General features: G+C 58.5%; 54 protein-coding genes (2 of these 54 running past the window's edge). 15 read left to right on the top strand and 39 right to left on the bottom strand.

Going from position 1 to position 57,212, the window contains the following annotated elements; translation table 11 throughout:
* The 7 genes from Pan181_RS20770 to Pan181_RS20740 all read right to left on the bottom strand — a co-directional run.
* Positions 1-1,202, bottom strand: the 5' end (the start) of a protein-coding gene (locus Pan181_RS20770; RefSeq protein ID WP_145249694.1) for a DUF1549 domain-containing protein. It extends 1,243 nt beyond the left edge of the window; 1,202 of the gene's 2,445 nt are visible here — the first part of the coding sequence; the start codon lies at positions 1,200-1,202; the stop codon falls past the left edge of the window.
* 58 nt (positions 1,203-1,260) lie between these two features.
* Positions 1,261-3,579: a PPC domain-containing protein gene (locus tag Pan181_RS20765; RefSeq protein WP_197528561.1), complete on the bottom strand. Its 2,319-nt coding sequence runs from the start codon at positions 3,577-3,579 to the stop codon at positions 1,261-1,263.
* Between the two features lie 49 nt (positions 3,580-3,628).
* Complete coding sequence (locus tag Pan181_RS20760) at positions 3,629-4,930, bottom strand: DUF1501 domain-containing protein (RefSeq protein ID WP_145249690.1); 1,302 nt, start codon at positions 4,928-4,930, stop codon at positions 3,629-3,631.
* A gap of 390 nt (positions 4,931-5,320) precedes the next feature.
* On the bottom strand, positions 5,321-5,521 hold the full coding sequence (locus Pan181_RS20755) for a carbon storage regulator (protein ID WP_145249688.1): 201 nt from the start codon (positions 5,519-5,521) through the stop codon (positions 5,321-5,323).
* Positions 5,522-5,708: 187 nt separating this feature from the next.
* On the bottom strand, positions 5,709-6,014 hold the full coding sequence (locus tag Pan181_RS20750; protein ID WP_145249686.1) for a hypothetical protein: 306 nt from the start codon (positions 6,012-6,014) through the stop codon (positions 5,709-5,711).
* Positions 6,015-6,368: 354 nt separating this feature from the next.
* A complete protein-coding gene (gene feoB, locus Pan181_RS20745) occupies positions 6,369-8,309 on the bottom strand; it encodes a ferrous iron transport protein B (RefSeq protein ID WP_197528560.1) in 1,941 nt (646 codons plus the stop codon).
* Positions 8,310-8,398: 89 nt separating this feature from the next.
* Positions 8,399-8,668 carry a FeoA family protein gene (locus Pan181_RS20740; protein ID WP_197528559.1) on the bottom strand — a complete coding sequence of 90 codons (270 nt, stop codon included), beginning with the start codon at positions 8,666-8,668 and terminating at the stop codon, positions 8,399-8,401.
* Positions 8,669-8,897: 229 nt separating this feature from the next.
* Between Pan181_RS20740 and Pan181_RS20735 the strand changes: the two genes are divergently transcribed.
* On the top strand, positions 8,898-9,653 hold the full coding sequence (locus Pan181_RS20735) for an SDR family NAD(P)-dependent oxidoreductase (RefSeq protein WP_145249682.1): 756 nt from the start codon (positions 8,898-8,900) through the stop codon (positions 9,651-9,653).
* A gap of 12 nt (positions 9,654-9,665) precedes the next feature.
* Complete coding sequence (locus tag Pan181_RS20730; protein WP_145249680.1) at positions 9,666-10,412, top strand: hypothetical protein; 747 nt, start codon at positions 9,666-9,668, stop codon at positions 10,410-10,412.
* Between the two features lie 35 nt (positions 10,413-10,447).
* On the opposite strand, the gene Pan181_RS20725 is transcribed toward Pan181_RS20730, so the two are convergent.
* Both Pan181_RS20725 and Pan181_RS20715 read right to left on the bottom strand, forming a co-directional pair.
* A complete protein-coding gene (locus Pan181_RS20725) occupies positions 10,448-10,753 on the bottom strand; it encodes an Hpt domain-containing protein (protein ID WP_197528558.1) in 306 nt (101 codons plus the stop codon).
* Between the two features lie 1,356 nt (positions 10,754-12,109).
* Entirely contained in the window at positions 12,110-13,279 is a 1,170-nt protein-coding gene (locus Pan181_RS20715) for a redoxin domain-containing protein (RefSeq protein ID WP_145249674.1), read from the bottom strand.
* 349 nt (positions 13,280-13,628) lie between these two features.
* Here Pan181_RS20715 and Pan181_RS20710 point away from each other — a divergent pair, with 349 nt between their 5' ends.
* Both Pan181_RS20710 and Pan181_RS20705 read left to right on the top strand, forming a co-directional pair.
* A complete protein-coding gene (locus Pan181_RS20710; RefSeq protein WP_145249673.1) occupies positions 13,629-14,585 on the top strand; it encodes a lipase family protein in 957 nt (318 codons plus the stop codon).
* A gap of 108 nt (positions 14,586-14,693) precedes the next feature.
* Positions 14,694-16,148 carry an oxidoreductase gene (locus Pan181_RS20705; protein ID WP_145249671.1) on the top strand — a complete coding sequence of 485 codons (1,455 nt, stop codon included), beginning with the start codon at positions 14,694-14,696 and terminating at the stop codon, positions 16,146-16,148.
* Between the two features lie 13 nt (positions 16,149-16,161).
* On the opposite strand, the gene Pan181_RS20700 is transcribed toward Pan181_RS20705, so the two are convergent.
* Complete coding sequence (locus Pan181_RS20700; protein ID WP_197528557.1) at positions 16,162-16,722, bottom strand: helix-turn-helix transcriptional regulator; 561 nt, start codon at positions 16,720-16,722, stop codon at positions 16,162-16,164.
* Between the two features lie 538 nt (positions 16,723-17,260).
* Here Pan181_RS20700 and Pan181_RS20695 point away from each other — a divergent pair.
* The 3 genes from Pan181_RS20695 to Pan181_RS20685 are packed head-to-tail and all read left to right on the top strand — an operon-like array spanning position 17,261 to position 19,045.
* Positions 17,261-17,623, top strand: a complete 363-nt coding sequence (locus Pan181_RS20695; RefSeq protein ID WP_145249667.1) for a 4a-hydroxytetrahydrobiopterin dehydratase — start codon at positions 17,261-17,263, stop codon at positions 17,621-17,623.
* 5 nt (positions 17,624-17,628) lie between these two features.
* Positions 17,629-18,636: a YhdH/YhfP family quinone oxidoreductase gene (locus Pan181_RS20690; RefSeq protein WP_145249665.1), complete on the top strand. Its 1,008-nt coding sequence runs from the start codon at positions 17,629-17,631 to the stop codon at positions 18,634-18,636.
* Between the two features lie 13 nt (positions 18,637-18,649).
* Positions 18,650-19,045, top strand: coding sequence for a hypothetical protein (locus tag Pan181_RS20685; protein WP_145249663.1), 396 nt, complete (start codon positions 18,650-18,652; stop codon positions 19,043-19,045).
* Here Pan181_RS20685 and gluQRS read toward each other — a convergent pair.
* The 3 genes from gluQRS to Pan181_RS20670 all read right to left on the bottom strand — a co-directional run bounded on the left by gluQRS (position 19,042) and on the right by Pan181_RS20670 (position 21,695).
* Entirely contained in the window at positions 19,042-19,980 is a 939-nt protein-coding gene (gene gluQRS / locus Pan181_RS20680) for a tRNA glutamyl-Q(34) synthetase GluQRS (RefSeq protein WP_145249661.1), read from the bottom strand. The genes Pan181_RS20685 and gluQRS overlap by 4 nt on opposite strands.
* 19 nt (positions 19,981-19,999) lie before the next feature.
* The gene (locus tag Pan181_RS20675) at positions 20,000-20,929 is read right to left on the bottom strand and encodes an alpha/beta hydrolase (RefSeq protein ID WP_145249659.1); all 930 of its coding nucleotides are present in this window, start codon (positions 20,927-20,929) and stop codon (positions 20,000-20,002) included.
* Positions 20,930-21,014: 85 nt separating this feature from the next.
* On the bottom strand, positions 21,015-21,695 hold the full coding sequence (locus Pan181_RS20670; RefSeq protein WP_145249657.1) for an RsmD family RNA methyltransferase: 681 nt from the start codon (positions 21,693-21,695) through the stop codon (positions 21,015-21,017).
* A gap of 179 nt (positions 21,696-21,874) precedes the next feature.
* Here Pan181_RS20670 and Pan181_RS26285 point away from each other — a divergent pair, with 179 nt between their 5' ends.
* A complete protein-coding gene (locus Pan181_RS26285; protein WP_197528556.1) occupies positions 21,875-23,071 on the top strand; it encodes a peptidylprolyl isomerase in 1,197 nt (398 codons plus the stop codon).
* Positions 23,072-23,080: 9 nt separating this feature from the next.
* A complete protein-coding gene (locus Pan181_RS20660) occupies positions 23,081-23,494 on the top strand; it encodes a DUF423 domain-containing protein (protein ID WP_145249656.1) in 414 nt (137 codons plus the stop codon).
* A gap of 101 nt (positions 23,495-23,595) precedes the next feature.
* Here Pan181_RS20660 and Pan181_RS20655 read toward each other — a convergent pair whose 3' ends face one another.
* The 4 genes from Pan181_RS20655 to Pan181_RS20640 form a co-directional block, all read right to left on the bottom strand.
* Positions 23,596-24,180: a hypothetical protein gene (locus Pan181_RS20655; RefSeq protein ID WP_145249654.1), complete on the bottom strand. Its 585-nt coding sequence runs from the start codon at positions 24,178-24,180 to the stop codon at positions 23,596-23,598.
* Between the two features lie 301 nt (positions 24,181-24,481).
* Positions 24,482-25,057, bottom strand: a complete 576-nt coding sequence (locus Pan181_RS20650; RefSeq protein WP_145249652.1) for an RNA polymerase sigma factor — start codon at positions 25,055-25,057, stop codon at positions 24,482-24,484.
* A 182-nt stretch (positions 25,058-25,239) separates the two neighbouring features.
* Positions 25,240-25,536, bottom strand: a complete 297-nt coding sequence (locus Pan181_RS20645; RefSeq protein WP_145249650.1) for an RING finger protein — start codon at positions 25,534-25,536, stop codon at positions 25,240-25,242.
* A 421-nt stretch (positions 25,537-25,957) separates the two neighbouring features.
* Positions 25,958-26,905 (bottom strand): cytochrome c, encoded by a 948-nt coding sequence (locus Pan181_RS20640; RefSeq protein ID WP_145249649.1) that lies wholly within the window; start codon positions 26,903-26,905, stop codon positions 25,958-25,960.
* A gap of 236 nt (positions 26,906-27,141) precedes the next feature.
* Here Pan181_RS20640 and Pan181_RS20635 point away from each other — a divergent pair, with 236 nt between their 5' ends.
* A complete protein-coding gene (locus Pan181_RS20635) occupies positions 27,142-28,935 on the top strand; it encodes a phospho-sugar mutase (protein WP_145249647.1) in 1,794 nt (597 codons plus the stop codon).
* Between the two features lie 249 nt (positions 28,936-29,184).
* A complete protein-coding gene (locus tag Pan181_RS20630) occupies positions 29,185-29,562 on the top strand; it encodes a hypothetical protein (RefSeq protein ID WP_145249645.1) in 378 nt (125 codons plus the stop codon).
* 87 nt (positions 29,563-29,649) lie between these two features.
* Here the strand turns inward: Pan181_RS20630 and Pan181_RS20625 are convergent, their stop codons facing one another.
* Positions 29,650-30,381 carry a hypothetical protein gene (locus Pan181_RS20625; protein WP_145249643.1) on the bottom strand — a complete coding sequence of 244 codons (732 nt, stop codon included), beginning with the start codon at positions 30,379-30,381 and terminating at the stop codon, positions 29,650-29,652.
* Between the two features lie 127 nt (positions 30,382-30,508).
* On the opposite strand from Pan181_RS20625, the gene Pan181_RS20620 reads away from it, so the two are divergent.
* Together Pan181_RS20620 and Pan181_RS20615 are read left to right on the top strand one after the other, a co-directional pair.
* Positions 30,509-31,450: an IS5 family transposase gene (locus Pan181_RS20620; protein WP_145244898.1), complete on the top strand. Its 942-nt coding sequence runs from the start codon at positions 30,509-30,511 to the stop codon at positions 31,448-31,450.
* A 55-nt stretch (positions 31,451-31,505) separates the two neighbouring features.
* Positions 31,506-32,909: an excinuclease ABC subunit UvrC gene (locus tag Pan181_RS20615; protein WP_145249642.1), complete on the top strand. Its 1,404-nt coding sequence runs from the start codon at positions 31,506-31,508 to the stop codon at positions 32,907-32,909.
* Between the two features lie 381 nt (positions 32,910-33,290).
* On the opposite strand, the gene Pan181_RS20610 is transcribed toward Pan181_RS20615, so the two are convergent.
* The 4 genes from Pan181_RS20610 to Pan181_RS20595 form a co-directional block, all read right to left on the bottom strand.
* The gene (locus Pan181_RS20610; RefSeq protein WP_145249640.1) at positions 33,291-34,445 is read right to left on the bottom strand and encodes a hypothetical protein; all 1,155 of its coding nucleotides are present in this window, start codon (positions 34,443-34,445) and stop codon (positions 33,291-33,293) included.
* 237 nt (positions 34,446-34,682) lie between these two features.
* Positions 34,683-35,084, bottom strand: a complete 402-nt coding sequence (locus Pan181_RS20605) for a type II toxin-antitoxin system VapC family toxin (protein ID WP_145249638.1) — start codon at positions 35,082-35,084, stop codon at positions 34,683-34,685.
* A complete protein-coding gene (locus tag Pan181_RS20600) occupies positions 35,084-35,350 on the bottom strand; it encodes a hypothetical protein (RefSeq protein WP_145249636.1) in 267 nt (88 codons plus the stop codon). The genes Pan181_RS20605 and Pan181_RS20600 overlap by 1 nt, the downstream gene beginning before the upstream one ends.
* Positions 35,351-35,414: 64 nt before the next feature.
* Positions 35,415-37,367 carry a BPL-N domain-containing protein gene (locus Pan181_RS20595; RefSeq protein WP_145249634.1) on the bottom strand — a complete coding sequence of 651 codons (1,953 nt, stop codon included), beginning with the start codon at positions 37,365-37,367 and terminating at the stop codon, positions 35,415-35,417.
* A 347-nt stretch (positions 37,368-37,714) separates the two neighbouring features.
* Here Pan181_RS20595 and Pan181_RS20590 point away from each other — a divergent pair, with 347 nt between their 5' ends.
* Positions 37,715-38,209 (top strand): division/cell wall cluster transcriptional repressor MraZ, encoded by a 495-nt coding sequence (locus Pan181_RS20590; RefSeq protein WP_145249632.1) that lies wholly within the window; start codon positions 37,715-37,717, stop codon positions 38,207-38,209.
* A gap of 256 nt (positions 38,210-38,465) precedes the next feature.
* On the opposite strand, the gene Pan181_RS20585 is transcribed toward Pan181_RS20590, so the two are convergent.
* Positions 38,466-38,876 carry a DUF1844 domain-containing protein gene (locus Pan181_RS20585; protein WP_145249630.1) on the bottom strand — a complete coding sequence of 137 codons (411 nt, stop codon included), beginning with the start codon at positions 38,874-38,876 and terminating at the stop codon, positions 38,466-38,468.
* 65 nt (positions 38,877-38,941) lie between these two features.
* A complete protein-coding gene (locus Pan181_RS20580) occupies positions 38,942-40,633 on the bottom strand; it encodes a CTP synthase (RefSeq protein ID WP_145249628.1) in 1,692 nt (563 codons plus the stop codon).
* Positions 40,634-40,790: 157 nt separating this feature from the next.
* Between Pan181_RS20580 and Pan181_RS20575 the strand changes: the two genes are divergently transcribed.
* On the top strand, positions 40,791-41,738 hold the full coding sequence (locus tag Pan181_RS20575) for a DUF3472 domain-containing protein (RefSeq protein ID WP_145249627.1): 948 nt from the start codon (positions 40,791-40,793) through the stop codon (positions 41,736-41,738).
* Between the two features lie 16 nt (positions 41,739-41,754).
* On the opposite strand, the gene Pan181_RS20570 is transcribed toward Pan181_RS20575, so the two are convergent.
* The 15 genes from Pan181_RS20570 to purH all read right to left on the bottom strand — a co-directional run.
* A complete protein-coding gene (locus Pan181_RS20570; RefSeq protein WP_145249625.1) occupies positions 41,755-43,068 on the bottom strand; it encodes a hypothetical protein in 1,314 nt (437 codons plus the stop codon).
* The gene (locus Pan181_RS20565; RefSeq protein ID WP_145249623.1) at positions 43,049-43,480 is read right to left on the bottom strand and encodes a YraN family protein; all 432 of its coding nucleotides are present in this window, start codon (positions 43,478-43,480) and stop codon (positions 43,049-43,051) included. The genes Pan181_RS20570 and Pan181_RS20565 overlap by 20 nt, the downstream gene beginning before the upstream one ends.
* A complete protein-coding gene (locus tag Pan181_RS20560; RefSeq protein WP_145249621.1) occupies positions 43,480-44,946 on the bottom strand; it encodes a Gfo/Idh/MocA family protein in 1,467 nt (488 codons plus the stop codon). Before Pan181_RS20560 ends, Pan181_RS20565 begins: the two co-directional genes overlap by 1 nt.
* Before the next feature lie 253 nt (positions 44,947-45,199).
* Positions 45,200-45,562, bottom strand: a complete 363-nt coding sequence (rplS, locus tag Pan181_RS20555; RefSeq protein WP_145249619.1) for a 50S ribosomal protein L19 — start codon at positions 45,560-45,562, stop codon at positions 45,200-45,202.
* A 41-nt stretch (positions 45,563-45,603) separates the two neighbouring features.
* A complete protein-coding gene (gene trmD / locus Pan181_RS20550; protein WP_145249617.1) occupies positions 45,604-46,323 on the bottom strand; it encodes a tRNA (guanosine(37)-N1)-methyltransferase TrmD in 720 nt (239 codons plus the stop codon).
* Positions 46,324-46,332: 9 nt separating this feature from the next.
* Positions 46,333-46,782 (bottom strand): 30S ribosomal protein S16, encoded by a 450-nt coding sequence (rpsP, locus tag Pan181_RS20545; RefSeq protein WP_145252369.1) that lies wholly within the window; start codon positions 46,780-46,782, stop codon positions 46,333-46,335.
* 268 nt (positions 46,783-47,050) lie between these two features.
* The gene (locus Pan181_RS20540) at positions 47,051-47,656 is read right to left on the bottom strand and encodes a redoxin family protein (RefSeq protein WP_145249615.1); all 606 of its coding nucleotides are present in this window, start codon (positions 47,654-47,656) and stop codon (positions 47,051-47,053) included.
* A 143-nt stretch (positions 47,657-47,799) separates the two neighbouring features.
* Positions 47,800-48,432 carry a glutathione peroxidase gene (locus tag Pan181_RS26885; protein ID WP_315861133.1) on the bottom strand — a complete coding sequence of 211 codons (633 nt, stop codon included), beginning with the start codon at positions 48,430-48,432 and terminating at the stop codon, positions 47,800-47,802.
* A gap of 119 nt (positions 48,433-48,551) precedes the next feature.
* Positions 48,552-49,685, bottom strand: coding sequence for a 5-(carboxyamino)imidazole ribonucleotide synthase (locus Pan181_RS20530; protein WP_145249613.1), 1,134 nt, complete (start codon positions 49,683-49,685; stop codon positions 48,552-48,554).
* Positions 49,686-49,797: 112 nt separating this feature from the next.
* A complete protein-coding gene (locus tag Pan181_RS20525; RefSeq protein ID WP_145249611.1) occupies positions 49,798-50,775 on the bottom strand; it encodes a UDP-glucuronic acid decarboxylase family protein in 978 nt (325 codons plus the stop codon).
* Between the two features lie 93 nt (positions 50,776-50,868).
* Positions 50,869-54,474 carry a DNA polymerase III subunit alpha gene (gene dnaE / locus Pan181_RS20520; RefSeq protein WP_145249609.1) on the bottom strand — a complete coding sequence of 1,202 codons (3,606 nt, stop codon included), beginning with the start codon at positions 54,472-54,474 and terminating at the stop codon, positions 50,869-50,871.
* Positions 54,475-54,637: 163 nt separating this feature from the next.
* Complete coding sequence (locus Pan181_RS20515) at positions 54,638-55,312, bottom strand: FHA domain-containing protein (protein ID WP_145249607.1); 675 nt, start codon at positions 55,310-55,312, stop codon at positions 54,638-54,640.
* A 386-nt stretch (positions 55,313-55,698) separates the two neighbouring features.
* On the bottom strand, positions 55,699-56,283 hold the full coding sequence (locus tag Pan181_RS20510; protein ID WP_145249605.1) for an RDD family protein: 585 nt from the start codon (positions 56,281-56,283) through the stop codon (positions 55,699-55,701).
* 146 nt (positions 56,284-56,429) lie between these two features.
* Positions 56,430-56,951, bottom strand: a complete 522-nt coding sequence (locus Pan181_RS20505; RefSeq protein WP_197528555.1) for an RDD family protein — start codon at positions 56,949-56,951, stop codon at positions 56,430-56,432.
* A gap of 129 nt (positions 56,952-57,080) precedes the next feature.
* On the bottom strand, positions 57,081-57,212 hold the 3' end of the coding sequence (gene purH / locus Pan181_RS20500; RefSeq protein ID WP_145249601.1) for a bifunctional phosphoribosylaminoimidazolecarboxamide formyltransferase/IMP cyclohydrolase. Its footprint extends 1,443 nt past the window's final position; only the last 132 of its 1,575 coding nucleotides appear in the window; the start codon falls outside the window, past its right edge; it ends in the stop codon at positions 57,081-57,083.

Genomic DNA, 57,212 nt, shown 5'->3' with positions numbered 1-57,212 from the left:
CAGATCTCAGAAAACTCATCTCGGGCGACCAGTTCTTCGATCTTCTTCGCGCGTTTGTCGGGAGTTCGGTCGTTGACGAACTGTTCGACCTCCTCAGGCGTCGGTAGCATGCCGATGGTGTCGATCGACAACCGACGGAGAAACTCGGCATCGGAACAAGTTTCGCTCGGCAATATGCGTAGATCGGTGAGCTTGCTATCGACCAACTCGTCGATGTAATTCGCAGGTTGCGTTTCGGGTGCTTGGTAGTCGAGTCCATCGGGGAGCACGATCACCTGGCTGCCGACCGTATGCGTATCGAAGCGAGCCATGACGAAGGCTTCGCCGCGGGCGCCGGAGGTGGCAATGCCTGCCCCATCGAGCTTGGCGACCGAGTCGTTGTTGGAGCTGAACACGGCCAGATTGGTAACGTCGCGGGTGGAGCCGTCGCTGTAGTTGGCGATCGCTACGAATTGCTGTGTGGTTCCGGTGCCTTCGAGCACGATCCGCGGTGGATAGAACTCCACGCTCTCGACGGTTGGGGCACCTTCCAAGTCGTTCGGTACGCCCTGCTCGATCCACGAGCGGAGCTTCCCGTAGTAAACCGTGTCGTGGTCAAACAGCTTGCCGCCGGTGTGGGGGACTCCTCCCACCGCTTTGACCAGCAGCAGGCTATCGTCAGGCAGTGCCCGATTGATCCGGCGAGTCGAGAGTTCGCGGGTCAAGCGATCGTAATCGGCCTTGGGATCAAAGCCGAAGAGCGAGAGCATGAAGCCATCTTTGCCGCGAGCCGACCCATGGCACGCACCCGAGTTGCACCCCGCCCGCACGAGTACGGGGATCACGTCGTGACGATAGCTGACTGGGTTGGTGGTCTCGACGTTGCTGACCGTCACCTGGCAACTGGCGTGCAGGTCGCCAAGTTTGGCTCGCAGTTGTCCTGCTCCGTTGGCTAGCGGGTGGAGAGTCGATTCGGCGAAAGCAGCAATGTCGCCGGCGGTGTCGAGTTGCCATTCGACCTGGTTGGTGACATCGATCGAGATGCCATCGTCGCGTTTGGCGACCGCGACCACGGCCTGGTAGTCATCGGCATGATTCAGCGCGGCGTTGGCCGGATAAACCGTTAGCTCGACGAACTTCGCTTCGTCCGCGCGGAGGGGATCCGCTACCAGGAGCGAAGCAAACGCCAAGAGTGAAGCTGCGATTCGTTGGAGAGTCATCATGTAACCTGGTTAAGTCCAAGCGAATGAATGGAAGGGGCACACACGCAAAAGTCAGCGGCTAGCGCGACGCTTGCTGGGTTTGTTCGGGGGGCAACGGCTTGTCGACGCGAAGTTCGCCGTAGCCGACGGAGTGTTCAACAGGTTCGCCGTTTTCGATAATCGTTACTCGGCAGAACAGGCTGCGGTGTTGTCCCACTCGGGCGTCGCCCGCTGCGTTGAGCACAAACGTCAAGTCGCTTGTTTCGCTCGTGATGGTTGCCGGCTCGGTCGTCACTCCAGGCGGGAGGCCGATGAGCTCTACCTTGGCTTCGCCTTCGAACGGTTTATGTTGCTCGATGGTGATCGGGAACTCGACGCTTTGACCTTGCTCCACATTCGGGCGAGGCAGTTCCATCGCGACGTAAGGCTCGCTGATCGTGAGCGTCGCCAGTGGAGTAGCGGTGACAAGCTTGCCTTGCGAATTGGCTTCGCCACGGACGGCAATGCTCCACTCGCCGACGCTAGCCCGCTCGTTAGCGGTGACCGGAATGGTCGCTTCGTTTTCGCCTTGCTTGATACGTAGCGAATTGTTGCTCGACACGCCTGGCGGGTTATAGAGCAAGCGGACGAGAATCGCCTCGTCAAAGCCTTCCTCGCGTTCGGCGATGATCATCAGCCCTTTGTTGCCGCGTTGCACCAGCGGTGCCTTTGGTTGTTCGATGCGGATCGAGTAAGGGGCTTTCTGAGTAACCGCCACTACCGCGGTATCGCTGGTGTAACCCCACATATCGACATTGTTCTGGCCGCGAATCATCCAGTTGCGTTGGGTGAAATTCGCCGTCACTGCTTCGTCGTTATCTGCTCGGCGGGCGTGCACGGTAGCGAGCGACTGCCCTAGCGGGGCGTCGGGGCTGGCCGAGAAAATTACCGGCAGCCGATCGTAGTTGCCAGCCAGCTTGGGGAACTCGGCCGAGACGCCAGGCGGCAAATCGCGCCAGTCGAACAACAGATCGCCGCCGGTGTCGCGGCGACCGACTCGCAACACACCTCCGTTGCGGTTGCCCTGAGGGACGTCGAGCAGTTTTGCTACGTAGCGCTCTTGCTCGTCGAAATCCAAGTCGACAATCGGAGTGGCCGCGAGTACTTCGAGCCAGTAGGTGAAAGTGTCGCCGCCACGCCCGAGGCGATCTTCGATTTCGGCAATGTACTCGCCATCCTCTGGGACTTGAAAGCGAACGTAGCTGTCGGGATAGCCGCGGTCGTCGTCGTTGCTCGCGAGATTGGCTCCATCGGGTTTACGAATGCGAAGCACCGAATCCATCGGCGAGCCGATCGCGCGAGCGTGCAGCCGGATGTGATAAACCTGACCTTTGGTTGCCTTGAAGCGGAAATGGTCGCGATCGCCGGGCTTGTCGATTCTTCCGTAGAAGGCTCCCGGAGCTTCCCCCACGGTCGCCTGGTCGCGAGCGTCGTTCGGTTCTGCTTCGCCAACCACCGGGGTGTCGACCACGTGCAAAGCAAACTCCGAAGGAGCTTGTCCCTGATCGTCGCGGGCGTAGTAATTGAACTCGCTTGTTGGTTCGCTCGGCAATTGAAGCTCCTCTGCGTGAGGGCCTTTGGCGTCGCCGAACGATTCCACTCGAATGGTCTCACCGACTCTCCCCCCTGGCGGATAGACCGCCAGCGGACGAGGGAAGTTGCCTACGTGTAGTCGATAGGTGCAATTGTCGTCGCCGCGATACGCGCTCTCTCGCAACTCCACCAAGTAGTTTCCGTCGGCCGGAGCAATGATCGACAGGCACCCGTCTTGTCGCATGGTGGGCCAATCGTCGCAGCGGGCGAGTTCGGTCCCTGCGGCATCGTAGAGCACAATCACCGGATCGAAGAACGTACGTCCAAGCCGTAGGCCTTCGACCTCTACCGAGATCCGCTCACCCGCTTTGGCCGCAAAGCGAAAGTGGTCGACATCTTCCCGTTGGACGACTCCATTCACCACGGAACCGAACGCAATCTCTTGCGGCTCGAGCGGGTTGGAGTTTGGTTCGGCCTCCACGATTTCAGGAAGCGTACCGACATGAAAGGTCATGACGCTGGAGATGCCAGTGGCGGTTCGCAGTCGCATGGCATAGCGGCCCGGGTGGGCGTCGGGCGGAATCGACAGCGTTGCTTTGGTGTGGTTGTCGTCGACCCGCTCGATGTTCACGACGTTGATGCCAGGATCGTGCCAAAGAATCTCTTGTGGATCGAGCCCCAAACGGGGACCCAATAGCGACACCACCACTTCGGTGCCGCGCTGACCTCCTTGCGGATTCAGACGCTGCAACAGCGGGTCGGATGCATAAGTGGTGGTCGCCAACAGGGCGATTAGCAGGACCACGGAAAGACGAACGAGTCGCATGGCTACCTCGAAGGAGAAACTTGCTGTAGCGAACATCGAACCTCGGCACTTAGCCGACGATCTCGCGGCGTACCTGGCCGCCCTTGACGATTTCGATGGGGCGGGCGCCGGGAGCAATCAGTTCTTTCTCGGCGTTGATGCCAAGCTGATGGTAGATCGTGGTGGCCAGATCCTCGGGGCCAATCGGCACGTCGGTCGGCTCGCTAGCTGTCGCACCGCTCGAGCCAACGATCGCACCGCGATGGACACCACCGCCAGCCAGGGCGACGCTGAACACCTTGGGCCAGTGGTCACGACCACCGTCCTGATTGATTTTCGGAGTGCGACCAAACTCACTGGAGACCAGCACCAGGGTTGAATCGAGCAGACCACGCTCATCGAGATCGGAAATCAATGTCGCGTACGCCCGATCGAAATCGGGAACCAGTCGTCGCATGTTCGCGGTGATCTGAGCGTGGTGATCCCAGCCGCCGTAGGTGAGGGTGACGAAGCGTGCGCCGGCTTCGACCAGCCGACGAGCCAGCAACATGCGGGCACCGGCCTGGTTGCGTCCGTAGCGATCGCGAACATTACCTTCTTCGGCTTCCAGATTGAAGGCTTCGCGCGCTTGCGGCGAGTTCACCATGTCGAACGCTCGTTCGTAGAACGTATTCATGGCGGTTACGTTGTCGGCATTCACTCGCGACGTGAAGTCGCTATTCACCAGGCTCAGCAACTCACGACGGCGACTGTAGCGAGAGTCGTCTACGTTGCCTGGCATACTCAGATCGCGAACCTTAAAACCGCTGCTTTCTGGTGCGGCACCCAAACTAAACGGGGCGTGCGACGAACTCAGGTAACCGGTGCCGGCCGAGGGATCGGCCTGGTTGGGAATCGCGATATAAGCTGGCAGATTGTTACGAGGGCCAAGCTCGTGACTCACCACGCTGCCCATGCTGGGGTACACCAACGCAGGGCTCGGGCGGTAGCCGGTAAACATGTTGTGCACGCCACGCTCGTGGGCGGCTTCGCCGTGGGTCATCGAGCGAATCACGGTGAGCTTATCGGCAACCTGGGCGGTTTGCGGCATCAGTTCGCTGAACTTCTCGCCGGTGATCTTGGTGTCGATCGCCTTGAGTTCACCCCGGTACTCGATGGGAGCGTATGGTTTGGGGTCCCAGGTCTCCTGCGACGACATACCACCGCCGAGGAATATGTGGATCACACTCTTGGCTTTTTCAGGAAGTTGGGTTTGTCCCTCGGAAGCCTGAGCCGAACGGAGGAACAGAAAATCTCCCAGCGAAAGCCCAAGGCCTGCGAGAGAACCGACGGCAAGAAATTGACGACGGGGGAGTTGAAAGGGTAGCGACATCCGAAGCTCCTAGGGCAGTGAGTTGAGCAAACAACGACGCAGCGCACGTAAAAGGTCGCGCCAAACACTCGGAAGCATGGAAAGGCAAGCGATGCCGGAGGGAGGAAAATAAGGCGGGCCGGGGGGAACACTCAGAGGGCACGTGCAGTGTACCCCAAGCTGATGGTTGGCCAGTCTATCGGCTAAACAGAGGAATGTCAAAAAATTGACACAAAAAAACCGGCCCCTCAAAGGGGCCGGCTTTTTTGAAGAACCGAGTTTTCAGCAGAAGAGAGTTTCACTGAGCTTTACGTACTACTTGCAGAACCGAGTTTTTGGGCACCACACCAGTTCGGGGCTGCTGAATCCCGCATGACAGAGGCCACGCGAAACTCACTTTTTTATAGATTGTTAAGCTGCAGAAGGTTCAGCAACTACGGGTTGAGGGGTTTCCTCGGTATCCCAGGTTTCAAGTTCGTCACGCAGCACCAGCACGTTGTCCGGGGCCTCGATTCCGACGCGAACCTTATCGCCGCCGATCTTAACGATGGTAACCACGATCGAATCGCCTAGGCGAATTCTCTGCGATTCCTTACGGGAAAGCACTAACATAGGGGGGCACCTCCGTGTGTTTTGATCACCAACTCGATGTACTGTAACTATGTATATCAAGCGGTGGTTGGGGGGTCAATACTTTTCTCGCCAGATCTCAAAAGTACACGGTCGCGTGCAGATTTCTCCCGCTATTTATAGAGTGTCTCCATAAGGCACCCTATCTCCTGGACTCTACTGCTTGCAGCTAAGCGGCTACAAGTTTCGGACTCTGGTAGTGTACGCTGCCGACAAGCTGGGTCTTGCGACAACGTTCACCAACGGAGTTGTAGTACCAAATGGTACCCGAGGCCAATTCCCACACAGCGGTCACTTGCAGTTGCCGCGGGCCGTGAAGCACGTACATCACTGCACATGCTTCGCCATCGCGGCAAAGTGCTCGTTCGCTTAGCGGAAAATGGTGTAGCTCCAGGTTCTCCAGTTCGCACAGGTTTTCGTTGACGTGGTCGTGGACTGCTTGCTGATCTTCCAGTCGAATTTCTTGCATCCGCATCGTGGGTTTCGATCCTCTTCGTTGTAGTCATCCGTGTTCAACGTGAACCGATTACCAAACTCTCCACGCCAAGGCTGTGCGATAGCTTCGTAAAATCTGCTTTGCAACTATTGATTGCTGGCATCCAAAAATATCGGTCCAGTAAACCGAGAGGCTTTGGTAGAGTTGGTAAAATAGGACACTTTGGTGCAATGCGTTGTTTGTTGCGCGGGATTCACGCTACAAACAACACCCTTTTATCGTCCACCACCGCGAGAGATTTTCGGTGACAACCGGCTGGATTGCGGAGGTTTGCCCGGTTTCTGGGTGGGCATTGGCTGTTCCCTGGAAGTCCAGGGAAGCCGAGAAGAATAGCTAACCCAGTCCGCAGAACACGGCTGTTTGATAGGTGATCAGCGCACCCGTGTACGCCAGCACGGTCATGTACCCAAACTGCAGCACGGCCCAACTCCACTTGCCAGTCTCGCGGCGGGTAACCACCTGCGTAGGAAGGCACTGCATGGCCAGCACGTAGAAAACCAACAGGCTCAAGCAGGTGGCCGTCGTGAACACAGGCGAGCCATCGCTGTGCCTCGCCTGTTGCAGCCGCTCGGTAAGCTGCGGCATTTCCTTTTCGTCAAGATCTTCGCCCATGCCGTAGAGCACCGAAAGCGTTCCGACCACCGCTTCGCGGGCAGCGAACGAAGTCATCACCCCGACACTCACTTTCCAGTCGAACCCCAAGGGGGCGAACACCGGCTCGACCGCTTTGCCCAATCGACCGGCGATTGAACGTTCGCTCGCATGTTGTGCTAGCAAGCGTTCTGCGCCGACGGAGTTGCCGGTACTTTCGAGCTGAGTGATCTGCTGTTGCACTTCGGTGGGCAGATCCTCGACGGAAGTCTTGGGATACGTCGATGCGGCCCAGAGCACGACCATGATCACCAGAATGGTGGTGCCAGCGTTTTGGATGAACACCATCGCCCGATCAAAAGTCTGCAGCAAGGCGTTGCGCAGCGAAGGGCGGCGGTAATTGGGTAGTTCGATCACTAGCGGGCGGGTATCGCCTTTGAGGAGCGTCTTCTTGAATACCCAACCCACGGTTAATGCCGCAGTGATGCCCAGGCAGTAAGCCGCGGTGAACAACGTGGCTCCCATAAGCGGTTGATCGTTGAACACCAGAGCGACAACCAATGCGTACACCGGCAGTCGAGCCGAGCAAGTGAGCAGCGGCAACACCAGGATTGTCGCCAAACGGTCGCGGCGGTCCTCAATTACTCGAGTCGCCATGATCGCGGGAATTGCACAAGCATGGGCCGACAGCATCGGTACGAAGGCCTTGCCCGGAAGGCCGACCCGCCGCATTAGGCGGTCCATCACAAACGCTGCTCGCGACAGGTAACCGCTATCCTCGAGCAGTGCCAGCATGAAAAACAGAATGCAGATTTGCGGCAGGAAAACCAGCATGCCTCCGACACCGCCGACAACTCCGTCGACCAGCAGGCTTTGCAAGTCGCCTTCCGGCAGCCAGTGCGAGAGCGTTTCGCCAGCCCAAGCAGTGAGTGCCTCGATCCAGTGCATGGGATAGGTGGCCAGGCTGTAAATCAGCCAGAAGGTAACAAACATCACTGCCGCAAAGGCAAGGAGTCCTACCACTTTGTGGGTGAGCACGCGGTCGATTTTCTCGGTCGTGCGTCCCAAGGTAACGGAAGGATCGCCGGAAGCCCGGCGGGCGATCGACTCGGCCCAGTCGAAGCGTTGCGAAAAAGCGCAACCGCGGCAACTATTGCACTGGCATAGCGTGTCGACTTGGGGGACTTTGGGGGCATCGACCAAGGTGCCCATCCGCTGTTTGAGTTCTTCGAGGCCAGAGCCGGTGCGTGCCGAGACCGGCACCACCTGGCAGCCGAGGTCCTCCGCGAGCTGCGGGGCATCGATTTTCACCCCGTGCTTGGCCGCCAGGTCGGTCATGTTCAAGGCGACCATCACTGGTAGCTTCGATTTGCCGGCCGACTCAATCAGTTGGCTGGCCAGGAACAGGTTGCGTTCCAGGTTGGTGGCGTCGACCACCAGTACCAACGCATCCGGCTTCACCGGACCACGTCCCAGGGCGATTTCGCTGGCGACGCGCTCGTCGAGCGTGGTCGCATCCAGACTGTAGAGCCCAGGCAGGTCGATGATCTCGGCCATTTGCGAGCCGAGGTTCGCCCGGCCGCGGCGGTGCTCCACCGTGGTGCCGGAGAAGTTGGCGGTGTGGGCACGAAGTCCTGTAAGGCGGTTAAATAGTGAGGTTTTGCCCGAATTGGGATTTCCCACCAGCGCAACGGTCAACGGCCTGGCAGCCGACGAGGAAGGCGAGCCAATAATCGGAAGCGAATCGCTGGATTGGGAAGGGCTCGCAGTGCTCACTGGAGATTCGCCCGTTGGGGAAGGCACTCTAATTCTACAAACACGGTTTCCGCCAGACGCGATGAAATACCAACTCGCGTTCCGACTACGAATACGATCAATGGGTCGCCAGCTTGAACCAGCGAAAGTCGTCGTCCCAGGCAAACTCCCAGCGCCTTCAGTCGATCGGCGTCGACTCCATCGGCATCTACGCGCACCACGCGAAACACACCACCAGTTTGGGCGTTCGGTAGCGGAACAGGGGAGGGGGACTCAGGGAGGGACACGATTGCTCGTAAATGAGACGGTATCTCAACAAACCTAATAAAGGATGATACACGCCTGATAGGGGGAATGGCAAGGCATTGAAGTCAGGATTCTCCACAATATCCCCAACCTTCGGATCCGCGCGGGCAGCTTACGCGGAATTGGGCCCTGAATTGATTCGCTTCAAGTCACTAAGCTGTAGGTAACGAAACTGCCCCATCCTCTTCTTGCCCTCTTGGAGAAGTACTGATGCCGTTGACTCTGGATAATCGCGTTGCACTCATCACTGGCAGCACGCGAGGCTTGGGCAAGGTCATGGCCTTAGCGCTGGCTCGTAGTGGAGCCCGGGTGGCGATGAACTTCTATGGCAATCAAGCATTGGCCGAAGAGTCGTTCGCCGACTTGCAAGCGATCGGCGGGGAACATTGCCTGGTGCGAGCCGACGTGACCGACGAGCAGGACGTCGACCGACTCGTTGCCGAAGTGGCCGACAAGATCGGACCGGTCGATATCCTGGTGCCGAACGCCACGTGCGAACAACCATTGATGCCGATCGAGGAGTACGACTGGTCGTTTTTCCAACGGATGGTCGACTTCTTTCAGAAGAGCCCTTTTCTGCTCACCAAGGCCTGCTTGCCGCACATGCGCGAGCAAGGCTGGGGCCGCATTGTGCATATCACCAGCGAGGTTTACCCCGGCTCGTGGGCGAACTTCTGCCCTTACGCTTCGGCCAAGGGAGGCCAAACCGGTCTGGCGCGGAGCAACGCCCGCGAGTTTGCTCCCTATGGAGTCACGGTGAACATCATCGCGCCGGGCTGGATTCCGGTGGAACGCCACGCTGGTGCAACGGACGAAGAGCGAGCCGACTACTTGGCCACCGCTCCGATGGGCAAGTTCGGCGAACCAACCGACATCGCTAACGCGCTGCTTTATCTGGTAAGCGAGGAAGCCCACTTTGTGACCGGGGCCACTTTGGACGTGAACGGCGGCCGCACGATCTACTAGGGAGCAAATACCATGGCGACAACATCCACAGCACCCGAAAGCGACGCGGCCGAGCCTTCCCGCGATTCCGCCCCACACCCTCCGGGACCCTCGGCCTCGCTCTCAGGAAAACTTGGGGTGCGGCTATTGCTGCTTGCTCTCGGGCTGGGCTTCGCCATGGTTACGTGGATCGTCATGTCAGCCCCGATCGACCGGAACGAGCTTGGGCTCATCGGCGACCTGGAGATCTCGGTCGAGAGCGACACGGTGGTCTACGTCGGCCAACGGAAGAAGCCGAGATCGGGCACGGTGACACTTAGTTGGAACGACTTGCTCGGGGTCTCGGGTAAGCAAGCGGTAGCGGTGACAGGCGTCGCGCCGGAGAAACTCGCCGCGGAAGGGGCGGAGATTGTGTGGAGCAAGCCGGGGCAGCAAGACGTGCACCGCGGTGAACAGGATGTGAACTTCCGTTTCGACGAGTACCTGTTTCGCCAGATCGATGGCACCCAGGATCACGTGCTAGCAATCACGTGCGAGTTTCCCGAAGCTACTGGGCAGTGGAAAACGCTCATGATTCCCATCCGCGCCCGCAGCTCCGACGACTCGGTCGGCGACTACTTTCCGCAGTTCGAGAACGAGCGCGCAGGTAGTTTTAGCCGGGGAATGATCCCAAGTCGGCACGATCACGCGAAGTTTGTGCTCAAGCTAGACGTTCGCCGCGGAACCTGGCCGACCGAGGTCGAGATGCCCAACGCCAAGCTCTGGCGTCCCCACGAATAATCCGCCCGTTAGCTTTTTGCCAGCGCCGCCTGGTATTAGGCAGCGACTCGGTGAGCTTGGTCGAGTAACTCGTCGACCGCTTCGAGCAACAGTTCTTGCGAGGTCTGCGACGAGCGGCACAAGGCCTCGACGCGACCAGCGTACAGGCAGAGGTCGCCAAAACCATAGCTGCCTGCTGAACTCTTTAATTGGTGGGCCGCTCGGCAGAGCGACTCTCGATCGTTGGCCGAGACGAGCTGCTCGATTACCGACAACCGAAGTGGTAATTCGCTGACAAACAAGTCGACGAGTTTGCCGAGCTCTGAACGCCGTAGTGTAGCTGGTACCGACTGTGGAGACATTGCAAGAATCCTCCTCGCTTGCATCAACGCTTAAGGGTTTAAGGGTGGTGCAGCAGGGGCACAGCAAGCGAGTCTGTGTGTGTGTGTTGATTGCCCCCGCGACTTCGATCCGTCTCGCCAGAGAGTAGATCATTCGTGCGAGCCAGGGAAGTTCAATCAAGTCTTAGAATTTCCCTGCCTTTGAGTTAACTATGTGGTACCTAGATCCAAAGGTCGGGATTTTGATCGCCCTAGCGATGAAGTCATTGAGGTCAACGATCCGGTTGCAATGGTTGTGACGGGGAACAGGCCTCGGACCTGTAGTGCTTCTAATGCTTGCTACGCGAACAGATGGTCGGGGAGTCTTTTGTGCTCGACACTGGCCATGCTGTCGGCAGGTGCTTCAGTTCACCGGTCGTCGCCAATCGTTACAACCCGACCACGGCAGCTGCATAACCTGCAGGGTTGTTACAGCCGGCGAGCCAGAGCGGGCAAAATGAGAAAACTATGACGCTTGCCCAAACGTGGCAGGTAAGGTTGTCGATAACGCTGGTGGACTGAGTGGTATCGTGCCACGTCAGGCCGAGAGTTACGACGACCCAGGTCGGCACCATCAGCAATGCGGTGCGTCCAATTCGTCGCTCGTGCCATGACGATAGCAACTGCCACCAGTTTCGTAATTGAAGAGTGTTTCCCTCTCCCCCTGTATGTTTTGAGGAGCGTTACAAATGAAGAGTCGTGCCGTTTTGGCGTCGCTGTTTCTAGGCGCCGCCCTCGTGCTCTCCAGCGCCCAAAACGCCGACGCCTGCTTTGGGCTGTTCGGTGGCTGTTGTGGCGGCTGCGAGCCGAGCTGTTGTGTTGAACCTACTTGTGGTTGTGAGCCTAGCTGCTGTGCAGTTGAGCCCACTTGTGGTTGCGAAATGGATTGCTGCGATCCCTGCTGTGCACCCCGTTGCGGTCTGCTCAGCAAGCTGAAGGGTATGTTCCACCGTAATCGTTGCTGCGAACCGGTATGCTGCGAGCCCACTTGCTGCGCTTCTGAGCCCACTTGCTGTGCTCCAGAGCCAAGCTGCTGTGCCGCTGAGCCTACCTGCTGCGCACCGGAGCCCACCTGCTGCGATCCATGTGCTCCTCGCTGCCGCATCCTCGGCAAGCTTAAGGGTCTCTTGCACCGTCACAGCTGCTGTGACTGCTGCGAGCCGACCTGCGGTTGCGAACCCAGCTGTGGCGTTGCCCCCAGCTGCGGCTGCAACTAAGTGAAGCAAAACCAGCTAACTGTAAGTTGCTAGCTGGCAAAGAGAATAAAAAAACCACCGTCGGCCCATACCAAGGTCCGGCGGTGGTTTTTTGTTTTAGTAGCGGTTTGCGACGAAAGGCTTAGGTTTCGTCGGTGGTCGCTTCTTCTTTGGCTTTCTCTTCTTGGTACCGCTGGAGGGTGCTCTCCATGATCCGCTTCAGCTGAGCCGAATTGGCTTGGCCAGCACTGCCAGCGGCCTCGACGGCCTTCTCTTGGAACTCGATGGCCTTGTCCCAGTCGCCTTGAGCGGCATGCATCGTGGCCAGCAGATTGCTCAGGGCCAACGCGTCTTGACCAGCTTCCAGGCGATCGGCCAGCAAACCAGTGAGCGTGGTGAACAGTTCGGCATCGATGTCCTTATTGCGGGCGATGCTCGAAGCCATGATGCCCAGGTCGCGGGTTTCCATGTCGGCACCCTTATCCTTCAGCATGGCAACCACTTCCGCAGGGGCATTGGTGCACTTCGAGATCATTTCGATGCGGCTGAGCATTTCGATCTGACCAGGTACCGATTCAGCGGCTCCCGGAGGAAGATCCATGCCTTTGAGTTCGGCCAGCAACTCATCGAACTTAGCGTAGTCACCAGTTTGAGCGGCTTGCGAAGCAGCTTGAGTGATCGCTTCGATCTTCTCGCCGGCTGCTTGTTCTGCTTCACGATCCCATTGATCGGTGACAACCAGTTCCAGAGTCTTGTCCATGGCCATGGGGTGACCAAACCATTCGATGTGGCCATCTTTACCAACGATGAACGCACAAGGAATACCGCGTTGACCGGCAGCCAGGAAGTAGTCTTTCTTCACCGAGCTATCGGGGTCAGTCGTCAGGCAGTAAGCACTGGTCAGCTCACCATAGGTTTGCACCTGAGCTTCGGGTTCGGCCGAGCGAACTTCGCGTTCCAGGAAGGTGGTAACCGTGTCGAGTGGTTCGTCGCTGACGCTGATGATGGTCACGCCTTTGTCGGCGTACTTCTCTTGAGTCTCCACCAAGTGAGGCATGCTAGCAACGCAAGGACCGCACCAAGTGGCCCAGAACTCAACAATGTAAACATTGCCAGGTTCAAATTCGTTGATCGGTTCGAACTTGCCATTGCCGGTGCTAATCCAATGCTCGATATCAATCGGAGGAGCTACCGAGCCAACGGTCATCTTTTCAGGTTCTTGAGTGGTTTCTTCGGCGGCTTCTTGACCGAAGGCGGCGGATTGCATCAGGGCAACCGCAACGAGCAGCGTTAGGAAGGTGGGTGTACGCATAGCGTAAGTGTTCCGTAGAGGGGGAAAGGGGGGAGGGAATACTGAAAAATCTTGAGGTGAATCTTAACATTGGTACTTAGCAAAGGTCAAACTTCTCCGAGGAAAGAAATCTTGCGGCGGTATGGTGCTTCACAAAGTCGATAAGGACGTTCTGGCGGGCAGGTGGTGGTCGGCGACCGCGGCAATCTGCAACCGGACAAAGTGCCAGTCCATAAATGGCTCATGGTGGCTCTAACCCCTTTGTTTCCAAGTGTTTGCGCCCCGATTCGCCTTGAGGAGATGCCTGCCAGCGATTAGATTGGTTTTTAACTACTCAGCTACCGGAGGTGCCCGACTGGCACGTGATTGCATGGCAGAAACACAGCAGAACTCGCAGCAGAATGACGCCAGTACTTTTACCCTGCGTTCGGTGGTCACTGGGCCGATCCGCGAAATGAGCCTGCTGCGGCAATCGCTGCTTTTTGCTGAATTGTCCTACATTTCGTACATGCCTCGGGGCGAAGCCGGCGTGTTTGCCAACGAGATGGGGCTGGACGATGTGCGGTACTACGACCGCGACGGGGCCCAGGCCTACGTTTTTGGAAATCAACACGATGCGGTGGTGGTTTGCCGCGGCACCGAGCCCAATGAGTGGAACGATATTCAAGCCGACCTCGATGCGATAGCCGCCGTGGCCGAGACCGTAGGGCACGTCCATCGGGGATTCAAACGCGAGGTCGACGACCTTTGGCCCCGTCTGGAACAGGCCTTGTTGAGTAATGAGCGACCCTTGTGGTTTGCCGGACATTCGCTCGGCGGAGCCATGGCAGCCATCTGCGCGGGGCGGTGCAAGCTATCGCACATTCCTTCGAATCCCGAAGGGCTGTTCACGTATGGCTCGCCGCGAGTAGGGGATCGCCGGTACGTGAACTACGTTCGGATGAATTACTACCGCTGGGTTAATAACAACGACATTGTGCCCCGGGTGCCGCCGCGTTGGATGGGGTATCGCCATGCGGGGCAAGAAATGTACCTCGACAGCGTCGGGCGGATCCGCAATCTGCAGGGGTGGTGGCGATTCCGCGACCGGGTGCGAGGTTTTGTAAAAGGCCTCACGCGGCTGCGAATCGATCATTTCTCCGACCATAACCTAGTGGGCTACATCGAAGGCATTTGGCGCGGCATCGAGCAGGAAGAGCCGGTTAGCGATCGCGAGAACTTGGCTGAGATGAAGCAGCAGCGACGCCGCAGTTCGGTTCCCCATCCTCACTTCGTCGATCACAAGCAGGCCAAGGACCGCGTGGTCGAAGCCCCGAAACAGCGATAGTCGACCGTTAGCCGCGAACTGCGAGCAGGTGACCAAGGGCCTGCTACACTCGCATGGCGCGATCGCTTATCTTAAAGTTTTATTACTTATCTCCCCTCGCTGGTTGCCATGTCTGCTTCAGCCGTTAACTACACTCGCGTTGCCCGCTTGCGAACAGCGGACGATTTTACCGCCCATCTGAAGTCTCTCGGTATCGAGATGCCGTTTGAAGCCGAGTTGGAGTCGGGCGACACGTCGCCGATGGCCCAGCCGTACGAGCTGGGGGGGCGGAAAATTGGTAATCGCTACTGCATCCTTCCGATGGAAGGATGGGATGGCGAAGTCAACGGAATGCCAACCGAACTCACTCGTCGTCGGTGGGGCAACTTTGGTTTGAGCGGAGCCAAGCTCATCTGGGGCGGCGAAGCGGTGGCCGTTACACACGCTGGCCGGGCGAACCCCAACCAGGTGTGGCTCAACGACGAGACCGCCGAAGCCATCCACGGACTGCGAACTTTTCTGGTCGAGCAACACGAAGAGCATTGCGGCTCGGCCGACGACCTGCTGGTAGGACTACAGCTCACCCACTCCGGGCGTTTCGCCCGCCCGAACGATAAGCGTAAGCTCGAGCCGATGGTGCTCTATCGCCATCCGGTGCTCGACGAGAAGTTTGGCGTCGCCGACTCGCTGCATGTGATGACCGACGAAGAGATCGAAACGCTTATCGAGCAATTCGTGCAAGCCGGTATTGCCGCAGCCGACATGGGATTCCACTTTGTCGACCTCAAGCACTGCCACGGGTACCTGGGGCACGAGTTCCTCAGCGCATTCGACCGTCCCGGCCCGTTCGGTGGTAGCTTAGAGAATCGCACTCGATTCCTCCGCGAAATCGTGGCTCGGCTGCGTCAGGCTCGTCCCGAACTGCTGATCGGGGTGCGACTGAGCGCGACGGATTGGCCACCCTTCAAGCCGGGCGAAGATGGTCGTGGGGTTCCGATGCTCGAGGCCAACGGCAAATACGCCCACGCCTTCGGCGGCGATGGCACCGGGCTCGATGTCGATTTGACGGAACCGATTGCCTTCCTGAAGTTGCTGGAAGAGCTCGACATTCCGCTGGTCTGCATCTCGGTCGGCAGCCCTTATTACAATCCCCACTACCAGCGGCCGGCGATCTTTCCCCCGTCCGATGGATACTCCCCCCCGGAAGATCCACTGGTCGGGGTTGCGCGTCAAATTGCCATTACCGCAAAGCTCAAGCAAGCTTGCCCCAACCTGGCCGTGGTGGGATCGGCTTACACCTACCTGCAGCAGTGGTTGCCCAACGTCGCTCAGGCAGTGGTCCGCCAAGGCCAGGCCGACTTCGTCGGCTTGGGGCGTATGGTGCTGTCGTATCCCGAAATGCCTGCCGACGTGCTTGCTGGCCGACCGTTGGCCAACAAAAAAATCTGCCGCACGTTCAGCGACTGCACCACCGCCCCTCGCAACGGACTGGTAAGCGGCTGCTATCCGCTCGATCCCTACTACAAGAACATGCCGCAGCATTCTCAGTTGGTAGAGATCAAGAACGAGATGAAGAAGTCGTAGAGCGGCGAGTTGCTTATAACTCGACCACCCCAAAGCGGAAGGCGAGTCGCACCAGGTCGACCGACTTCCGCACGTTCAGCTTCTTCATCAGGTTGCTCTTGTGGCTATCGATCGTGCTCTCGGCCAGACCGAGTGTCGATGCGACTTCGGCTACCGACTGCCCAACTGCAATCAATCGCCAGACCTGACGCTCGCGACGCGTTAGCTTGGGAGGAATCGTCACCTGACTGTCGCTATTCGAATCGACGCGCCAGGTGCGACCGTCGGTTAGCACACTGAGCAGTTCGCTCGTTTGATTCACGATCGGCAAATGCGCAAGCGAAGCGGGCAGCATCGACTCTTCGCTCGGCCCAGCAATCAAGACCACCTGAATCTGATGTTTGGCGATTTGCTTGGCAAACAGCTCCATGTCGAGCGAGAATAGGCAGTTCGCGTCCAATACCAGGAACTCGACGCTGCAGGCAACCATCTTCGACACAAGCTGTTCCGGCGATCGGAGTTGGCTGACCACTTGGGCGTGGGCTACCAGTTCCACCAAGCAGCCGTACGCGTCTAAATCTATCGCATGGGGCATGCACAGCCCCACTCTTAACTTCCTGTCTGTCATATGAACGCGATTCGTTGGTTCGAGGCCAGCGGGGGCATTCAGTCTTAATACGGCAGGCATATCAGTTCCACCAAACGTGGTGGCCCCCTTGTTGTGAAGTATGTAGGAAAAGTAAGTAATCTTCTAGGTGTTACGCCTTAGTGGGCAAGCGATCAGGTTGCACACGAAGATCCTTACAAATTCTCGGCAAGCGATCAAACTAGCGTGTTTGACCCAAGCAATTCGTGGGTCCCAGCTTGTAATTGGAAAGAACCCGTAGTTTTTCAGTAGTTAAAACCCAGCTCCGGGCAAGATGGTGCAACTCGGGAGTGACAGACTGTTGTCACTGTAAGTTCACTCCAATATCTCGAAATCAGACGCTGGGCTCTTCTTTGTCATCTCCTCCAGGCTTGTTAACATGCCAGAAGAGGGGTTGCTCCCCAGTCGGAATGGCCCCTTCCCATTTCTCTACATGGATGGGATCGTAAATCGGTGGTTCTCCTATTCCCGAACTGTGGATTACCTCATGAAATTGCAATCGGCCGACGAATTAACCCTCAAAAAGTGCCTACCCTGCGAAGGTGGCGTCGATCCCTGTACCCTAGGGGAAGCGGAAGCCCAGCTCGGGGAGCTCTCCGGCTGGTACCTGACGCACGATGGCCAGCGAATCCGCAAAGATTGGTGCGTGAAGAGCTTCATGGCCGGCATGCAGTTTTTTAACCGCTGTGCTGAACTCGCGGAGGAGGATGGGCATCACCCCGACCTGCACCTCGAGGGCTATCGCAACCTGTCGGTGGAATTGTGGACCCACGCTATCGGGGGGCTTTCGGAAAACGACTTCATTCTGGCCGCCAAGATCGACCAGATTCCTATTAAACTAGATAAGTGATCAACATGACTGCAATCAACGAACCGTTTAAGGCCATTATGGTCGAACGTGTGAACGACGACGTAACCCAACAAATTAAAACGCTCACGCTCGACGACTTGCCCACTGGGGAAGTGGTGATTGAGGTGCAGTACTCGTCGATGAACTACAAAGACGCCTTGGCCTATAACGGGCATCCCGGCGTCGCCCGTACGCTGCCGCACGTGCCTGGCATCGATTGCGCCGGCAAAGTGGTTGAGTCGAGCGACGATCGCTACGCAGTCGGCGATATTGTTCTAGTCACCGGCTACAGCCTGGGAGCCGAGGCCTGGGGCGGCTGGTCGCAGTTGGTGCGGGTACCAGCTGATTGGGTCGTGCCGATGCCCGAGTCGCTCGATCCCCGTCGGGCCATGGCCATCGGAACCGCGGGGTTCACCGCCGCGCAGTCGGTCGCTCAAATCGTATATCGCGACATCACGCCCGACGACGGCCCGGTGGTCGTAACCGGTGCAACTGGTGGGGTTGGCATCTGGAGCGTTGCGATTCTGGCCAAACTCGGTTACCAGGTAACCGCAGTTACGGGAAAGTCGGAGCAAGCAGCGCTGCTCAAAGAACTCGGTGCTGCCGAGATCGTTGGCCGGGACGCGGTGAACGATACGAGCGATCGCCCGCTGCTCAAATCGCAATGGGCGGCCGCCGTGGATACGGTCGGGGGTACTCCTTTGACCACCATCCTCCGCTCCACCAAGCATCGCGGATGCGTGACCGCCTGCGGGCTGGTTGCCGGAGCCGACCTTCCGCTCACCGTGCATCCCTTCATTCTCCGCGGAGTTACTTTGGCTGGTATCGACTCGGCCAAATGCCCCCGCCCGATGCGGATGGAGATGTGGGACAAACTGTCGGGCGACTGGCAACTCGATCTCCCCGAGACCTTGCTTACTGAAATCGGTCTCAGCGAAGTCGACGACCGAGTCCAACAAATTATGTCGGGCAAAGTACTGGGACGCACATTGGTGGTGCCAGGCCGCAGCTAATGGAGACGGCATCGTGAGACTGTTCGACGAAGCAGGGCGATCGGTGTCGTCGCCGAGTGCTGCGGACGTGCGTAGCGTGATCGAAGGGATCGACTCTGAGATCAACACCTACGCCATCCTCGAAAAACAGCCGAATCATTACATGCAGACCATGCAGTTCGAAGATGGTTTTGAGCTGGAATATCAAGTCGACGATACCGACCATCACTTTCGTGCGCCGCAGCGGATGGCGCGCGACGAGGTGATGCGTGCGATGACGCAGTACGCAGAACAAGACGACCGCTGGCTCAAAGAGATCGAGTGGGAACCGCTCAATCTCGAAGTAGCCGAGTCGAAGTCGGGTTGCCTGGGGCTGTTATTGGTCGGTGCATCGCTCGGGGCGTCTGCGTTCGGGGCGTTTTGCCTTTAGTTCGCTTTCGTCAGCCAGCGATCATCCGCGGGCTCGAACACAGTATCGTCCGCTGGAAGGTTTTCGATGCGGAACTCGGCCAGAAACTCCGCCTTGGTCATTGGTCGCCGAGGGCCAAGGCCGCACCACTCGCCGAGCAGTCCGAGCACACGCTCCGGCGGCACTCCCTGCTCGCGATAGTGCGACACTCGCGTATCGCCATGGCGTTTTGCCAGTCGCCGGCCGTCGGAGCCTCGCACCAGAGGCAGATGCCAATACTGCGGGGCAAACTGCAAGTCGAGCCGATCCGCCAGCCATTGCTGGCGCGGCGTCGAGCTCAGCAGGTCGTTCCCACGCACGATGCGATCGATCTGCTGACGATGGTCGTCGACCACTACCGCCAGCTGGTAACTAGGTAGCCCAGTTTTGGTCCAGATCTGAAAGTCCCCTACCGTTTGGTGCAGGTTGACTTCGTACTGCCCCGCAAAGTGATCGGTAAACGACAGCAGACGGTCGTCGACTTCGAGTCGCCAGCCTCGCTCGAACATTTGCTCGGCTGGCGGTACTTCGCTGTCCCGGCAGGTGCCCGGATAGCGGAGTTCGTGTTCGTCCGCATGAGGAGCCGATCGACTGGCAGCTTCGATTTCGCTCCGCGTACAGTCGCACGCAAAAGCGGCCCGCTTGTCAGCCAGTTGCTGCAAGGCTTGTTGGTACACAGCAAGATCGTGCGACTGGTAAAGCGGCCCGTGATCCCAGTCGATGCCGAGCCAGGCCATCAGGTCGATCGCCTCTTCGGCCGCTCCTTGCTTGACCCGAGGACCATCGAGATCCTCGATGCGGAGCAGGATTTCCCAACCTTGCTGCCGAGCCATCGCCCAGTTCACGAGAAAGGTCCGCGCGTTCCCCAAGTGCAATGCACCGGTAGGGGAAGGAGCCAGTCGTGTGCGGTGCGTCATGCGCGCTAAGTGGAACAGGTTACTCGTTGGTGACTTCGGACAATTCGCTCGAGGGAGCAACACGTGGCTTCAGCCAGATCTCCAGATCGGTAAGCCATTGGTTTTGGAAGGTGTCTAAAGTCTTCATGCCGAACCCGTGACCACCCTTCTCGTACATGTGCAGTTCGGCAGGCACTTTATGCTCGAGCAATGCCTGGAAATAGCGAATCGAGTTCTCCGGCAACACTCCCCGGTCGTCGGACGCATGAGCCAGAAACGTTGGTGGAGTGCGATCGTTCACCTGCTTGTAAGTGGTGAACTTTTCCGACAGCTCATCGCTCGGCGAATCGCCGAGCAGTTTGCGGCGAGAGCCACTGTGGGTTACTCCCGCTTCCATTGAAATAACCGGATAAATCAGCATCGAGAAATCGGGTCGACTCGACAGGCGTTCGACCTCGTTTTCCGCTTCGGGGTTGCCTTCGTCCCACAATGTCGAAACGCTCGAAGCCAGGTGACCACCCGCGGAGAAACCAATCACTCCGATGCGATTCGGGTTGAGTCCCCACTCTTTCGCGTTTGCCCGAATCAGCCGCATCGCTTGCTTGGCATCGTCGAGCGGGGCAGGGGTCTGATTCTGTCCGCCGCCGCAGCGATACTTCAGAATGAACGAGGCGATGCCTCGCTCGGCAAGCCAGTCGGCCACGTCGTAGCCTTCGTGATCGATGGCCAGCACGCCGTAGCCACCGCCGGGCAGGATGAGCACCGAGGCGCCAGAGAAGTGGTTCTCAGGGATCTTTGGAATCATGCTGGGAGCGTAATGCACTACTAGGCGGTTGGGGCTCGGCTCAGTAACTGCGGGGCCTTCGCCCTGATTCGCAGGATGCCCCTCGGGCCAGAGCGGCATCTCCGATTGAGCCAAAGCCAAGTTGCTCGCCACGATTGCCATGATCAACGCGCCTGTACGTAGCATCGTATGTTCTCCTCGACAGATAGATTCAGCCCAGATGAATTCGTCTCAGTAACGTCTAGTTCGATTCGCTGATGTGCGCTGTGGACTAAGTGCGCCATACACCGACCACGGCCGGCGGGTAAGGACGCACGTCCCAACCGGAGTCGTGCCGTGTTTGTTTGACCGGACCAGGCAGCAAATCAAAATCGAACCGCTCGTCCGATTCTACCACAATCGTACTGCCGGATGGTGACTGTTCGATAACCGTGGTAATCAATTCCAGCATCACCTCCTGGCGATCAACAAAAAAGGCGTACGGCGGACTGATAAACACCAACCAGGGGACAGCAAACGGATCGGCCGGCAACTGCTTGCCGAGCACCTCGGCGTTCCGCACGATCCGGCCCGCTGCCAAATCCCGCTTCGCCCACACGAACGCACTGGCTTCGAGCAGTACGCATTGATCCTTTAAGCCAAGGTGAGCAATGTTTTCGTGGGTCACCCGGGCGGTGGGGATATGGCGTTCGATGAACAGTGCCGATTGAGCGCCACGGCTGATGGCTTCGAACCCCAGAGCGCCGGTTCCTGCGAACAGGTCGAGCGCCAGCCGGACTTCGGCTTCCATGCTCACTAGGTTGAAGATCGCCTCGCGAACGCGGTGCTTCATCGGTCGAGTCACGGGGTCGCCATGATAGGTCAGCTTGCTTCCCCGGAGTCGTCCTCCCACGATCCGCAGCTCGGTTTCGTTGTTGCCGGGGTCGGCAGACTTATGTTTCGATTTACTCATAGCGTGGTTGGGCAAAGGAGGCGAGGCAGCCGGCAAGCCGTAAGGCAGCGGGCAAAATACGGCAGGCACCGCCCCCGGAGTGGGGACCGCGGCTACAATCTGGTATGATTCACGACAGTCGGCTGCCACACAAGTTGGCAGATTCCTTAGCCTATCGAGTCGATCCCTTGGAGGGAACCATGAAGATAAACAAGGTTGCAAATTGGGCGGTGGTGCTGTTGGCACTGAGTTTTGGAAATACGACCTGGGCGCAGGACGAAGCGGCCCCCGCGGCCCCCGACAAGCAAACAGCCCAGGCCGCCTACGACAAGGCCGAAGGGGAATACCAAGAGGTGCTGAAGGAGATTGTCGCGCTTCGCAGCCAATTTGAAGACTCCGACGACGCTCGCCGCAAGGAAATCAACACCGAGTTGCAGCCGCTAATCGCCAAGGCCCGCGAGAAGGTCGCCAATTGGACGATGGCCGCTTTGGACCTCTATAAAGCAGCCCCCAACGAGAACGAAGATGTCTCGAACCTGCTGGTTGGCATGTCGCAGCACTTGGTGGTTGGCAGCCCCGCCCCGGGAGGTACCGGAGGCAACTTCGTGGGTGGCGACCAGTTCGAGGAAGCCTTGCCGATCATCAAAGCCCTGATCGAGGGGGGGCACCCGGAAAAAAGCCTTTATCTCTGGGGTGGAGTAGCGGCCGTCTGTGTCGGTGAGATCGATACCGCTGAGAAGTACCTGAACCAAGCCAAAGAGTCGGGTGCGATGGGCGAGCAAAACGAATTCACCATGCAAGCGATGAGCTACCTGCAAAACATTGAAACCTTCCGGAAAGAGTGGGAAGCCGAGCAGAAGATTCGCGAAGCCGAAGCCAAGGCCGACAATCTGCCCCGCGTGAAGTTCACCACGACTAAGGGCGAAATCGTCATCGAGCTGTTCGAAGACCAGGCCCCGATTGCTACCGCGAATATGATTACGCTCGTGAAAGATGGCTTTTACAAGGACGTGGTTTTCCATCGGGTGCTTCCGCACTTCATGGCCCAGGGTGGCGATCCCACCGGCACCGGTAGCGGCGGCCCGGGATACTCGATTCCCTGCGAGTGCTACGAGCCTGACGCCCGCAAGCACTTCCGCGGCACGATCAGCATGGCCCACGCCGGTCGTGATACTGGCGGCTCGCAGTTCTTTCTCTGCTTTGTGCCGACGAACTTCCTGAACGGCCGCCACACGGCGTTCGGCCGCGTGGTCGAAGGTATCGAGGTGCTAGGCAAGCTGCAGCGGATCGATCCCTCGGCCTCGGGACCTTTCCCCACGCCCGACAAGATTCTGAAGGCCGAAGTCATCCGTGATCGCGGCCACGCCTACGACTTCGATAAGCTGCCTGAAAGGTAACCACTGGCCATGTCCGATTTATCGAGGCGCTGGCTCACCGTGGCTGCCGGCATCGGAGCGTTGGCCGTGGTGCTGGGGGCCTTCGGCGCGCATGGTGTGCCGAGCTACCTGGAGCAACAAGGCTTTTCGGCCGATGCGGTGGCCAAGAGGTTGGCCGATTTTCAGACCGCCGCTCGGTACCACATGTTCGGCGCGCTGTTTCTGATGGGTGTTTCCATCGCGTACGGTCAGCTCACCAGCACCGCCCGAGTGGTGGCTTGCTGGACAATGATAGCTGGTTTAGTGCTGTTTTGCGGAGCGGTCTACGCAGTAGCCCTGGTGCCCGACGAACTCCGCGGCACCTTCGGCGCTATCGCTCCCTTCGGCGGTACGCTGATGATAGCCGGCTGGGTAGCGTTGGGCGTCGCCGCTCGGCCTCGCTGAGTGCCAATCGAGCGATAACCCTCCACGCTCCATGTTGAAGCGCATAAAAAAGCCCGCGTGAAACTCACGCGGGCTTTCTTTGTTTTGTTAGCAACTAAGTGCTATCGCTTGCGATAAGCGAGCAGTGCAAGCAGGCCGCCTGCAACTAGCAAGCAGCTGGCGGGCTCTGGCACTTGCTGAGGAAGCACGCTCACGGTGAACAGGTAAGGGCCTGCTGCGGTGTGCGAACCGTCAAACACGCCGGCTGCGCCGAACGTGGAACCGAGAGGAGCCGCTTGGCCGTCCGGATACCCGGTGACCGCGATGTAGAACGAGTCGGCAGTGGAGGATAGGTAGGTGAAGTTCGAGCCAAGAGCTTGTCCGCCATCGTCGTCGAGCAGCAGCAGCTCACCAGCCGAGTCGAACAGCCCCACCACGGTGTTGGGGGAATCGCCAGGAGGAACGGAGCCAACACCATAGGTGTTCACGCCCAAGAAGTCACCAACTTCCAAGTCGATGGAGAAAACATCGACGTCGCCAGCGGTGAGGTTTACCACGCCAGCATCGGCCGTGGCACCAGCCAGATCAATCACATCGGCAGTGGCCAGTGTGTTGTTGGATTCGGTTTCGATAATCGCCGCTTGTGCAGCAGTCGCTCCAAATACCAACAGCATGCTGGCGAGCGACAGGATTGTTGTGCGTGTCATTAGCCTGAACCTTACGGATGAGAAATCTCAGTGTGTGGAGGCGCATGCCTCCCCCCTCTGTATTGCTAGGTTAACGGGTATTGCGAGCCTGGGTCAATCTTTCAAACGAAAAATGGGGCGTTTTTCACAGATTCTTCATCTAGCCCCTAGGTCGCCTAATTGGGTGATATTACAGAGCGGAGATCGCCTCTCGGCGGTAAAAAGTGCCTTTTTATAGTGCTAAAAATGAGTAGCCCCGGGTGAATCCTTCCCCCCGGGGCTACACACAGGTACTGCAAGCTCTCGTGGTGAGAGCCGTGGTTTAAATGGCTTGCAGCGTTTCCAGTTCGGCTGCCAGTCGCTTACGGGCGACGTGCAGTCGACGCTTAATCGTGCCTACTGGCGCGCCGGTCGCTTCGCTCATTTCGAGCAGCGACTCGCCTCGCAAGTAGAACGCGGTCAGCGTATCGCGGTCCATGGTGCCGAGCCGTCGCAGGCCAACGTGCACCTGCTCGGCTTGCTCCACCCGTACCGCTGCATCCAGCGGAGTCGAGTTTTCGCTATATGTGGCCGCCAAGGTTTGCGGTTCTGCCGAAACAACGGGCGGGCGCCGGACCTGACGGTTAATTGCCATCCGCACGGTGATCGATCGCAACCAACCACCAAAGGCGGCTGGCTCCTGCAGCTGGTGCAAGCGATCGAGTGCCTTGACGAACACCTCCTGGCACAGTTCCTGTGCCTCGGCGTAGTCGCCCAGACGCTTCATTCCGATGCTCATCACCATGCCCTGGTAGCGCTCAACCAGCTCACCCTGCGCGGCACGGTCGCCATCCAAGGCAGCAGCAATCAACTGCTCCAAGGTCGCTTCGCTCAAGTTCAATAATTCGATAGCGGTCATCGTTCTCTTCCTCAGAAAGTTGCCGAACCCGTGTTCGACAAAATAGGTAAGCATTACAGAGCGGCGGGGGACGGAACGAAGGCCTAGGCATAACGATGCCATGGGCGAACGGTCCGCTGGGGCCGGCTGCGACGGGCTTTTCTGATTTTCCGCTTCGAGATCTAGGCAGATCTCTCTGGCGATCAGCCGGCTAATATTCTGCCGGAGCCCACCGGTTGGCCGACGCCTGGTAGCTGTTTCGAGCTACCCAGACTTGGTTGCCAACACTTCGAATGAAATGAGTGTCGACAACTCTCGGCCGCGCGGGCGGCACCTACGGGATAGGTGCATACCGCTACTACCGGTACTACTGCGCGCAATAGATGGGCAACGAGGCGTTCAAGTCCACGCATCATCGTCGACGAAGCCACGATAGTGCGGTCCTGGCGATCGTTGATCGTGTCCAGAATCATCGTGTTGTCGTTGATAATAGTGAGCATTTCTGCCTCGCTGCGCTTTTGGGCGCGCTTGGGGGAGAACAATGGATTGAAAAACGGGAGCCGGAACCTACGTCCGGGAGGTCCAAAGCACCGGCGGCTGCTAACCGCCCATCTTTGGCCACACCTCAAACATCCCACGCCAGGCACGGTGGGTCAAGACAATTCCGGCACTTTGCCGCATCCGTCCGATCCTGCCTGCCCGCTTGGTATCGGCAAAATCGGCCCCTCGCAGGTGCAAAAATCGCGGATACGGGGGTTGGACACTTGGATTCGCCGCCGGGTTCACGGTCGCCGGCAGGTTTTTGGAAAATTCCTTTCGAGCTTCTTGGTCTCTGAATAGGGGATATTTGGGTTAAAAAAGGAGTGCTGGGCTAGTTTTCGGACTTTCATGCTGGGCGGCTGCTAGCAGTCCCATCACTTCTTACCGCCATTCGTCATGGCAATTGCTGCAGGCCTTTTCCATGTTGCCGATTGCCTCGCGGGCGGCGGCGAAGTTCTCCAGCTCGATCGCCTGCGTCAAAGCAACCGCGGCGTCGCGAAGCTGGGTGGAGTGCCCACGGTAGCTCTCGTCGTCGTAGTAATCGAAACCAGGCTGCATGATCACCTCGGCCATGAGTGCCATTAGCTGGGCTTCGTGGGCTAAGTCCTCGGCGTTGGCCGACAGCGCTCGACCGTCGGACGCATTTGGCGAGATTCCCTCGGCCAGGCAGGCCTCCATCCGCCGCATCAATGGCGAGCGATCCGCAATGCGATCCCAACCAACGTCGGGCTGGGCATCGTCCACCGTGGGGCGTCCGCCGCGGATCAGGTCCGCGAGGTCCTGCACGCGAAGCTCCGACTCGCGAAAACTCTGGTCGGTGCCGACTTTGCAGTTGGCCCCAGCCCGCCCGTACAGCTGGGCGAGCGCGGTCGCTGAGTCTTTCCAGCGTACCGAGTCGTCGTAGTCGCCAGCCACGGCAAACAGAGTCGCCAGCCAGGTAAAGCGGTTGCGGCATTCGCGATAGCCACCCCCTTTAAACGTCGCCGGAGTGGCCACCAGCGGCTGCAGCGGAGTGAGCTGACGTTTGATTTCCGACTCAATCACGTCGGCCGTTACGAGCTTCGACCATGCGAAGCCTTGGCTCGCGTCAGCGGTCTCCGAACCTGCCAGCGGGGCGGCGCTATTCGCTTGTTTCGCGGCCGCGGCGACCTCTCCGTAGTTCGGACGCGAGCCAACGAGTTGCTCGCGGGCGTCGTCGAAGAACACCTCGCGAACATCGCGGGGCCACTCGGCAGGCGGTTTCGCGCGGGGGGCGGCGGCTTCGTCGGCCGTGGCAACTCCGCACCAAATCGCGGCCATCGGCAGCAAACTTAAGAGGGTTCGATTCATCCGATTCTCTCCTGAAAGCTCTCGTCGAACAGCCGAGTGGCCGCACCTGCACTATTGTAGCGTGCGAGTGGCCGAATTTGCCGTTTTTGCTGCCATCTAGTGAGCCTGAAACGCGTGTGATAGCCTATGGACTGCCTGTTACTGCTAATTTTCGGCGACCCAGCATGGTTGCCGAAGACTTGAACGTTCGCGGGTGCCGGTTGGTGCCCCAAGCGACTTGATTGAGGAATAATCGCATGGCTTCGCAAGCAATTCTCGACGCCGTACAAGCGGCCGCGGCCGATGGAAAAATCACCGAGACCGCCGCTACCCATATTCGCGAATGGCTCACCGAGCCGAAGTATGCCGACTACGCCGACCAGGTGGCCGAGCACGTGACCTCGGAAAAATGGCAAGCCTTGGACGACGCCTTCTGGACCATCATTCCCTTCGGCACCGGTGGTCGCCGGGGTCGGATGTACCCGATTGGTTCCAATGCGATTAACGATCGCACGATCGGCGAAAGTGCCCAGGGTCTGGCCAATTACGTGAAGGCCACGCTTGGCGAGGGAGCCGAGTTGTCGTGCGCGATTGCCCGCGACACGCGTCACCGCTCCGAGGACTTCGCCCGCTTGTGTGCCGAAATCATGGTGGCCGCTGGCTTCAAGGTCTATTTCCTCAGCAGCTATCGCAGCACGCCCGAGTTGTCGTACGCGGTGCGCTACAAGAACTGCTCGTGCGGCATCATGGTCACCGCGAGTCACAACCCGCCGAGCGACAACGCAGTGAAGGTCTACTGGTCGAGCGGTGCTCAGGTGCTGCCGCCCCACGACAAAGGCATCATCGATCGCGTGATGACCACCGACAAGATCGAGCGGGCCGACTTCGATAAGGCCGAAGCCGAAGGCAAAATCGTGCGTTGCGAAGAGGAAGTCGACAAGGCGTTCATCGAAGCGGTGGTGCAGCAAGGCACCGCAGGGCCGCGTGAGCTGAAGGTGCTGTACTCTCCGCTGCATGGTGTCGGTACCACCTGCGTGGTTCCTGCGCTTGAGAAGGATGGCTTCACCGACGTCGAAGTGTTCGCGCTGCACGCCGAACCGAGTGGCGATTTTCCCAACGTGCCAGGGCATGTTTCGAACCCCGAGAATCCCGAAGTATTCGACGCCATTATCGGCCATGCCATGAACATCGGCGCCGACGTTTGCCTGGCGACCGATCCCGACTGCGACCGCATCGGCCTGGCCGCTCCGCTGACGCTCGAATCCGGTAGCGACTGGCGCACCCTTACTGGCAACCAGATTGGCGCGTTGCTGTCGTATTATGTTTGCGAGACTCGCAATCCGACTTCGCAGAACTTTCAGGTCACCACGCTGGTGACCACCAAGCTGATCGAACGTATCGGCATCAGCTATGGCATTCACACCTACAGCGATCTGTTGGTCGGCTTCAAGTGGATTGCCCAGGCGATCGACGCCCACGGCCCGCAGAACTTCCTTTACGGTACCGAAGAGTCGCATGGCTACATGGCCGGCACCCACGTTCGCGACAAAGACGGCGCCGTAGCTGCGATGCTCGCTTGCGAACTGGCGGCCAAGCTCAAGGCCGAAGGCAAGACGCTGCACGAGAAGCTCGACGACCTGTTCTGGCAACAAGGGTTGCACGCGGAGCGGACCGTATCGGTCATGATGCCTGGTAGCGACGGCATGGATCGCATGAAGGCCGTGATGGCCCAGTTCCGTACCAACCCACCGGAAGCACTGGCCGGTATCAAGGTCGCTCAGCGTCGCGACTATTTGCAGAACGTGACTACCAAGAGCGACGGAACCACCGAGCCGCTCCCAGAGCCGACTGGCGACCTGGTGATTCTTGATCTGGCCGAAGAAGGTAACTACGTTGCTTGCCGCCCCAGCGGCACTGAGCCGAAGATCAAGTTCTACATGTTCGCCTTCATCGCTCCAGAAAAGCTGCACGATCTCGACGTCGCCAAGGCCGAACTTGACGCCCAGCTCGACAGCATGGAAGCGGGACTCCGCGAGTTCGCTGGCGTCTAACAGCACTGCTTCGGGAGCTGCTATCCCTCGCACCAAATTGATTCGCAGCGCCATCGTTATGACTGCATAACGGTGGCGTTTTGCGTTTGACGCGTCGAAGGTGATTTGTCTGTAAGTCATTGTTTTATAAGTGTTTAGGTCGTTCTCCAGGCAGCTCGAAGGGAATTGGCATTCGCTTCGCATTAGGTACTGAGAAGTCCGGCAACTGAGTGCCGGCTCCCGCAAGACCCATATCCTGGAGACCACCCGATGTACAAGTTCGTTCTTCCTGCTGCTGCGTTTGTTGCTTTGGCCTTCACTGGCATCACGGCCGATTCGGCCGACGCGAAGGGCTTTCATTTCAGCACCGGCCGCGTGCATGTGGATGTTGGCAATCCTCATGCTCGGCACACCTACTACGGCGGGTATGGCGGGGGCTTTGCCTCCCCCGGCTATTCGCAGGGTTGCTATTACCCCAACCCTGGTTGGAATCACGGCGGCGGCTGGGGCGGTGCCCATAGCTGGCACGACAACAGCCACTGGGACTACCACGCTCCTAGCCTGCAATGGCACGGCAACCACTTCGACTACATGCCCGGGCATTACGATTACCACCAGCAAGGCCACTGGGACCATCACCATCCCTAAGCCATCGCGGTGAGCGATTGCCACCCACCTCGACCGGCGGCAGAACGCAAGTTCTGCTGCCGGTTTTTTCGTTTGGCTGTGTAACATTTATCCCTCCACCTCAAACACAATGGAGTGATCAAGTACTAATCCCAACGGCTCAGTTGCCGTGCAGCAGGTCCATGCAGGCGATGGATGTCCGTCGAAATGGAGTGTATTCAGCGGACTCAGATGCCCACCGAGCTTTGCAACGCTGCCTTGTACTTCGCTATGGGGAGACTCGTTCACCCATTCCAGCAGTTTGTCGATTCGCTGTACCGCTTCTGACTCCGAGAGAGGGTCCGAAGCTAGCAGCGACTCCATCCGATTCCGTAGGTCACCTGGTCTTGGCTGATTGAGGAGTGCTTGTGGTAATTGCCGCAGCCACAGGTTTAGTAATTGGCCGCGAGTGATGCCTGGGAAGCTATCGATCGCTGGCAGTGCTTGGCATTCCGCCTGCATCGACCTCCATAGCTCTGGCTCGAAGAGCAACACATGGCCGAAGAGGTTCGATTCGCTCACGATTTCCCGACGCATGGCATCTAGAGCGGTAAGGTCTGCTGGAAAGCAAGCAAGCCATTCGCCCAGCCTGGCGACGACGGCCAGATTCTGCATGGCACAGCAAGAACTCCAGCACGACTCGCAAACGCTTAGCTCGCTTGGCGTTTCATGCCATCCGGCATACTCCACCGAGTTGGTCAGCTCAATACCGTCGACGTTTAGCCGTGTCCACATCGGCCGAGGCAGGTCTTCCTGCGGCGGGGCGAGCGTCTGTTCAAAGCTAGCAGTCTTACAAATCATGGTCTGGTTTCTTGGGAATAATCGCGGTTTCTGGCATCTCTGGTCGGCCTTGTTGAACAATTAGTCACAAACCTCCGTAAAAACTAACGTGGAATGGAACCACGTACCTTTTTTACGGAGATCGAACATGGCTACGAAAGAAAAACGAACCTACAAAGTCACGAACTGGAAGGAGTATAACAAGTCGCTCATCGAGCGTGGAAACATCACTATTTGGTTTAGCGACGAGGCGTTGGAGAACTGGGAACATCCTAACGACCAGACAAAAGTCGGTCGCCCTTTTGTCTTCAGCGATACGGCGATCGAGTGCTTGCTGACGATTCGCGAACTGCTGAAACTTCCCTATCGGCAGACTGAGGGATTCGGCCGCTCGCTGGTGGCGATGTTGGGCGTCGAGGCAGCGATTCCCAATTATTCTTCGCTCGCCAAGCGAGCCAGCAAGCTGAATGTTTCGCTCGATATCGCTAACAAGAGGGGCGACATCGATATCGTGGTGGATAGCACCGGCATGAAAGTGTTTGGCGAGGGCGAATGGAAGATGCGGACGCATGGCAAGTCGAAGCGGCGGACATGGCGGAAGCTGCATTTGTCGGTGAATCCTGACACCCGCGAGATTGTGGCGGAGATTTTGACCGAGAACAGTTGCCACGATGCCGATGCGGTTCCCGAAATGCTGGAGCAGGTGGAGCAGCCCGTAAAAAAGTTTCACGGCGACGGTAGTTACGACAAGTGGAAGGTTTATGAAGGGCTGGAATCCGAAGGCATTGAGCCGGTGATTCCGCCGCAGCACAACGCCAAGATCAAACAACATGGCAACTCTGCGGAGGAGCCTTTGCCCCGGGACGAGGCAATTCGTCAGATTCGACGCAAGGGGCGTAGGAGTTGGAAAGAGGAAGTGGGCTATCATCGTAGAAGCTTGGCGGAAACGACCATGTACCGAGTGAAACAAAGCTTTGGGAGCCATCTCAAAAACCGAGTATTCGAAAACCAACAAACGGAAGCCCGCTTGCGCTGTAAAATCATCAATCAATTCACCCAACTCGGGCTTCCACAGTTCGAGTGGAGTTAGTCAACAAGGCCTCTCTGGTCTATAAGCCTTTGTAAGCCTATCCTTTCTTGTATCTATGGAAGAAGACACACCTAAGCTCGAAGCGATCGAATCGACCCCGGCCGGCGATACGGGTGCGCCTGCGCCGGAATTGCCGAAGACCCAGGCCGAGTTTTTCGCCCGGGCGGCCGACAAGGTGCGGAGCAAGTTCCCGACCACGCCGGGCGTTTATCTGTTTCAGGATCAGCAAGGTCGGGTCATCTACATCGGCAAGGCGAAGAATCTCAAAGCCCGGGCGGGCAGTTACTTCTTGCAGGCCGCTGCGGAGGAACGCCGCACCGAGCAGTTGGTTCGCGAAGCGTACGACATCGACTACATCGAAACCGAGAGCGAGGTCGACGCTCTGCTGACCGAAGCCCGGCTGATCAAGGACATTCAACCGAAGTTCAATCAGGAGCTTCGCGACGATAAGTCGTTTCCGTATCTGCAAATTACTACTCACGAAGATTTTCCTCGCGTCGAAATCACGCGTACTCCCAGCTCGAGCGGTGTGAAGCTGTATGGTCCGTTCACGAATGTCAGCAGCCTGCGCGGTGCACTGCAGGTGATGCAGCGGGTGTTCAAGTTTCGCACTTGCTCGCTCGACATCGAAGATGGCGACGAGCGCTGGCGGTGGTTTCGTCCCTGTTTGCTGGCGTCGATCGACCAGTGCACTGCTCCATGCAATTTGCGAGTGAGCAAGGAAGACTACCGCCGCGATATTAAGCGGCTGCGGATGTTCCTCGATGGCAATCGCAAGTCGCTCGTCAAAGACATGCAAAAGGAAATGGAGCAGGCGGCCGCTGAGCTGCGGTTTGAGAAGGCCGCTCGGCTCCGCGACGAGATCAAACTGCTCGAACGCATCAAGGAACGCGGCGACCTGGAGCAGCATGAGCAGCCCGAGGTGTTTTACATAGATCCGAAGAAAGGCCTTTCTGGTTTGCGGAAGGTGTTAGGATTGGCCGAAACGCCGCGGACGATCGAAGGGGTCGATATCGCCCATCTCGGCGGAAACGAAACGGTCGCGAGCCTCGTGCAATTCATCGATGGCTTGCCATTCAAGCCGGGGTATCGTCGGTTCCGGATCCGCGAAGTCCAAGGCATCGACGACTACGCGAGCATTCGCGAGGTCGTCGCCCGGCGGTTCCGCGGCTTGCAGGAGACCGACCAGGTGTTCCCCGACATCCTGCTAATCGACGGCGGCAAAGGGCAGCTCAACCGCGGCATGGAAGCGTTCCACGCCCTCGGCATCGAGCCCCCCACGGTGCTATCGATCGCCAAAAAGGAAGAGCTGGTGTACATGGCCGGCCGCGACGAACCGCTCCGCCTGAGCCGACACAGCTTCGCACTGCGACTGCTGCAATACGTCCGCGACGAGTCGCACCGCTTCGCCCAGCACTACCACCACCTGCTCCGCCACAAAAGAACGCTCGGCGAGTAGTCGCCCGTAGCGACTTGGTGGATAACTGCCATAACCCAAGGTTTACTGCCAGGGATAGCCGGCGGGTGTTTTGCCCCCATTTGTCGGAAAATCGATCGGTGGGGGCTTTTCTTACGGCGCGAGCAAACGCGGTAACCGCTTATCACGCCACCATTTACGCGACGACGCATCGACGTAACTCAAACCAGCAATTGCCCCCTGGGGGCAAAATAATAGCGGCGGATTTAAAGTGGTTTGATGGCCCAAAAGATTCAATTGTCAAACAGCAAGTACCCCCGTGAGGGATACCCTCTATTGGATCAAATTAGGTGTCCATTTACTACTGAAAAGTGGGAAGATAAGGGCACATGTGTGCACGTGTGTGTTCGCTGGGGAAGCAGGTCAGCGACGACTGCTTCTATAGCTTAGTGTGAGGAATACCAAGGCCAGAGTCGCTGTTCCCAATGCTGATGGCTCTGGGACACTCACGCTGAATCCAATGGTGTCTGACCCACCAAATATAGAATCAAAGTCCACGGAGCCTGCGAATGGACGATCGGGACCAAGCGAGTCAAAAGGTCCTTCGAGTGCGAGCGAAAAGGTGTCGTTACTTGAGCCAGGTAGCACGGTACCAGTGAAGCCTAGGGCCAACAAGTCGTCGCTCAGTAGCACACTACTCGAAATATCTCCCAACTCCTCAAAAGAATAGCTTTGAGTGCCATTATTGGTAACTCGGAGAGCATCTGTTAGAAGAATGCTCCCATCTGTGTCCTCCGTAATCGCGTCCAGCAAGAGGCTGTTCAGCTCCGTATCAACCGCCATTGCACTTAGTTTGGGGGTAGGGAACCAACCGCAATCAAAGCAGTAGTAAATGGAATCTGCTTCTTGCAGCGGTGCATTCGGATAATCGTTGGGGAATAGGCGGATGCTTAACGAAAAATTCTGGATTGTAACTTCGGCTATGTCAGGAAATATAAAAGCCCCGAGGTAGGCGCCTGACTGAACTACCACATCGTCAGGCTGCAATGGGGTGTCGAGTAACGGAACGTATACCTGAGACTCCCCGATGTTGAAGATTGGTAGTGCCTCGTTCGAAACTAATGCTTGCTGGATGCCACCGGCGCCGAAGCGATCCGAATTCACGCTCGAGCTATTGATGTTCACAAATCCAACGTACTTGTACTCCTCGTTAATGCCTCCAAGTACGGGTGGGGTGTAGGTAATCGAACCTCCATCGATGCCAGCTGCATCAAGCCCAGACAATCGGATATTAAACTCAGCGATTCCCATGGTCTCATCGGCTCCAGATTCCACCATGGCGTATAACTCGATGGAATTCAATGATGCTGGGATAATGTCAAATCTAACTTGCGCTGCATGAGAGGTAACGGTGCCTATGACGAACAGAAGTGGCGAAAGTAGTAAGTGTTTGCTGTACATTGTGTTTGCCCCCAAGGCAACCGGTGTTACGAGCTCCTCGTCGATTCTTCCGGTGTTCAGCGAAGAATCGGAGAAGAACCTCGGATCGACAACATCTGGTGTGAATACCTCCTGCATTGTACCTAGAAAGCATGCGGGAATCCACCTGCCTGTTTAGGGGACTCGTTACTCCCCAGCTGCCCATTTGACTCCGCTGGCCATCAGGTAGTTGGGACCTTATCCGAGTTCGAGGTAGGGCAGGATCAGATCACGCGGCCCTCGCCGAACGTAAATCGGCTGGCTTGGCGGGGCCGGATTCTCGACGTTCCCAGCGTTTGGCTTAGCTCCTTGATGGGGACAGCCCAGTCGGATTGGCTAAGATGTCCAGTCTTCGAGTTGCAGTCCCTCTACTCGCGAAAACTCGGATAAATTGGCCGTAACTAACACCAAGTTCGTCGACCGGCAGATAGCGGCTATCTTGAGATCGTTGGGGCCAATCACAGCACCGATGGATTCGAGTTGGTGCCGAATGTCTGCGTAGTGCCGGGCAGCTTCGTCGTCGAATGGGAGTGAAGCAAATTGGGCAAACAGCTTGTCTAACAACGACAGCCGGCGATCCGTCCGCCCGTATTTCTGAGCGCCATGCCACAGTTCGGCTTTAACAATCGAGCAGAGTAATATTTGATCCGGCGAGTGGCTCAGTACTTTTCGTTCGAGAAGACTGCCCGGTTGCTTCAGCAGATTGATCCATACATTGGTATCAGGGAGCCACGCCATTACCAATCCTCGCGCTGCTCGAGCTCACCTTGGGCTGGCCGATCAAAGGGCTCCTCTCCCCATTCGCTACGGAGTTGGTCGAAGAATCCCTTCGGCCAAACATTGGTATTCGAAGGAGTTGTGGGCGAGCTTTGGGCAACTGGGCGCACCTCTACCTGGGTTCCGTCCGGCCAGTCGACCGCAGCAGATAGCTCGATTCGTCCCGCTTGATAAGTGGCAGTGATGCTCTCGTCCATTTCAACTCCTGGCAATGCTAGGCGAAGCACGTTCTCATCCATTATATCTCACGACCAAGTGCAGGCCATCCATCGTTGCTAGGAATTGCCCCGACTACTCCCCAGCTGCCCATTTGACTCCGCTGGCCATCAGGTAGTTGGGGCCCGATTCGACTTCGGGGTGGGGGCTGTAGCAGATCACGCGGCCCTCGCCAAAGGTGGAGCGGACAATCGCGTGGGTGCCTTCCATCGCGCCGGGCAGGGCTCCCTTCTTGGCGACTTCGGTTTGGTAGGTGGCCAGCACCTCGTAGGTCGGCAGGTCGGCCTCGCGCCCGCGGACTAGCAGCGGCCCCTGGGCGTAGTGTACTTGCACGACGGGGTCGTCGCTCCCCAGTGTCGACTGGCCCGACTCCGACAGGCTTAGCTCGACGCTGCCGGTGCCGCGGGCCCAATGCACGCGATCCCACACCCGGGCGTTCAGGATGCCGAGCGACCAAGAGTAGTGCGTCGAAGCGAGATACGACCCGGCGCAGATGCCAACGTAGCCGCCGCCAGATTCGACGAAGTGCCGAATCTCGTCGCGCCCTTCTTGCTGCAGGTGTTTCGACTGCGAACTGGCGCTGCCGCCAGGCACGATCAGCACGTCGTAGTTCTGCAATTGGCCTTGGCGAATCTGCTCGGGACCAACTCGCTCGGCGACAAAGCCGGCGTCGGTCGTAAGGAACTGCAGCAAGTGGTTCGGTCCGTTGGCCGAGCCATCGCTGTGGTCGTAGATCGCTACTTTGGTCGTCTGAGGAGCGAGGGTCGAATCGAGCGTAGTGGCCTTGCCGGCAACAAGCGTTGTCTTTGCCTGGTCTCGTTCGCGAGTCAGTGCCTGATAGCATTCGTTCGCAACTTGCGAGTGAAGCTCGTTGAGCGCGTCGGTGCTGGTCGGTTCGACGAGCCAACCTTCGCGAGTCGTGATGGTTTGCTCTAAGTGCTTGCTCTCGAGCGGCAGGATGTCGTTCCAGATGCCTGGTAGGAGTTCCGTGCGAAAGCGATCGGTCCGGCGGGTGTGGCTGATGTCGCGGAGCGTGCGGGCGACTTCGCCAAGCTCGGCCCCGCGATCGCCTTGCAGGGGATCGGCCACCGCGGTCATGCCGGCGAAGCAAGGGACAGCTACCGAAAACTTAGGATCGCCAAGCATGACCCACATCGTTGTCAGGCGGGCGTTCTCGCCAGGGCGTACTCCGTGAAACACCGCGGCCGATACCGTGCCGGTGCGACTGATCGTGCTCTTGGTATCGATGATCGCTGGGAGCTGGCCTTGGCGACCATTCACCGAGCCAACCAGCGGATCGCCTGCTTCGTTGGCCAGATCGCGAGTGAGGTGCTGAATGAAATAGGGTACCGACAATCGCCCGTTAGCGCACGTGGCTAGCAGTGTGCTTGCGCGTTGATAGCGTTTACCAGAGTAAAGGTCGGCCGCGGCTTCGGCAGATGGGTTCGCTGGCAACTGGTGGGCGGTGGTCGCAAAGTTGGTGCGAATCAAAAAGCCCTGCGGAGCGACTTGCGGATCGTTGGCGTCGAACATCGTGTAACTGTTGGGGCCGACCTCGAACAAGGCGGCACCTCCCTGCGCGTCGATCACTCCGAAGTTGCCGGTGGTTTGTCGGCCCGTCTGATTGGTGCGTTCCAGCAACGCCTGCACGTCGTCGACGGTTGCGCAGGTAAGTAGCACCTCGCGATTGAAACCACCATTGCGAAGTCCTTGGGATTTTTGGTCGACCTTCAGGTCGTTGCTCAGCGAATTTTCGATGCAGAGCCCCGCTTCGTTGGTGCCCATCCAGGCCGAGGTGCGCTTGCCGGCGTTCACCACCGCGACCGCACGATAACGCCCGCCGCTGAGGATGGCGACCTCGTTTCGCGGGCTGGCGATGTAGTCGCGATTCTTCCAGAGGATCGGGCGGCCATCTTCGGTCGCCCGACCGCTGACAACAGCCGTCGTGCAAGCTGAACCAACCGGGGCCAGCAGTGCAGAAAGTAGTAGCAGCAACGCGCGAGCGGGGCAGGGGAGGCGCAGGTGCATGGCGCAGGTCCTTTGCAATGCATGTAGCGAGGGGGAGGGGGGAGTTTGGCGGGCACGCACAATGTAGCAATTTGCCAGACTGGATGCATTGCAGGCGACAAAACTAGTTGCGTCGGTGGGGATGGGTGGGATGTGCTGCGGCAAATTTGCCAATTCGTGGGATTCTTGCCCCAAGTGGTTGAAGTCTGTTGGCGACTCGCTATCATTTGTTTGTGGCAGGTGGGAATCCTGCCCATAAGATAGTTGTTAAACGGTTTTGCTGTGGGTTTTTGTCCCATGCTAACGAGAAGGGAGTCGTAGGAATCGCTGCGTGATAGCCGCCTGGCTCGCACGCTTCACGGGGTGCTATGCCGTCGGTCGAAGGTCTATTACTCGGGGAAGTCACTCGTTCGCTGGACGATCGTTTTCGATTGTCGCTGCCCGGCGAGATGGTAAGTGGCCTAACCTCCGACGACGAATCGGTCGACCGTTGTCTGCTCGCCAAAGAACGCCGGGGCTGTTTAAGTCTGTGGAACTTAGCGAAGTGGCAGAAACACCTCGACAATGGCATTGCCTTGGTCCGAAGCAAGATTGAAGCCGGCAAGCTAGACGGGCGTGTTGCCGAAGTGCAGCAGCTTGGCCGATTGCTCTCCACCCGACATCGCGAGGTGCCGTTGGCGGGACGCGGTCGACTGGTGATTCCTGAAGGCTTTCGCGAGTTCCTGGGAGTCGAACCTGGAGGAACCGTGGTGCTGGTAGGAGCGGCCGTGTGTGTCGAGATCTGGCATCCCGACCACTGGGCTGGCACGATCGGCGACGAGATGCCTACCTTCCGCGAACTGTTTGACCAACTATCGAGTTAACCGAACACCACCCTCGCCGATTCCGATCGGCTATAACCACGTCCAGTCTTCAAGCGTACGACACGTTGGAACCCCGTCCGTTGTCACCCGGCGCGGGATGCAAGTCACCGTGAGCGTGAAGTACGTCAGAAACTGGACGTGGTTTGTTTATGCGCGGTACCAAAAACAAACGCACTGCTGAAACAGCAGTGCGTTTGAGAATTTGAATTCGAGTTGGTGATCGCGAGCCAGCGCTAAGGCGACTCTGCTTACGCGATTAAGAGTTGGCCGCGTTCGATTCGTTGGCCGGCTTCGGCATCGAGACATAAGCCATGCGAAGCGAGTGCAGCAGTTCTTCCACGCCGGAGGTCTCTTCGGCCGTGACGTTGCCAGCGGTCTTTTCTTTGAGCATGCCGATGGTGTCGATCAAGTACTTTGCTTGATTCGGCCGCGACATCACTTCGCCGGTCACCGGGTGGGGCATCTGACCAAGGGCCATCATCGCTTCGGTGGCCAGCGTCGAAATCAGGATGGTGAACGAAGCGGGCGGCATCGGCGGATCCGTGGGAAACGCCTGCTCGTCGGCTGGGGGGGACTCTTCTGGCTTGGTCGACTTGGCAGCCGCCTTTTCGGCTTCGACTTGCGACTTCCAATCTTCGTCGATGATGATTTTCTTTTCTTCAGACATCGTTCTGATAGTAAAAGGGATAACGGGGTTGCGACAGGAGTGAATAAAACAGCGCGTCGAGCGGCTTACGACCCGCTCGATGCGGGCGAACTTTCGCCCGGCGATTGATCCGCTTGCTCGGCTCGCTTCTTCTCACGGCGGGCAACACGGTGGTCGACTGCTGCGGCGATGAAGCCAGCGAACAACGGTTGGGCGGCCGTTGGCTTGCTCTTGAACTCCGGATGGTATTGCACTGCGACGAACCAGGGGTGATCGGGAATTTCAATCACCTCGACCAGCTCGCCATCGGGGCTGGTACCGGCGAACAGGAACCCATGGCTGGTGAATTGCGTGCGATACGCGTTGTTGAACTCGTAGCGATGCCGATGCCGCTCGGAGATATCGCTAGTGCCATAACAAGTGGCCGCTTTGCTGCCTTCGGCCAGCGTGGTTGGCTGAGCGCCGAGTCGCATGGTGCCACCCTTCTCGGTGACGGTTCGTTGCTCGTCGAGCAGACAAATAACAGGATGCTCGGTGTCTTTGTCGAACTCGGTGCTGTGGGCTCCATCGAGGTTGCAGACGTTGCGAGCGTACTCCACGACCGCACACTGCATACCGAGGCAGATGCCGAAAAACGGGATGCCGCGCTCGCGTGCGTAGCGAATCGCATCGACTTTGCCCTCTATGCCACGCTCGCCGAAACCGCCAGGCACGAGCACCGCGTCGCAGCTGCTCAGCAGTCGTTCGGGGCCCTCGGCTTCGATCTCTTCACTGCGAATTCGTGAGATGCGAACACGAGCTTTGTTGGCAATGCCGGCGTGATCGAGCGACTCGTAAATCGACTTGTAAGCGTCTGCATGCTCGGCGTACTTGCCGACCACGGCGACGTGAATTTCGTGATCGGGATGACGCAGCCGATGGAGCAGCTCGCGCCAGTCGTCGAGATTCGGTTCGCGGGTCGTGAGTCCCAAGCGATCGCAGATCAGGCTATCGAGCTTGTTGTCGACCAGGCTCAACGGGACTTCGTAGATGGAGAAGTCCTTGTCGCGTTCTTCAATCACGGCATTGGCTGGCACGTTGCAGAACAACGCGATCTTCTCGCAGTCATCCCGGCTCATCGGTTGTTCGGTGCGGCAGACCAGTACGTCGGGCTGGATGCCGATTTCGCGAAGCTGATTCACCGAGTGCTGCGTTGGCTTGGTCTTCAGTTCCTTGGCCGCTTTCAGGTAAGGGACCAGCGTCAGGTGGATGAACAAGCAGTTCTCTTTGCCGACGTCGATGGGGAACTGGCGAATCGCTTCGAGGAATGGCAGGCTCTCGATGTCGCCGACGGTGCCACCGATTTCGGTAATCACGACATCGGCTTCAGGCTCGTTCTCAATCGGCTCGGCGATCCGCTTGATCACGTTCTTGATCTCGTTGGTCACGTGCGGAATCACCTGCACGGTCTTTCCCAGGAACTCGCCCCGGCGTTCCTTGTTGATGACCTTCAGGTAGATCTGGCCGGTGGTGTAGTTGGAGTAGTGGTTGAGCGGGCTGTTGGTGAACCGCTCGTAGTGGCCGAGGTCGAGGTCGGTCTCGCTGCCGTCGTCGAGCACGTAGACTTCGCCGTGCTGGTAGGGGCTCATCGTGCCGGGGTCGACATTGATGTACGGGTCGAGTTTCTGCATCCGCACCCGCAGGCCGCGTTTTTCGAGCAGCATGCCGATCGAGGCGCTCGTCAGTCCTTTGCCGAGCGAGCTAACAACACCACCAGTTACAAAAATATGTTTCGCCATCGTCAGAGTGCCTTCCTGGCATGCAGGTAGGAGGGAGCGGATTGCCTGAATGCTACCGATTCTAAACGTTTAGGGGGTGCTTGCAGAGGGGTTTTCATCGAGCGACGACCGGTGGCTATAATTGGGCCTTTTCCCCACTTGGTGCGAGGTTGCAAAGATGCCCCGAATTCTGCTTTTTATCGCTCTGGCAGCACTCTTTTCAACCGTGGGCCAGGCAAGCGAACGGCTGACCGGCATCGCCTGCCGCTCGGTGCACCTCGGCTACTCCGCTCCGGAATCGGTGTTGTTTTACAACGAAATGACGGTCGAGGAGTCGGCCCCTGGCACCTACTTCATGGTGTGCGGTTTTGGGCGAGGGTACTTCGGTATTCAGCAACTGGCCGACGACCGCAAAGTGGTGCTCTTCAGCGTGTGGGATCCAGGCAGCCAGAATAATCCGAACTCGGTTCCGGAAGAGCGACGCGTGAAGGTGCTGGGGCAGGGCGAGGGGGTCCGCGTTCGCCGGTTTGGGGGCGAAGGCACCGGCGGCCAATCGTTCTACGATTACGACTGGAAGGTCGGCGAGACCTACCGCTTCGTGGTGTCGAGCCGCCGCGACGGCGAGCGAACCGTCTTCACCGGATATGTGTATCTGCCCGACGAAGAGCGGTGGCAGCAAATGGCCACCTTCTCGACCCTCGGCAAAGGGCAGCTGATCCGTGGCTGCTACTCGTTCGTGGAAGACTTTCGCCGCAACCGCGAGTCGACCAAGCTGACACGGAAAGCCAACTTCGGCAATGGTTGGGTGCAGACCGCCGACGGAACTTGGCACTCGTTGGCCAAGGCGCGTTTCACCGCGGATGGCAACAAAGCGGTGAATATCGACGCCGGAAAGGTCGAGGGCGACTTCTTCCTCGCCACCGGAGGCGACATCGGCAACGAGGGAACCCCGCTGTGGGATCACATGGAGCTCGAGGCCAAGCACTTCAAGCAGCCAGAAGACCTGCCGGACTTCAAAGACTTGCCAGAGCCAGCGTCTGAAGAAAAGGCAGCCGAAGAGAAGCAGCCAGAACCGCCGAAGACCGAAACGCCAGCCGAGACCGAACCGGCCACGCCGGCGGAGTAGGATCTAGTTCCCCCGGTTACTTCTGCAACCAGGGAGCGATACCCAGCAGTTCGAGTTCCTGTTCGGTCGGAAAACGCTCGACGCGATACCGTTCGGGGTAGAAGTCGGTGGGGCTCATGGCTGAGCCGACCACTTGCTCTACTTGTTCCCAGCTGGCAGCTGCGGCCAAGTGCGTCGGCAGGCCTTGTTCGTCGCTCGACATAAACATCACGTAGTCGGTTTTCGGCAGCAGTGCAGGGCAAACGCCCGGCCAGATGGTGTAGCTGCGGAGCGCGCCTTCTTCGTTTTGCATCACGGTGTAGCGTGAGAGAAATGGCACATCGGCCTTGCCTTGCGCAGCCCGCTTGCGAAACAGCTCTTCCTGACGTTCGTAATCGCCCATCAGCCCCTGCAGCTGCAGCAGGAGAAACTCGGAGTAGAGCGGGTGATCGGTTGGCGGAAGCCAGGGGTGCCACTGGTCGCCGGTGAGTCGGAACGCGGTGCCGGTGATGCGACGCTCGTGCTCCAGCGCCGGTTTGGCGAGCGCGAGCATTTGCTGCAGGCCTTCGTCGCTCTGTTCGCCGGTGATGAGCAGCATTTCGCGGTTTGGCACCAGAGCGATCGGTGAGCCGGAGACTTCGAGCGTTTGAATGATCTCCGTCAGCAGAATGCGGGCCGCGTCGTGGCTATCGCCGCACGAAAACAGGTAAAGCTCCCCCGCCTGGGCGTACTCGCGGGTCATCTCGCGTAGGTTCTGCTTGGCGACTTCGATCACCTCGTACAGGGTGACTCCCCAGTCTTCCAGGTCGCCTGCACTGAGCGAACGGATGGAGGTCGGCATATCGTACACCGGAGCGATCGCCAGGCACTCGGCATACTCGCTGTAGATCAGCCCTTCGGAGAGTTCCAGGTTGTCGGAGCAGAGCGGGATGTCGATCTCGAAATAGCTGCGATCACGCACGGTTACCAACACGTCGGCCTTGGCATCGTCGAAGCTCGTGGGCAGCTCAAATTGCGACGTAAACCAAGTGCTGAGAAAGACGCGGATGACCTGTTCTTTTTCATCTTCGGTCGCCCGCTGGTACTCGGCAAACGCGTTGCCGAGGTAGAAGGTTTGCTCGTCGTCGTCGCGGCTGAGCGTAAACGCTTCGGCGTCGTAAAGCACCTCTTTGGGTTCTCCACCCTGCGCAAGCCGATCGAGTAGCAGCTGGGCGAAGGCGTCCTGCGCGTGTTGATCGATCGGTTCGTCCGGCGTGGACATGCGGGCTCCTTCGTGGCTGCGGTAGTCGGCGACAGGTTCAGTGTAACCGAACGTCTGGAGTTTGGCCGCGCTAGCTGAAGAACTGTCCACGATCGGCTGGAGAGAAGGCCGATTGCACATGCTGGAGCTGGGGATACCGAGTTGCTTCGGGCCAGACCAAAGCGATCACATCGAAGCGGGCGGGATACTCCAGCAGATGATGCTGCTTAAGAAACGCAGTCGCCGTGCGGGCGATGCGTTGCTGCTTTTGCTGATCGACCGCCGAGAGGGCGTCGGCCAGCGTGCCCTGGCGACGGGTTTTTACCTCGACAAATACGAGAGTTTCGCCCTGCACCGCAATCAGGTCGATTTCGCCAAACCGCGAGCGACGGCCGCCGGCGACAATCTTGTAGCCTTGCCGACGCAACCAGCGGGCCGCATAACGCTCTCCACGTATGCCGAGCGGCTGCGGGGTGGGACGCAGCCACTCGGTCCAACGTGAAAGGGAGCGGGGGAGCGTCATTACACGTTTTCGACGCTGGGGACTTCGAAGCCGGTGTTGTTGCGATCTTTCACCAGCACGTTGGCCTCGTCGGCATGATCGCCGACGAAACGCTCGGTTTCGGGATCGAACTGCAGCCAAGGGCCAACCGTGTAGTTGGCGTCGTGGGTCAGTCCGCCATCCTTCTTGAGCATCTCGTGCAGGCGGAGGAAGTGCTCGGCCGCGTCGGCGTTGTCGCCAAACTTCACCGCTTTCTCGTCGAACGGAACTTCTTCGCCAAGGCGGTAGCTGTTGTTGATCACGTGACCCACCACGCAAGCGTTGTGAGCATCGTGCACGTTGCCATTGGCCATAGAAGGATCGCCCGCCTTGACCGCGGAGATGAACGCCCGCCAGTTGCCACCAGGGGTCACCTTGCCGCGTGGCAGGTCGAGCGGTTCGAATTCGCTGCTGCCAGGACGACGGATCTTGTAGCGGCCTTCGCCAACGATCAAGCTACCATCTTCCAGGTAGTACTCGTTGGTGACTTCCATCTTGTAGTTCTTGTGTTCCCAGTTGCGAACATTGAACATCAAGTACTGACCATTCGGGTATTCGGCGATACCGTACATCGTGTTTGGCGTTTCGCCTTGATCGTCCCAGGCAAAGCGGCCACCGATGGCCATCGCCCGCACGGGATGAGTCAGCTCGGGATCGAGCGCCCAGCGGGCGACGTCGAGCTGGTGAGTCCCTTGGTTGTTCAGTTCGCCGTTGCCGGTAGGCCAGAACCAGTGCCAGTTGTAAGGCACCAGGTTCGCGTGGTACTCGTCGATCACTGCGGGACCTTTCCAGAGATCCCAATGCAGGTTGCTGGGAGGAGTCGATGGTTGCTTGAAGCCAATCCCACGGCGCGGCTTGCAGGCGTAGCCGTAGGCGATCTTCACCTTCGGCAGACGCCCGTCTTGAAGGGCTTCGTGCAGACCGGCAATGCCTGCATCGCTGCGGCGCTGCGTGCCATGTTGGATGACGACGCCGTACTTCTCTTGAGCAGCCACGGCGACGCGGCCTTCGGCGATGTCGTGGCTCATCGGCTTTTCGACATACACATGCTTGCCATGCTGGGCACCCCAGATGGTCATGAGCGAGTGCCAGTGATTCGGAGTCGCGATGCTGATTGCGTCGATCGACGGATCTTCAAGCACTTTGCGAATATCGGTTTCGGTCTTGCAGTTGTGGTTGCCGCCGGTTGCTTTGTCGACGCTGCTCATGGTCTTGGCGAGCACGTTCTCGTCGGCATCGACAATGTACGCGAGATCGACATCTTTCATCCGGCCGAAGCCATCGATGTGGGCCTTGCCACGGCTGTTCACGCCGATGATTGCCATGCGAACGCGATCGTTCGCGCCGATCACCCTACCCGAGGCACGTGTGCCAGTGAGCAGCAGCGAAGCACCTACCGCGGAAGATGCTTGAAGAAAATGGCGACGAGTAGTACTGCCTGTGGACATAATCGAAGTCCTATAGAGAGGATGGTGGGTTGCTGTGCGAGACGAAGCCTATACCTAACAGTATAAACCGGGGGCTGACCGCGACTCAAATAGGTTGAGCGCAGAAGTTGCCCGATGTCACCGCAATCCTTCTATAGAATACTAATTTCGTGCGAAAGCAAAGCGCACGAGTCGATAATCGTCGCCAGAGTGCGAAAAGGCTGAACAGAGCACCTGAAATATCGGAGTCGGCTACTGGGTAGCTGCCGAGTCGTTATTTCTTGATGTCGCGGCGACGTTCCTTGAGGCGGACCGCCTTACCAACGCGATCGCGGAGGAAGTACAGCTTCGCACGGCGAACCACGCCGGAACGCTTGACTTCCACCTTGTCGATGCGAGGCGAGTGCACGGGGAACTTACGCTCCACGCCTTCGTTGTTCACGATCCGGCGGACAGTGAACATCTCGCGGGTGCCAGAACCGCTACGGGCGATGACCACACCGGTGAAAACCTGGATGCGTTCCTTGTCGCCTTCGAGAATCTTGGTGTGCACGTCCACGGTGTCGCCGATTTCGAACTCGGGGACTTCGGTCTTGAGGCTCGATTGTTCTACAAGATCAAGAATTTGCTGGCTCATGGCTGGCCACCTTCACTCGCGTGGACGTTAAGCCGACAAGCTTAGGAGTTGTCGGCAGGTTGTGGGGATTGTTCGTTACCGTCGAGCAGATCGCGCCGTCTTTGGCGAGTTCGCTCCAGGCTGTTTTGTGTGCGCCACTCGGCGATCTCCGGGTGATTGCCGGAAAGCAACACCTCGGGCACCTGATGGCCGCGATACTCTCGCGGGCGGGTGTACTGGGCGAACTCCAGTAGGCGGTTTTCGCTGCTAAACGAGTCTTGCTTGTTGCTTTGCTCGTCGCCTAGCACGCCTGGTACGAGTCGCACCAAGGCATCGATCACCACCATCGCAGCGACTTCGCCTCCGTTGAGGATGAAATCGCCGATCGAAAGTTCGTCCGGCTGAAGGATGTCAAACACGCGTTGGTCGAACCCTTCGTACCGCCCGCATAAAAGCAGCAAACGCTGCTCTTCGCTGTACTCTTCAGCAATCCGCTGATCGAATCTTCGCCCGCCGGGGGTGAGTACCACCACTCGGCTTGGCCGGGAATCCATCTGCTGGACCGCCTCGACGCATTCGACTACTGGTTCCGGCGAGAGCACCATGCCGGGGCCACCGCCGTAGGGTCGATCGTCGACGTTCTTGTGTTTTCCTCGTGCCCAGTCGCGAATGTTGTGCACCGCGACTTCGACTAGCTGCCGTTCGATCGCCAGGTTCAACAGGCTTTGGCCAAGGTAACCCGGAAACATCTCGGGAAACAGCGTCAGCAAGTCAAACCGCATGGCAATCGCCTACTCGGCTGCCTGCTCCTCGGGCTTTTCCTCAGCAGGGGCTTCGGCCGATTCTTCGCCGGGGCCTTCTTCTGCCTTGGCGGCTTCGGCGGCGGCTGCTGCCTCCTCGGCCTCAATCTCTTCTTGTGTCTTTTGCTTCACCACGGGGGCACCGCGCTCTGGAACTACCAAAGGCTGAGCCAGCTTCTCGATGGCTGCCTTGTTGGCATCGACGTGCGAACCGTTGGTACCGTACTTTTTGAGCAGCACGGCTACTTTTTCCGACGGCTGTGCGCCGACGCTCAGCCAGTAATCAACCCGTTCACAGTCGAGTTGCACGCGGGCGTCGGTGTCGCGAACCATGGGGTCATAGATGCCCAGTTCCTCCAAGACTTTACCGTCTCGAGGGGCACGCTTGTCCATGGCGCAAATGCGATAAAACGGGCGATGGGTTCGGCCCATCTGTTTCATGCGAATACGAACTGCCACTGCCGGCTCTCCGAATTGAATAATCGCTTAGTTGGGAATCGCCCATTATTGGAGAGAGCTACCCCAGTTTGCAAGGGCCTCACCCCGAGAAACTGGGGGAGTTTTCTCTCCAGACGCACGTTTCGGCAATAGTTTGGGCGGACGCTGCCGAAAACAGCGGGAATTCCGGCACTCCAGCTAAGCCGGCCGGCCCGCGCCGATTTTTCTACTCGATCGGCCGAGCGACCGATTGCACCACGCCGATGAGAGCCTAGTTGCTAGCTTCGGACTGCTTAATCAACGCGGCTACGGCTTGCTGCATCTCGCGACGAGTTGAGCTGGAGTATTCGATATCGAACCAAACTACGCTGCCCTTGGAGTCGAGCACGTAGATCCGCGGCATCCGCCCAGTGCCGAGCGCCGCGGTGGCGGTGCCATCGCCATCGAGCAGCAAAGTGCCTTCGAAGCTAGCGGCCGAAGCGGTTTGGGTTGCCTGATCCTGCGTCAGCCCAGTGGCAATCGCTACAGGGAGCACGTTGGCCATGCCAGCGCCCGGATTCAGGGCGTTATATTGCTTGTTGATATCGAACTGCAGGTCGCGGAGCATGGTTTTGGCCATCGCGCCGTCGCGGCTGAACACCCCGACCACGGTCACCTGCTGACCGAACTGCTTGACCATGGGTGCCGACTCACCACCAGCGGCAGCCGGCGGCAGCGTGACCTCTGGGAACTTATCGCCGACGCCGATCTTCACCATTTCCTGGTGTTGGTCCGAGAGCAGAACCTTCGGCACACCGCCAGCAGCGGTATCTTGCTGAGCCCAGGCGGGCGTAGTGGCAAAACAAACAGCAACAACAAGTAAGGCGTATTTCTTCACGGCACGGTGCTCCATGCGGATCGGCGAGCGGGACTATCGGTATTGTCTACCTCGCAACCGTCCTGAGTCAATCGGGCTGCAGGGTCACGCTCGCTTTCCTATTCTGCCGGTTATAGCAGTCGATAGGGCCGAATTCCCGGAGTTTACTCCTCAGTTTTCGCCGCTAAGGCCTCTTCAATGGTCTTGGTCAACTCTTCCGATTCGGGCGCGGTCTTCGAGCGATAATGGGCGATCGGCTTTCCATCGCGACCGATCACGAACTTCTCGAAGTTCCATTTGATATCGCTGCCGATGCCTGGCAATTTCTCTTCGTCGGTCAGGTACTTATAGAGGGGGCATTGGTCGTCTTCGCTCCGCTTCACGTTGACCTTGCCCAGCATGTCGAACTCGACCCCGTAGTTTGCTTCGCAGAATTGGGCGATTTGTTCGGAGGTTCCTGGCTCTTGCCCACCAAACTGATTGCAAGGCACCCCGACGATCGCCAGGCCTTGCTCGCCATACTTTTCGTGCAACGCTTGCAGGCCTTCGTACTGAGGAGTGTAGCCGCAGCGGCTGGCGACATTCACGAACAGCACCACCTTGCCTTCGTACTTCTCGGCCAAATGCACCTCTTCGCCTTCGAGCGTCTTCATCTTGAAGTCGAGCGCGGTGGGCCATTCTTTCTCAGCCTTGGCCGTTTCCGACGCTTTGTCGGGGGCAGACTCAGCAGCCTGGCTTACCATCGACGAACCAATCATCAAAACGACTCCTAGGATCATCACAACTGGCATACGCATGACATAGCTCCGGATGGTGCGAGGGCAGGGGGCGACAAAGCGGCATCAAACCGCATGCAGCAGAATTGTAGCCCCGGTTGTCGCGATTGGCGAATCGCGAAAGCCAGCCACCAGGGAGTTTAGCGAGTTACCGCAATACGAGCCTCGCGGACCAGTCGCTCCGCTTCGGCAGGCGAGTCGGCCACCGCGGTGAGATGACCCATTTTGCGACCCGGGCGGGCCGACTTTTTGCCGTACAGATGCAGTTCGACTCCCGGGAACTCGGCAATCGCTTCCCAGCGAGGTTCGCCATTGGTCCACAGATCGCCCAGCAGGTTGGCCGTGGCTGCCGGGCGCGGGGCGTTCATCTTGGCAACCGGGTGCCCGGCCACGGCCAGTGTCTGCTGGCGGAATTGGCTGACGTCGCACGCCTCGATAGTCAGGTGCCCCGAGTTGTGGGGGCGGGGGGCGATTTCGTTTACCATCACCTCGCCCGCTGCGGTTTCGAAGAACTCGACACATGCTAGACCCACCAGGTCGAGTTCCAACGCAACACTCTTGGCGGCCGCGATCGCTGCCTCGGCGGCAACCGCAGGGCTGCTCGCTGGGTAGACGCTGACGTCGAGAATGTGGTTGGCGTGAGCGTTCTCGATCGGCCCAAATGTTTCGATCCGTCCCTCGGTGTCGCGGGCGACCAGTACCGAGATTTCCCGCTCGAAGTCGATGAACTTCTCCAGCACGCATTTGTGACGCCCCAGGTAACCCCATGCCTCGACGGCCTGCTCGGGAGACTGGACGATGGTCTGCCCTTTGCCGTCATAGCCGAACTTCGTGGTTTTCAGCACCGCAGGCGTGCCGAGTTCTGCGACTGCGCGGTGCAGCTCTTCCTCACTACGCACGTTGTGGTAGGGAGTCGTGGCGATACCGGCGGCCAGCAAAAAGCCCTTCTCGCGGCTGCGATCCTGCACCGTGTACAACGCCTCGCCGCCGGGGCGGACGGGGATGTAATGCGCGGCCGCTTCGGCCGAAGCCACTGGTACATTCTCGAACTCCAGCGTGGCCGCCGAAATCGACTGGGCGTACTCGGCGATGGCCTGGAAGTCGTGGTAATCGGCTCCCGTGTGCAGCTCGGCAACCTGGGCTGCGGGGCAGTCGGCCTCGGGGCAGTAAACATGCACGCGATAGTTCAGCTCGTGCGCGGCCTCGGCAAACATCCGCCCCAGTTGTCCCCCGCCGAATACACCTAAGATCGAGTTTTCAGGGAGAGCTGGCATGTCGCGACGCGTGGGGGGGCTGGTGGGTGGCAATTGGCCGGTCGTTCGTCGATTCGGCCGCGAAAGCTAGTAGCCTATCGGCGAACGGAGTTGGCCAACAGCCCCGGTCGTTTTACACAAAGTTCGGCGTCGGCGCGCGGTAATCGTCGAGATGGATCGACTGGAACCACTCGATGGTTTTCTGCAGGCCTTCGCGAAGGGCGATTTTTGGCTCCCAGTCGAGGTGTTTCTTGGCCAGCGTGATGTCGGGCTGGCGCTGCGTGGGATCGTCGGCCGGCAGCGGCATTTGAATCATCTTCGACTTCGAGCCGGTCAGCTCGATTACCTGCTCCGCCAGTTCGCGAATGGTAAACTCGCCGGGATTGCCAATGTTTACAGGTCCAACAAAATCGTCCGGTCCGTTCATCATGCGGATGATGCCCTCGACCAGGTCGTCGCGGTAGCAGAACGAGCGAGACTGCGAACCGTCGCCAAATATGGTGATGTCCTCGCCGTTGATCGCCTGGCGAATGAAGTTCGATACCACGCGGCCATCGTAGGGGTGCATCCTCGGACCATAGGTGTTGAATATGCGTACCAGGCGGATGTTTACCCGGTTCATGCGGTGATAGTCCATGAACAAGGTCTCGGCCGCCCGCTTACCTTCGTCGTAACACGACCGCAGGCCGACGGTGTTCACCGATCCGCGATAGCTTTCCGGCTGAGGATGGACTTCGGGGTCGCCATACACTTCGCTGGTGGAAGCTTGCAGCACCTTCGCCCGGCAGCGTTTGGCCATGCCGAGCACGTTGATGGCCCCCATGACCGAAGTTTTCATCGTTTTGATGGGATTGTACTGATAATGCCCGGGAGCCGCTGGGCAGGCGAAGTTGTAGATCTCGTCGACTTCAAGAAACAGCGGGTGAGTCACGTCGTGGCGAATCAGCTCGAAGTTATGTTTGTCGAGCAGGTGGGCGACGTTGCTCTTCTGGCTGGTAAAAAAATTGTCGAGGCAGATGACGTCGTGCCCGTCAGCGACGAGCCGCTCGCACAGGTGCGAGCCCAAGAAGCCAGCCCCGCCAGTTACCAGAATTCGCTTAATTAATGACATGACACCAAAGTCCCTAGGTAATCGCCTTCGTTGGAGAATTTACGATCTTAGTTAGCGATTCGGCAATTGGCTATCGACAACCCTAGGCAAAACCTAACGGCCGTAATTACCGCGCCCCCGGCCGTTGCCGTTTTGGCCGCCAGAGGTTGGCTTCGGCGGGCTGCCGATCGGGATGACGCAGCCGCCGCCGAGCAGTTCGTCGAGTCGGCGGCGAAGCTCGGGGTCGAGGTCCACCTTCTTGCCGCTTTCGATGTGCGCGACCGCCCCATCTTCCAGGCACAGGTGAAGCTTCAAGGTCTTGTGCCCCGGGTAGCCGCGAACAATCTCGTGCAGTGGGCCAAGCATGTCCATGCCATGGCGTGCTTCATCCACCCGAACCGACAAGCCGCTGGTATATCGCTCGGCAAGCGACTCGATGGTCATCACTTCGTTCACGATCAGGTTCACTTCTTCCGCCCCCGGTCGGCGGTCGATCGCTGCCCGCACGGCGACCTTGGCATCTGGCTCCACTAGGTGGCCAAAATCGGCAAACTGCTCGGGCCACAGAATGCAGCGAACGATGCCATCGAGATCTTCCAAGTCCCACATGGCGTATTTCGACGGTTTGCCGGGCTTAGGATTCTTGGTATGCGAGAACTTGATGGCCGCGAGCATACCGCCCATCACGACTTCGCTGCGATGCTCGAGTTCGGTGACTTGCTTACTGTTGTGCGTGCAGTAGGTTCGTAGCAGCGATTCGAATTCGGCCAGCGGATGACTCGAGAGATAGAAGCCGAGTACTTCCTTCTCCATCAACAGCCGATCCTTCTCCTCCATCTCGGGGATGTCGGGCAGGTCGGCCGCGTCGGCTTTTTGCACATCCTCCTCAAGCGAATCGAACAGGCCCTTCTGGCCACTGCGGCGATCCTTCATCGCCGAAGCACCCGCTTGCAGCGCCCGATCGACAATGGCCATCAATTGCGAGCGATGCGCGCCGAGCGAATCGAAAGCACCTGCTTTCACCAACGTTTCGATCGTCGAACGGTTGCACGAACTGGGGTCGATCCGCTCGCAGAAGTCGAACAAACTGCGGAACGGGCCATCCTTTTCTCGGGCCTCGACGATGGCGTCGGCCGCTCCGCCGCCGCAACCTTTGATCGCGGACAAGCCGAACAGAATTCGGCCTTCGCGGACCGCAAAGTCGACAAACGAGCTGTTCACGTCGGGCGGAACCACCTCGATTTCCATCCGTTTGCAGTCTTCGAGATGCTCGACCAACGAGTCTTTGCTCTTGAAGTTACGGCCGGGGATGTCGCCCGATAGCAAGGCGGCCATAAACTCCACCGAGTAGTGCGCCTTAAGGTAGGCGGTCATGTACGCGATGAGCGCGTAGGCGGTGGAGTGCGACTTATTGAAGCCGTAGCCGGCGAACTTCTCGATCATGCCGAACAGTTCTTCGGCCTTTTTCTTGTCGAGCCCTTTCTCTTGGGCCCCGTTCAGGAACTCCTCGCGGAACTTCGCAATGATCGGCAGCTTCTTCTTGCTGATCGCTTTAATACATTTGTACGATTCGGACAGGCCGATTCCACCCAGGCGATTGAGAATCCGCATCACCTGTTCTTGATACACCATTACGCCATGCGTTTCATCCAGCACCTCTTCCATCACAGGGTGCGGGTACTCGGCGGGGCGGCGGCCGTGCTTCACTTCGATGTACTGGTCGACCATGCCGCCTTCGAGCGGGCCAGGTCGGTAGAGGGCCGCGGTAGCGATGATGTCGCGGAAATTGTCGGGCTTCATCCGCTGCAGAAGGTCACGAATACCGCCCGATTCGAGCTGGAAGATACCCTTGGTCTCGCCGCGGCAGAGCAAGGCGTACGACTCCCTGTCGTCGAGCGGGAACTTATAGGGATCGATGCGTTCGCCGGTTGACTCCTCGATCAGGTCGATACTGCGGGCGAGGATCGTCAGGTTGCGAAGACCGAGGAAGTCCATCTTTAGCAACCCAGCGGCTTCCACGTCGTTCATCGACCACTGGGTGATGACTTCGGTCTTGCCTTTCACGTGCTGCAGCGGCACGTATTCGTCGACCGGCTTCTTGGCGATCACCACCGCGGCCGCATGGGTACCAACGTTGCGGGCGAGGCCTTCGATCTTGCGAGCCAGATCGAGCAGCTCGCGAATCTCCGGGTCGCTTTCGTAAGCCGCTTTCAGGTCTTCGGACTGCTCGAGGGCCTTGTCGAGGCTGATGCCGAGTTGGTCGGGGATCATGGCCGTGATCTGATCGACCCGGAAGATCGGCATCGACATCGTCCGGCCGACGTCCTTGATCGCCGCCCGCGCGGCCAGAGTTCCGAACGTGCCGATCTGGGCAACGTTGGCCTCGCCGTACTTGTCTTTCACGTACTGGATGACTTCCACCCGGCGCTGCTTGCAGAAGTCGATATCGATATCAGGGGCTTCCAGCCGGCTCTCGTCGAGGAACCGCTCGAACAGCAGGTCGTATTCCAGCGGGCAGACGTGGCTGAGTTTCAGCGAGAAACAAACCAGCGAGCCCACGCCGGAACCACGAGCCGTGCATGGGATGTTGTTGTCGACCGCAAAACGCACGAAGTCCCACACGATCAAGAAGTAGTCGGGGAAGCCGAGCTTGTTGATGACTCCCAGCTCGCGGTCGACGCGGGCCATGACCTCGTCCGACAGTTCGCCGGTCGCTGGATCGTTGTTCTGCCAGCGGTGTAGCACGTCGGAGTAGCGTTCTTTAAGTCCCTTAATCACCAGCTCGCGTAGGTACTCTTCGCTCGCGCTGATGTCGGGCTCGGTGTTGCCCGGCGTGGTGAACGTGGGGAAGTACCGTTTGCCGAGTTCCAGATCGATATCGACCGAGTCGGCGATGCTTTGGCTTCGCTTGAGCGCGTCGGCGTGATCCGGTAGCGCAGCGAACATCTCCTCGGGGCTGCGGAGGAAGAACTCGTCGCCTTCCATCTTCATCCGGCCGGTGTCGGTGCGGTACTTACCGGTGTTGATGCAGAGCAGCACGTCCTGGGCTTCGGCATCCTCGCGGTTGACGTAGTGAGCGTCGCTGGTCGCGACGAGCGGAACACCCACCTTGTTGGCCAGTTCGACGGTCAGCTCCATCGCCGCTCGCTGGATGTCGACTCCGTTGTCTTGGATCTCCAGGAAGTACCGCGGGCCGAATACCCGCTCGAACCACTCGACGATTTTGCTGCCGTGGGCGAGGGCCTCGTCGGCGGTATGGCCCGAGAGCAAGGTGCGACTCAACTCGCCCGATACGCACCCGCTCAGGCAAATGATGCCGTCGCTGTGGGCTTCGAGCAATTCCTTGTCGATACGGGGCTTGTGGTAAAAGCCTTCGAGAAACGCCCGGCTCGACATTTTCACCAAGTTCTTGAAGCCGGTCTGGTTCTGGGCGAGCAACGTCAGGTGGTAGCTGGCCTCTTTGCTGCTGGAGGCTCCCCCTTTGTCGAATCGGCTGGCCGGGGCGATGTACGCCTCGTAGCCGACAATCGGGTTGATGCCTTCGTCTTTGCACGCCCGGTAAAATTCGAGCGCCCCGTACAGGTTGCCGTGGTCGGTAAGTGCTAGGCCGTTCATGCCGAGCTCTTTGGCCCGCGCAACGAGCTTTTTAATCGGGCTCGCCCCGTCTAGCAGGCTGTAGTGACTATGGCAGTGCAGGTGCACAAACGGAGGGGCGTCCATGACGATATCCGAGTGACATGAGTGAGAATCTAGATGGCGAGTCGAACCATTCTATCGCGACACACACGGATTTTCATGTCGCAGAATAGGCGGCCCGCTCACCCCATATTTTGGTGCTTGACGAGCAGTGGCTGTAGGGCGGGCCGGCAGCTAGTTTTGCCGGTTATTCGAGCTCGGGATCACCGATACCACGAAGATACTCGGCCAACAGGCCCTGCATATCGAGCAGGCCCTGCCAGCGGGTGATGGCAATTTCGACCTTCGGGCTACCGTCGGGGATCTCGACTCCCTCCAGCAGTGCACGGGTCCGCAGGTGAAGGTACTCCAGTAGCTCCGAAAGCTGGGCCGCCTGCGCGGGGCCGAGGCCCTCGGGTAGTTCCGGGGCTTTGGGAATGTGCAGCGTGCTATGCGTCTCGCCTGGGCCGTCCCAGCCGAAATCGAGGTCCGACGTGCTGACCAGCTGCTTGGCCAGTGCGCTGCTGTCGAGGTGCTCGGTGGGAACATCCCCTTCCTCGTGCAGTTGTTGCAGACGCTGGGCAATCTGATCGCGGGTGCCGTAGCGGAGGACACTCCGGCCGAGCGAGATGATGTCGCCGTATCGCAAAATCCGCAGCTGCACTTGCTCGCCGTTCACGCGGGTGCCGTTGGTGCTGTCCAGGTCGGTCAGCACGAGCATGTCCTGGTCTTCCTGGATTTTGATATGAAAACGGCTGATCCGTTCGTCGTTCAGCTGTACGGCGTTGCCTTCCTCGCGGCCGATGGTGATCGGCGTCGAGAGGCTTTCGTACTTCCTCCCACGATCGGCACCATCCAAGACGTAAAGCGAAATTTGGGCCATCGTTGAAGGCAAACAGCTAAAAATCAGGAAATGAAACAAGGCACCGGCAGCGGTTAACCTTCTATTGTAACCAGCCGTGTGATTCGCGTCAGCAGCTTGGATTCACCAAAAAATGCCTTAATATCGCTAAAATCCTCGCATCGCCGCTGGTAACGGATCTCTCTATCGGTCATTCCTCGGTGCCAGCGAGGGCGAGACTTTGGCTCGATCGACCAGGCGCCCGCCATTTTGTGCAGTGCTGCCCTTAAGATCGCTAGTCGCCGACTCGTCACACCCGCCCCCGGCGTTGCTCGGGTTCAATCGAGACGCCGTGGTACGGATTGTCGGTTCTGGCCGAGAGCCACCGCAGCGGACGATCGCGAATCGGCACTGTTGTGGTTCGCTATCTAGGTGCGGATCACGATGGTGTCGGCAAACTCATCGTGCATGCACTTGTGCGACTTGTCGAAGATCATCAACGGATCGATCAAACGCGTGACGATCGGTCCCACGACGGGGATGAGATACATCAGCGTGAATGGCAGATACCGCAACCCAACGAGTCGCCAGATGCCTGCCTGGGTGCCATTGGTCCGCACGATCTTGATGCCGAGCATCTTCTTGCCGATCGTTTGGCCTTTGGTCGCCAGCAGGTAACCGTTGATGGCCAGGAACACAGCAAAGCCGACGAACACCATGCCGATTTTGAACTCCCAGCCAGGCTGGGTAGCCTGGTACTCGCGGCGCAGTTCCGCGGTCGACTTCGACTGGAAGTCCTGGTTGCGGTAAAAGTCCCACATATTGGGATACAGCGAGTTGGCTAGCACCAAGCCTAAAACTACGTTCAAGACCCACAACAGGGCACCGTCGATCAAGGCTGCCCAGAATCGTGACTCACGCTCCGCGAAATGGCCAAACTCTGGCGCTACTTCGAGGACACCATCTACCTGCTTGGCCTGTGGCGAAGCAAACGGGTTCGCAATTGTTTCCATCAGAACTCACCGCCTAGAGAAATCTGATATCAAAATTCCTTACGTTTCGCACTCCAGTCTTATTCCCCCCGCCTGATCGGTTGACGCCGAAGCAGACCGCCGGGGGGAAGGCATGCATCACTACGGTTTATCTTAGCCAGCGATTTCTATGCTTGCACTACAATCGTATCGGCGAGATCGTCGTGCAAACACTTGCGCGATTCGCGGAAAATCATGAGCGGATTGATTATCCATGTAACGAGGAAACCTAACCAAGGTATAAGCATGATTAGCTTGAATGGTAGGTAGCGAATGCCAAACAAGCGTCCCAGGTCGGCTGGCGATCCATCGGTTCGTACGATTTTGATACCGAGCAGATTTTTGGCAACGGTCTGCCCGTTGGTTGCAAGCAGGTAGCCATTGATGGCAAGGTAAATTCCATAACCAAGGGGGACCATTCCGTACCCAAATAGCACGCTGGGTTGGTTTGCTTCAATTTCTCGTTGGATCTGAGCCTGAGTTTTGCCCTGTCGGTCCATGCTCACGAAATCCCACATCTTGGGATAGAACATAAACGTAATCGCGAAGTAAAGCGGGAACAATACTGCCAAGAGAATCATCACGTCGATGATTGCCGCTCCCAGTCGCACGCCGCGACCAGCAAGGGGAGCATGGGAGTACGGTGCCATCGGGTCCGACATATCTTCGTACGACGTCGGAGCGGCAAATGGGTTATTTGGATCTTGCACAGGAAGTCCCCCCGCTGAATATTAGCCTGCCTAGGTTACACCGACCGAAGCGGCGGTTTGCAGTATACCCTAGTGACGGAAATGGCGGCAATTCGTAAATACCATCGGCAAGCCATGTTTATTGCAGGCGGCGATCACTTGCTCGTCGTTGCGTGACCCGCCGGGCTGGATGATGGCCGTGATGCCGGCCTCGGCGGCGCG

Origin of the sequence: Aeoliella mucimassa, assembly GCF_007748035.1 — a bacterium.
Taxonomy (GTDB): domain Bacteria; phylum Planctomycetota; class Planctomycetia; order Pirellulales; family Lacipirellulaceae; genus Aeoliella; species Aeoliella mucimassa.
The sequence above is the reverse complement of the archived record's forward strand: the minus strand, read 5'-3'. Positions and strand labels throughout refer to the sequence as shown.

Coding starts and splice junctions, on each gene's coding strand:
- Pan181_RS20765 (WP_197528561.1), bottom strand. CDS start 3,579: ATGCGACTCGTTCGTCTTTCCGTGGTCCTGCTAATCGCCCTGTTGGCG.
- Pan181_RS20760 (WP_145249690.1), bottom strand. CDS start 4,930: ATGTCGCTACCCTTTCAACTCCCCCGTCGTCAATTTCTTGCCGTCGGT.
- Pan181_RS20755 (WP_145249688.1), bottom strand. CDS start 5,521: ATGTTAGTGCTTTCCCGTAAGGAATCGCAGAGAATTCGCCTAGGCGAT.
- Pan181_RS20750 (WP_145249686.1), bottom strand. CDS start 6,014: ATGCGGATGCAAGAAATTCGACTGGAAGATCAGCAAGCAGTCCACGAC.
- Pan181_RS20735 (WP_145249682.1), top strand. CDS start 8,898: ATGCCGTTGACTCTGGATAATCGCGTTGCACTCATCACTGGCAGCACG.
- Pan181_RS20730 (WP_145249680.1), top strand. CDS start 9,666: ATGGCGACAACATCCACAGCACCCGAAAGCGACGCGGCCGAGCCTTCC.
- Pan181_RS20725 (WP_197528558.1), bottom strand. CDS start 10,753: ATGTCTCCACAGTCGGTACCAGCTACACTACGGCGTTCAGAGCTCGGC.
- Pan181_RS20715 (WP_145249674.1), bottom strand. CDS start 13,279: ATGCGTACACCCACCTTCCTAACGCTGCTCGTTGCGGTTGCCCTGATG.
- Pan181_RS20710 (WP_145249673.1), top strand. CDS start 13,629: ATGGCAGAAACACAGCAGAACTCGCAGCAGAATGACGCCAGTACTTTT.
- Pan181_RS20705 (WP_145249671.1), top strand. CDS start 14,694: ATGTCTGCTTCAGCCGTTAACTACACTCGCGTTGCCCGCTTGCGAACA.
- Pan181_RS20700 (WP_197528557.1), bottom strand. CDS start 16,722: ATGCCCCATGCGATAGATTTAGACGCGTACGGCTGCTTGGTGGAACTG.
- Pan181_RS20695 (WP_145249667.1), top strand. CDS start 17,261: ATGAAATTGCAATCGGCCGACGAATTAACCCTCAAAAAGTGCCTACCC.
- Pan181_RS20690 (WP_145249665.1), top strand. CDS start 17,629: ATGACTGCAATCAACGAACCGTTTAAGGCCATTATGGTCGAACGTGTG.
- gluQRS (WP_145249661.1), bottom strand. CDS start 19,980: ATGACGCACCGCACACGACTGGCTCCTTCCCCTACCGGTGCATTGCAC.
- Pan181_RS20675 (WP_145249659.1), bottom strand. CDS start 20,929: ATGCTACGTACAGGCGCGTTGATCATGGCAATCGTGGCGAGCAACTTG.
- Pan181_RS20670 (WP_145249657.1), bottom strand. CDS start 21,695: ATGAGTAAATCGAAACATAAGTCTGCCGACCCCGGCAACAACGAAACC.
- Pan181_RS26285 (WP_197528556.1), top strand. CDS start 21,875: ATGAAGATAAACAAGGTTGCAAATTGGGCGGTGGTGCTGTTGGCACTG.
- Pan181_RS20660 (WP_145249656.1), top strand. CDS start 23,081: ATGTCCGATTTATCGAGGCGCTGGCTCACCGTGGCTGCCGGCATCGGA.
- Pan181_RS20655 (WP_145249654.1), bottom strand. CDS start 24,180: ATGACACGCACAACAATCCTGTCGCTCGCCAGCATGCTGTTGGTATTT.
- Pan181_RS20650 (WP_145249652.1), bottom strand. CDS start 25,057: ATGACCGCTATCGAATTATTGAACTTGAGCGAAGCGACCTTGGAGCAG.
- Pan181_RS20645 (WP_145249650.1), bottom strand. CDS start 25,536: ATGCTCACTATTATCAACGACAACACGATGATTCTGGACACGATCAAC.
- Pan181_RS20640 (WP_145249649.1), bottom strand. CDS start 26,905: ATGAATCGAACCCTCTTAAGTTTGCTGCCGATGGCCGCGATTTGGTGC.
- Pan181_RS20635 (WP_145249647.1), top strand. CDS start 27,142: ATGGCTTCGCAAGCAATTCTCGACGCCGTACAAGCGGCCGCGGCCGAT.
- Pan181_RS20630 (WP_145249645.1), top strand. CDS start 29,185: ATGTACAAGTTCGTTCTTCCTGCTGCTGCGTTTGTTGCTTTGGCCTTC.
- Pan181_RS20625 (WP_145249643.1), bottom strand. CDS start 30,381: ATGATTTGTAAGACTGCTAGCTTTGAACAGACGCTCGCCCCGCCGCAG.
- Pan181_RS20620 (WP_145244898.1), top strand. CDS start 30,509: ATGGCTACGAAAGAAAAACGAACCTACAAAGTCACGAACTGGAAGGAG.
- Pan181_RS20615 (WP_145249642.1), top strand. CDS start 31,506: ATGGAAGAAGACACACCTAAGCTCGAAGCGATCGAATCGACCCCGGCC.
- Pan181_RS20610 (WP_145249640.1), bottom strand. CDS start 34,445: ATGCAGGAGGTATTCACACCAGATGTTGTCGATCCGAGGTTCTTCTCC.
- Pan181_RS20605 (WP_145249638.1), bottom strand. CDS start 35,084: ATGGCGTGGCTCCCTGATACCAATGTATGGATCAATCTGCTGAAGCAA.
- Pan181_RS20595 (WP_145249634.1), bottom strand. CDS start 37,367: ATGCACCTGCGCCTCCCCTGCCCCGCTCGCGCGTTGCTGCTACTACTT.
- Pan181_RS20590 (WP_145249632.1), top strand. CDS start 37,715: ATGCCGTCGGTCGAAGGTCTATTACTCGGGGAAGTCACTCGTTCGCTG.
- Pan181_RS20585 (WP_145249630.1), bottom strand. CDS start 38,876: ATGTCTGAAGAAAAGAAAATCATCATCGACGAAGATTGGAAGTCGCAA.
- Pan181_RS20580 (WP_145249628.1), bottom strand. CDS start 40,633: ATGGCGAAACATATTTTTGTAACTGGTGGTGTTGTTAGCTCGCTCGGC.
- Pan181_RS20575 (WP_145249627.1), top strand. CDS start 40,791: ATGCCCCGAATTCTGCTTTTTATCGCTCTGGCAGCACTCTTTTCAACC.
- Pan181_RS20565 (WP_145249623.1), bottom strand. CDS start 43,480: ATGACGCTCCCCCGCTCCCTTTCACGTTGGACCGAGTGGCTGCGTCCC.
- Pan181_RS20560 (WP_145249621.1), bottom strand. CDS start 44,946: ATGTCCACAGGCAGTACTACTCGTCGCCATTTTCTTCAAGCATCTTCC.
- rplS (WP_145249619.1), bottom strand. CDS start 45,562: ATGAGCCAGCAAATTCTTGATCTTGTAGAACAATCGAGCCTCAAGACC.
- trmD (WP_145249617.1), bottom strand. CDS start 46,323: ATGCGGTTTGACTTGCTGACGCTGTTTCCCGAGATGTTTCCGGGTTAC.
- rpsP (WP_145252369.1), bottom strand. CDS start 46,782: ATGAAACAGATGGGCCGAACCCATCGCCCGTTTTATCGCATTTGCGCC.
- Pan181_RS26885 (WP_315861133.1), bottom strand. CDS start 48,432: ATGCGTATGCCAGTTGTGATGATCCTAGGAGTCGTTTTGATGATTGGT.
- Pan181_RS20530 (WP_145249613.1), bottom strand. CDS start 49,685: ATGCCAGCTCTCCCTGAAAACTCGATCTTAGGTGTATTCGGCGGGGGA.
- Pan181_RS20525 (WP_145249611.1), bottom strand. CDS start 50,775: ATGTCATTAATTAAGCGAATTCTGGTAACTGGCGGGGCTGGCTTCTTG.
- dnaE (WP_145249609.1), bottom strand. CDS start 54,474: ATGGACGCCCCTCCGTTTGTGCACCTGCACTGCCATAGTCACTACAGC.
- Pan181_RS20515 (WP_145249607.1), bottom strand. CDS start 55,312: ATGGCCCAAATTTCGCTTTACGTCTTGGATGGTGCCGATCGTGGGAGG.
- Pan181_RS20510 (WP_145249605.1), bottom strand. CDS start 56,283: ATGGAAACAATTGCGAACCCGTTTGCTTCGCCACAGGCCAAGCAGGTA.
- Pan181_RS20505 (WP_197528555.1), bottom strand. CDS start 56,951: ATGGCACCGTACTCCCATGCTCCCCTTGCTGGTCGCGGCGTGCGACTG.